A 57671-nucleotide genomic window follows, 5' to 3' on the forward strand; every position below is an offset into this window, starting at 1 on the left:
ATCTACAGCACAGACTGTATCATACCCAAACATTCAGAGGTTTTATTAACGACAGAAAAAAGGCTCTGAATAATGATAAAATCAGCTTCGACAGAATACTGGAGACTATCAAAAATGATATCAACAATATTAGGCCTGAAGATATGCTGGAAATCACGTTGTTCTTTAGAAGTCAGATTGAGCCTCTCTTTCATCTTGATTCCTGGGAAGCAAGAAATGAATATTTTGAAACATTATATCAATATTTAGGAATTTTCTGGCTTTACGAGTTTCCTAATGCTGCTGCATATTATGGCTATATGCATCAATACGAAAATTATACTGAGTTCTTCCCCATGAGCATGCTGAAAAATTATCAGTCGGGTATCAGGATCTGCTCAGAAGATTTTCTGCTCTTCAACGATTATGTAATTTTGGTCACAAAGGAAATTCTTGACCGGAAAATACATGAGCATGAGCACAAACTGACCGCAGAAGAGGAAAGAATCGTCAACACAATCAAAAAGGAAAATCAGGATAATAGCCTGCTCTTTGAAATCATTGAAGAGGAAGTACAGTTTCTTGCCAAAGTATTTTATCCCAGTGAAAAAAGTCCTTATAGTCATTCTGTTCTCCATTCTTATTCTTTCTTTCGGAAATCTATAGAAATGAAATCCAGAATTGATGCAAAAAAAAATCCAAAAATTCTTATCTTACAGTCTTATTAATGCTGATATAGCCTAAAACTGGAATTCTAAAAAATATGAGTACTTCCCTTATTTACCGAAAAGCTACTGAGAACGACATCGATTATCTTCTTGATCTGAGAATGAAAACCATGAATCCTCATTATGAGACTTCAGGACTTTCTACCGACAGAGAAACCACCCTGCAAAGGGTTCTGTACCAGTTTGAAAAAGCAGATATTATTCTTTTAGACAATCAACCCATCGGACTGTTAAAAGTAGACCGAACATTTACCAACATTGAGGTTCTGCAACTTCAGATTGATCCCAGCCAACAAGGTAAAGGTCTTGGAAAAAAGATTTTGTCAGATATTCTGGAGGAAGCTTCATTAGCAGGAAAAACGGTGTCATTAAGTGTTTTAAAAACCAACAAGGCACAGCATCTTTACACAAGTCTTGGATTTAAGATTACCGGGGAAGATGAGTATTCTTATTTTATGGAAACGGAAAGGCAGTAAATAATTTTTTTAAAATTTTAGCAAAAGCCGTTGAATGTTTCCTTTGATGAAATAATTTGGTTTTTGTCATTCTGACGAAGGAAGAATCTCATACATAAATAGCATATGAGATTCTTCACTTCATTTCATTCCATTCAGAATGACACTCCCTGAAGCAAGCCTTGATTATAGTTTAGTTTTTACCGATTTGCCATCGTTACATAGATCAGCCTTCCGCCTTCTTCTGCAGACAGCAGTATTTTTTTACCATCTGCCAGCTCAACCATAGAACCGGGTGGAATTTCTTTCTGCTCAGTGACATCTTTCATTCCTGATAAGCCTTGATTTACCAATACCCATTTTCCCTGATGGAATGTGAAATACCCTACAGGCATTTTATCCTGCATTGTCAGGTTTTCATTTCTTATCACTTTCCTGGAAACATGCCATTTGAATAAATACTGATTATGATAAACCATCAGCCTGTGATTTTCCGGTTTCCATACCTCATCATCAAATTTGAAGTATAAGTCTAATATGGGTAAAGTACCCTGATGTGGAGTTCCACAGAACGGACACTTCGGATTGCTGGTATTATCAAAAACATACCATTTTTCAGTACAGCCGGAATTATGGCAAGGCTGTATCAGATCTACGGTTTTCAATAAAGCGGTTTCCCATTCGTTGGCAGTAGGCCGCCTGATGGGATCATGTAATCCGTCTATAAATGTTTTGCGGAACAATTCTGAAATATAAGGCCCCGTAACTGTATAAGGAATCTGCTGAGGATCTCCCCAGAATGCATCCCATTTTCTAAGATGATCAGATTTCACCTGGTTGGAAGAGTTTTCCGGGTGTTCTACAAACATTGCTTTTTCACCCATGGATAATATTTCGTCATTTTCGGAATCCAGATCCCAGATTTTCCCTCCCCGGAGCGGATGTCTTCGTAGCAGATACATATAAATCAGGACAGCAAGGGCATGCAGATCCGTTTTTTGGTCAGGCAGATGTCTGTTTGAATCCTGAAGACTCAAATGTTTTGTTTTCAACACTTCAGGGGCAATAAAATCTGCTGTTCCTATCACTTCCGGCGGAAACAGCTTTGGAACAACAAGCCCGTCAATATCAATAATACAGGCAGATTTTGTAACGGGATCCACCAGAATATTATTGTAAGATAAATCGGAATGCGCCAGCCCCATCTGATGCAGTTTTTTCACTCCCCGGCTGATGTTCACCGCAATCTGAAAATAACTCAGCCAATCTCCGAGTTCTGACTGATCCAGTCTTAAAGGATATTGTTGATTTCTGAACATGGGAGCTGTAAACCATTTTCCCACTTTATCCTGTCCCTGGATATTATCTGAACCGATATATCCTTTGGCAAAATAAAATTTATGATGGTAAACAGGAACCACAATTCCTGTGAGTTTATCTCTTTCCACAATATCGTAAGGCCATCTGAATATTTCGTTCAGAAAGTACTCTGGGGCATTTCCATTCTGTATACTCTGCAGATAAGTAGAAACGATTCTCCTGATCCTTTCTTTTTGTCCTTCATCCAAAGGACTTCGGTAGAAAGCCACCACATATTCTTTATCGGGAGAAAAATAAACATCTTTCACTCCGCCCCTGATAGGGTTTTCATCTACATATTCATAGGATTTGGCTGTGTCCAGAACAGAAACAACTTTAATGGTCTTTTTCATGGGTATCAATAGATTATTGCCAATGTACGGTCATCGTGATTTCCTCTGCTCCAGAAATCACTCCAGATTAAAAGTTCTTCGTCAATTTTATCATCATTCATAAAATCAGCTTTCGTCCGGTCATCATTATTTCCGGCAAGGTCTTCAAAAAGCGATTTCCAGCTTTCAGTGTCTTCCAGTTTATTTTCTGTGATAAATTTAGGATCATAAATACCATCGGTCATCAGCACGAGGTATGAAAAATCCTTAACACAGGTAATCCTGAAGCGGGAAGCCATTGTGTTGTTGAAAATTTCTTTCATGGTGATAAAGCGGGTACCTCCACCCAACTCTCCCACATCCATTCTGTTTAAAAGTTTAACTTCAGAAAAGTGGGTATTGATGAGGTTAATTGGGCAGTCTCCTACTCCAAAACTTAGAATAACATATCCGAAACTGAACTTTTTAAGCAAAGCAAAAATAAGTGTTGCATGCAGATCATTCACAGAAAGAGAGTTTTCTGCTGCTGCCTTTTCTAATCTCTGATAAACAGATAAAACAGCTTCGGATAAAATATTTATAACATTTTGTTTGGCTTCCGAGTGTTCTTCATTAGAGGATTGGGCAGCATATAGACGATTGATATTATTTTCAATCTGATTTAAAATCTCCTCTGAACGGAAAAACTGATTGATTGTTGTTGTAGCCAATCTTGAACCTTCTCTTGCTGCTGTTGCCGAACCTGCTCCATCCGAAACGGAAACAATATTCCAGCCTGCGGGGAAAGTATTTACGGCAAAATCATCTTCCCGGAATTTCCCTTCATGAGCATGGGAGCGTCCTCTTTTGGAAGCCACAACAATTTTTTTATCTGAAAATAAGCCTTTGAATGAGTCTTCTTCAGATTTATAAAAAGCAGCATTTCTATCACTGGGAATATTTTTCCACAAATCTTTCGGATCTGCGTTGACAAACAGCTGGATCTTTTTTGTTTCAATCTGACTTTGATCATGAATGTGATAAAACTGAATGTCCAGATGGTACATATTATTGGTTACCGGAGTTCCTGAAATGGTATTGTTTTCAAAAGTAAGTCCTGCTTCTTCGAGATTCCCGATATTCTGAATTTTGATGTTCGGAAAATCGTCCATGTCAAGATGAAATTCATAAAACTGTTTAGCACTGGCATTCTTCAATACCCAATAAACATCTTTGAATTCTTTTTTTTCTTTGTAAATAATAGCTTGTTCCACAGTCTTCGGTTTAGATTCATCGGCTGATTTCCGGAAAAATTTACCCATCATTAGCCCAAAGTTCTGTTAATATCAAATCCACCTCCGGAAAAACCGTAATAATCCGAAGTTCCACACCATGGACATTTACTGTATCCTTCTCCTCTCAGACAATGAATTCCTCCGCATGAGCAGGTAGCCAGTGCAATGGGATTGGCACAGTGAGGACATGAAGTTCCTCCATCCAGTTCTTCTATATTAATTTTAAGGTGGGTTTTCTGGTTTGAAGAAAGTCTGTAGTACGCTTTTTCATCAATTTTATAGGCGCCATCCAATCTGTAATACCGTGTAGCCATTCCCGGTATGCTGGATTCCGCAAATGCTTTTTTAAACTTCATCAGATAAAGCTTTTCAGTTTCCTGGCATTTTCCGTTCAGTACTACAAAATTATTGTCCGGAAATTTCTGTTCCATTTCAGGATCTACTTTTTCCAGAATAAGGGAATCAATTTTAGATAAATTAATGCCTTCTTTTTTTGCTTCTGTAACACTCTGGCTGGTGGTTTTAATAGAGTCCGTTACCCACTTGAAAAACTCTTTATAGGAATTTTCATCTGAATTATTGAACAGCAAAACATGGTCTGCCAGAGAACCAAGAAGTTTATAATTGGTATTTTCCCCTATAGATACAGCAATCGTATTGGATTTTCCATTGTATTTAGTATTCCATCGTTCAATGGCTTTGGTAGCATCATCGGTAGGCACTCCGTCTGTAAACAGGAAAACAATAGGTTTCCAGTCGCCTTTTCTCTCATAGGTGGTTTTCACAATATCTCTGTCGATACAATCCATTACTTTGATTAAGCCCTGCGAAAGTGACGTTCCACTTCCAATTGGAATCTTAGGGGGATAAAAGCTGATAATATCCTGCATTGGAGTAATCACTTCAGCTTCTCCTGCAAAGCCAATCACAGAGATGTAAACCGTTTCGAGTGAATAGGGATCTTTTTTCAATTCCCTGATGATATTGGCGATACCTTCCTGTACCTGCTCAATAGGTTCTCCTACCATAGATTCGGAGATATCTACTAAAAAATAAATAGGCAGTCTTCTCATGGTGTAAAGACAATTTTTTTAAATAATAATATTAAGCTCCGATGGTGGCGGAGGTAAGGTGATATTTTCTCCCGTATTCTGAGAATGTCCTCCCTGTGTAATGGAAGAACTCACCCATTTGAAAAAGGAAGAAAGCGTAATGGCATCTGTAGTATCCAGTTTTACCACATGATCCGTCAGTTCTTTCAGAAACTGCTCATCTGCTTTCGGACCAGCTGCACACCCTACGATAGCTCCAAATTCCAAACCTCTGATCACAGGGATCATCTGTCTGTATTTCTGGATATCGGAAGGTTTTCCATCCGTAAAAATAAAAAGCAACGGCTGCCAGTCTCCTTTTGCATCGGCCGATTCTTTTACGAGTTCTTTCTGAACCAGTTCAGAAACCATTTCCAAAGCGGCTCCCGTATGGGTTGGGCCACTATCCGGACAGGTAATTTCCATAGGATAAAAACTCGCCAGATCTGTTAATGGTATCATGTTTTTAACCTCTCTATCGAAAGTAATAACACTTACATATAAACTGTCCATCGCCTGCGGATCTGCACGCAGCATGCTGATAAGGCCGTTGAAACCGTTATTCAATGCCTGAATAGGTTCTCCGTTCATAGAACCTGAAGTATCCAATAAAAAATAAGCTAATAATCTCCTGCTCATTATAGACAAATATTAATTCTGAAGCCGGCGGAGGGAGTCGGAGACTTCCAAGCCGGCTTTTATTTGAGTTGAAAAAAAGTGAAAATCTAGTTGGAATAAGCGTACTGCTGTCTCAGAATATCGATAAAGTTATCTGTATTATGCGGCTCACCTACAGCACGGAATTTCCAGTCACCATTATGACGGTATGCCTCTGCAAAAACCATGGCACATTTTCCGTTCATACTTGAATCTCCGGAAAGGCTGTATTTTGTAATTTCTTTTCCTGACGCATCCACCGCACGGATAAATGCATTTTCAATCATTCCGAAATGCTGGTTATTGGTTCTTCCCTGATAAATAGTAACAATGAATACAATTTTCTGATAGCTTTGATCCAGCTGATCCAGCCTTACAATAATCTGCTCATCATCTCCATCTCCGGCTCCGGTTCTGTTATCTCCCGTAAGCCAAACATTCCCGCTTGGGTGCTGCATAGAATTGAAGAAAACCACATCTCCCTGATAAAGTCCCATCTGTCTTCCGTCATTAGTCTGAACGGTTCTTCCAAGATTAGCTACTTTTCCGTTGCCATCTAAAAGAAATGCTACTGCATCAAGGTCATATTCGGCTTCTTTACTGAACAGTTTCCCAAAGAATCCACTGCTTTGTTTTCTGACATCCCATCCTAAACCGATGGTTACTTTTGAAAGATCATAAACGCTTTCTCCGCGGTCATTCTTTCTTAAATCTATCGTTTGTCCTTTCTGTAAATTAATTGCCATAGTTATAGTTTTTGTGTATTTGATGATTTATTTGATGATTTGTCCTTTGTAGTATTTCTCAAGAAAGAAGCCCAGGTCTGCTCTGTATCCTATTCCCGAAGCTTCAAACTTCCAGCTTCCATTTCTTTTGTACAGCCTTCCGAACTCTACTCCTGTTTCAATGGAGAAATCTTCATCCAGTTCATATTTTGCAATTTCCTGGTTGGAATGATTATCTACTACTCTGATGTAGGAATTTCTAACCTGTCCGAAATTTTGTCTTCTTCTTTCAAAATCTTCAATAGTAACCACAAAAAGAATCTCTTCCACTCTTGAATCTACTTTATCAAGATCTATAACGATCGCTTCATCATCGTCACCATCGCTGTTTTTACCGCTAGGATCATCTCCTGTATGGGTAAGCGCTCCGTCCGGAGAATTCAGGTTATTGTAAAAAACAAAGTATTCTTCACTTACTAATTTTCTGTCAGAATCAATCATGATTGCAGAAGCATCCAGGTCAAAATCGTAGCCGGTTCCTTCATTCGGATCCCAGCCTAATCCAATCGTCATTTTCGTTAATCCTATCTCGATCTTTTGCCCTTTCTGTAGATTAATTGCCATAGTGTTTTATATTATGATTATTTTTTGCATTAAGATAGAAGTGATTTACGAATTGACCAAATTTATTGATAAAAAAATGATCTATACAGCTTCATTAAAACGATTTACATCACAAAATGACCATAAAAAAAGGTTCAATTAAAAAATTGAACCTTGTATTGTATAAATGTATTTTTAATTAATTTTCAAATTCTTGATCCGAAACAGCAGCATTTCTTGCTTTTGCCAGCATAGGAATAGAGATCAACCCCATTACCAGCATAATCACAATCTGCAGCGGTAAAGAAATAAAGGAATAGGTGAGCCCCATTTCCCCTCCAAAATCTGCGCTTTTTCCTACTGAAATGAAAAGAGCCATAAAACCGTACTTCATGGCAAGATTATAGGCTCCGATTCCTCCACTGGCAGGGATAATCATTCCCAATGTTCCCACGACAATAATGAAAAAGCCGTCTGCAAAGGTAAATCCTGAGGTTTCAGGAAGAGCAAAGCAGACAAGGTAGGCTGCCAGATAATAGCAAATCCAGATTCCTAATGTGTAAAGGATGAATTTTCCCTTTTCTTTTAATTTAAAGATAGAAGTTAATCCTTGAAAAATCCCATCAATAAAATTAACGACCTTTCCTAAAAACGGAATTCCTGAAAGTTTCTTTTTAAACACAAAAAACAAAACTGTTCCTCCTATCAGAATGGAAAGGATCAATACTATTTTATTAGGATTAATATTCACTCCGGAGTTTTTATAGAATGACAGAATCGCATCATATTTAAACAATAAGGTCAATCCTAAAAATCCCATCATACAAACCAGATCCACCACTCTTTCCAAAATGATTGTTCCAAAAGATTTGTCTACCGGTACTTTTTCCACTCCATATAAAGCTGTAGCTCTCGCCACTTCACCACTTCTCGGAATCGTAAGGTTCATCAGATATCCAAATGATATAGACCAAAGGGCATTGGAGTTTGAAATTCTGTGTCCCATGGGTTCCAGCATCAGATTCCAGCGGATGGCTCTGAACCAGTAAGCAAGAAGACCAAATACGGAGGCAAACAACACCCAGATATAATTAGCTTTAGCCAGTGACTTTTGAATGACTTTAAAATCCAGTCCCCTTAGGGCAAGCCATAAAAAAAAGCCTGCAAAAGCAAGCGATATTACGATTGTAAGTATTGATTTTACCGGACTTTTTGATGTTTTCTCCATGTCCTACGTAAGAAGGTTTGTTTTTTCATCCGGGAAAACGATCTTCGGCTGGAAGTCTTTTGCCTCCTCCGGGGTCATCTGAGCATAAGCAATAATGATGATGATATCATCTTTCTGTACTTTTCTTGCTGCAGGTCCGTTCAGACAAACTTCTCCTGATTTTCTTTTCCCTTTGATCACGTAGGTATCAAAACGTTCTCCGTTATTTACATTCACGATATAGACCCTTTCTCCCACTACCAGACCGGCAGCTTCTATAAGATCTTCATCAATCGTTATACTCCCTATATAATTAAGGTCAGAGGCTGTTACTCTCACCCTATGAATCTTAGACTTGAAAACTTCTATTAGCATGATGCAAATTTATTAATAAAAATTAATAAAACAGGTCTTTCCTATCATATAAAAACTCCCACAAACACAGTGGTTTAATTTCACAAAATACAAGAAATATAAAAATTACTTATAAAGTTAATAATCATATGATCAAAAATATTAATTGTTTATATAGAATTTAGGATTTAATAAATACAAAAAATAATATTAACTTTTTGCTAAAGTCAATAAACATAAGCATTTGGCATGATTTTAGTAACCTGTAACGTAGATTTTCTGTGAAAAGTGGAATTATCATATTTTAACTGATTTGAGTGAAAAGCAAAAAAATTTTACAAGTTTTAATAAAAAAATTGCACAATTAGAAAATAGTACTATATTTGCTATAATTACGAACTAACTTTAATATTAAAAATTATGAACAAGTCTGAATTAATCGACGCAATCGCAAAAGATGCAGGTATCACTAAAGTTGCAGCAAAAGCTGCTTTAGAATCTTTCATCGGTAACGTTACAACTACTTTAAAGAAAAAAGATGGAAAAGTTTCTTTGGTAGGTTTTGGTACTTTCTCAGTAGCTGAGAGAGCAGCTAGACAAGGTATTAACCCTGCAACTAAAAAACCGATCAAGATCGCTGCTAAAAAAGTTGCTAAATTCAAAGCTGGAGCTGATTTATCAAATGCAGTTTCAGGTGCTAAGAAAAAATAATCATTCAGATTACGAAAATTCAAGGGCTGTTTCTTAGAAACAGTCTTTTTTTGTTTTAAAGATGATAGAGAATTAAACCATTAAGAAGTTTTAAGGACGTAAGAATTATTAAGTTTTGGCTAAAGCCTCTATCATTATACATAATAAAAATAAGCGGGCTAAAGCCCACTTCTATTGAATTACAGAGTTTATATTTTCAAGTGGTTTGTCTCATATTAAAAACCACCACTTCTAACTTCTAACTTCTAACTTCTAACTTCTAACTTCTAACTTCTAACTTCTAACCTCTGATTTTCCTATTAAGGTGCCAGTCTTGAAATTTTCCAGTCGAGATCTTCAAGCTGATAAATAATCCTGTCATGAAGACGGTTGGGTCTTCCCTGCCAGAATTCAATTTCATAAGGTCTGGCAAGATATCCACCCCAATTGGCAGGTCTTGGCACCTCAGTATTTTCATATTCCTTTTCTAATTCTTTCAATTTTTCCTCTAAAAACTCCTTGTTAGGAATCACCTGGCTTTGCGGAGAGACAACAGCTCCCAGCTGGCTTCCTTTTGGTCTTGAATGAAAATAACCGTCACTCAGATTTTCTGCTACCTTTTCAAGATCCGCTTTGATAATAATCTGCCTTTCAAGATTGGGCCAGAAAAAATGCAGACATGCTTTATGATTATTTTCTATTGCTTTTCCCTTTCTACTGTTGTAGTTGGTATAAAAAATAAACCCTTCATGGGTATATGCTTTAAGAAGTACCATTCTCGTTCTCGGACATCCATCTTCCTCTACTGTAGAAACCGCCATAGCATTAGCTTCTGAGATCATCGGGCTCTCACTTGCCTCCAAAAACCAGTCTCTAAACTGCTCAATTGGATTTTGTTTTATCTCACTTTCAATAAGTTGGGATTTATCGTACACTTTTCTTTTGTCGTGCAGGTTTTCCATAAATATTTTTTATTAAATTTGAGTATGAATCACTCATACAAAGGTAAAATATTAATCTCGACACCTGACATTTCCGGCGATATTTTTTCAAGATCGGTGGTATTGGTTATTGAACATAATGAAAGTGGTGCATTTGGTTTGATATTGAATAAAAAGAACAGCCAGATGAGTAGCAAGTTCAAAGATTTTTTTGACTTTAAAATTGAGGTTTATGATGGAGGTCCTGTAGAAAACGACAAGGTATTTTTCATCGTAAAGGGTAAACGAATCACAGAGATCTATACAGACATTACTGATGAATACTACCTTACAGAAGATATTGAACGGATCATTAACGCTGTTTTAAGCAGTGAACTGGATATTAATCATATCAAAATATTTTCAGGGTATTCCGGATGGTCTTCGAACCAGCTGGACACTGAGGTTCAAAGGAAAATGTGGACGGTAGTGGATGTTTACAATCTTGATTATACGTTACCCAATGATCAGACGCTTTGGAAGTCTATCATGCAGAATCTTGGAGGAGAATTTCTTCTCTGGGCCAATTCACCTGAAGATATCTCATTGAACTAAAGGCCTATTTTTCGTATCATTCTGATAATTAACAAACTTTAAGATTCCTTTAACCAATTTTAAACAAAGTTTTTCCGTTCTTTGACAAACTAAAATCACTGATATGAAAGGTATTACATTACTTGCTTTATCAATATTTTCTACAGCGTTTTTATCATTTACTCCTATCAACAAAAAGTACATTGTCATAGATGCCGGCCATGGCGGAAATGATTTTGGGGCTACCCATGGTGAAATTCTGGAAAAAAATATTTCATTGGGTGTTGCTAAGGAAATACAGAAGATCAATGAAAGCCAGGATAAATATGAAGTTATTTTAACCAGAGATTCAGATAGCGCTCCTACTCTTGCTGAAAGAACAGATATGATCAACAAGCTGAACCCCGAAATGGTCATTTCTCTCCACGTTAACAGTTCTCCTCAAAAAGAAAGATCTGACAACGGGTTTGAAGTATATGTTCAGAATTCTGATGTTTCAAAGGAATTGGCCGGAAAAATCTACAAGAAATTCAATGCCCGTAAAATTGAGGAACGTAATCTTCACATGCTAAGAGAAACCAAAGCAGCTGCTGTATTGGTAGAACTTGGGTTTATCAATAATTCTGATAACAGGAATTATATTACCAGTGAAAAGGGGCAGAAAGAAATTGCACAGAAATTTGTTGAGATCATCAACGAATATTAAATAAAAATAACAATTTCTGATTTACTCAGAATAAAACCCGGTAAAGGACTTCTGGAACTTTGTTGTTTACCGGGTTTGTCAATTTCTATTGATTAAAACTTTGTTTCCAGCTTTCTACCAATTCGGAGAAGCGGGTCGTTTCAAAAGTCTTATTTCTTATCTTACCTACAGAAAATATGCCTTTCTCATCAGAAATCATTAAAATTTCTTCAGCTTTCTGAGATTCGAATGCAATAATTTCGTGTTCCTGGATATCCGCAAGATTATTCTTATGTAAAAAAGTAACAAAATTTTCCATCAAAGGAGAAATGTATGCTCCTTCAGTCTGCTTGGGTACTTTGATAACATCACCTTCTAAAAAGAGAAGATTTCCGGCAGTAGTACGTGCAATTCTTTTGTTTGGATTGAGAAGAATAACGTCGTCAAGGTCATTTTCCTGCGCATAGATCGCTCCGTAGATATTTTCCGGACAGTGAACCCTGATATTGCTCAGAAGATTGTTATTAACGTTAATTTCTTTAGTCAAATCCAATTCTAAAGGTATTTGATTAACTGCAAGCACATCAGCCATTTCTGTTACTTCATAAAAATAAGAAACAGAAGATTTTGCCAATGTCACGCCATCATTATTTCTGAACACCTGGAAATTGATAATTCCGTTCTTAACTTCTTTCCCTTCTATAATTTCTTTTTGAAAAAGGGTCTGGAAAAACTCCAGCGTATAAGTCAAAGGAATATTCATTCTCATCTTTCTCATGGAAGCCATCAGGAAGAAATAACATTCTTCGTCCATGATCAATCCACCATTTCTTACAAAAAAAGAAACCTTCACTGAGTCGCCCCAAAGAAAAGCTCTGTTCTTTACATTTAACTCGTCTGATGTAAAATATTGATTTTCCAATTTTTGATGTGATTTATTTACAAAAAAATAATGAACGATAAATCGTTCATCAGTTTTATCATTTAATATTGCCCGGTATTATGCCGCACCTAGTTTTATTCTTAGGTTCTCAATAAGATTTTCCCAATACATTGCATTTTCCTCTTCATCACCTTCTTCACAGAAATCTGTAATATTTAAAGCAAGATCTTCTGTAATATCATCAATTGTGATAGTCATTTCAAAGAAATTTTTCGTTCCTTCATCTTCTTCCCATCTGAAACGCACGAAACCTTCAGGCTTATATCTGATCAAAGTGGCCTTCTCAGCAGGTCCTCCGCCCCAGCTAAAAAAGAAATCATCGCCTTTCTCTGTTACCTCATCCGCAAACCATTCAGACAATCCTTCTGCAGTCGCCAGATATTCATATAAAATCTCTGATAAACAGTGCATTGGAAATTCGTAATGGACTTTATGTTTCGCCATATAATCTTTGTTTTATCGTCCCGCAATATATAAATTAATTTTTTTATTACGCAAAAAAACAATTACTTTTTTATAGAATCAGTATGATATTTATCACGGGATTCAAATCCTTATTATGTTAAATATTAGGGCTTAAAACTGCCATGCAAAACATAAAAAAATCTCTCCTTTCCGGAGAGACTTTATCTTTAATTTTCATTCAGTATATCTAGAATAATCTGACATCCTTCTCTGATTTCGTCCACAGATAATGTAAGAGGTGGAGAGATTCTCAGATATTCATTTCTGTACAGCTGCCAGAAAACAATAAGTCCTCTTTCCATGCATTTTTTTGCCACTTCCAGTGTATATTCAGGAGTTCCTAAGTTCACGGCAAGCATCAGACCTTTACCGTTGATATTTTTAATTTTAGGATGAACTAAAAGTTCTCTGAACAACTTCTCTTTTTCTTCTACTTCATTCATTAAACCGCTTTCAAGCACTTCTTTTAAAGTAGCATAACTTGCTGCTGCAATCAATGGGTTTCCTCCAAAAGTAGTAATATGACCTAGTTTTGGTGAATGTGAAAGGGTTTCCATAATTTCTCTGGAACTCATAAAAGCTCCCACAGGAACTCCTCCTCCCATTCCTTTCCCCATTACCAGAATGTCCGGAACGATTCCAAAGTGTTCGAAAGAGAATAATTTCCCTGTTCTTCCAAATCCTGGCTGTATTTCATCTAAAATCAAAAGTGCTCCTACTTCTTCACATCTTCTCTTCAGTTTGATCAGATAGTCGTTATTGGGCACCAGAAACCCTGCTGCTCCCTGAATGGTTTCAAGGATAACACATGCTGTTCTCTCTGTAATTTTATCGAAGTCATTTTCATTATTAAATTCAATGAAAGAAACCATCGGCAGTAAAGGGCGGAATTCTCTTTTATGGGTTTCATTTCCAGAAACGCTCAACGCTCCATGGGTATTTCCGTGATAAGAGTCTTTAAAGGAAACAATTTCTTCTCTCCCTGTATATCGTTTTGCCAGCTTCAAACTTCCATCAATGGCTTCAGCACCACTATTGACAAGATAAGTAACTTCCAGTGGATCCGGAGTAGCTTCTGCCAGCAATCTGCATAATGCTGTAGGTTTTTCCTGGGCATATTCACCATACACCATTACGTGAAGGTATTTATCAGTCTGCTCTTTGATGGCATTCACAATTTTAGGATGCGAATGTCCCAAAGTATTGGCAGAAACTCCTGCTACAAAGTCAAGATATTTCTTTCCGTCTGTTCCATAAATATAGCTTCCTTCAGCTTTTTCAACTTCAAAACCTGCTGCAAACTTTGTGGTTTGTGCCTGATATAGAAAAAAATCTTTATGCATTTCCATTGTCTCCAAAAATTTCAGCAAAGCTATAAAAGATTCATTACATGCTAAAATTAATATACAAAAAAGACCAGTGCTTATTGGTCTTTTCTATTATTTTCTGGTTCGTTTAGGCTTTTTAGCTTCTTCTTTCGCTTTTTCGTCATCTATAGCTTTCTGAGCTTTATCGAATAGCTCACTATCAGCCGTATATTGTATTTCTTCGTTATTCGGAGTGTCTACAAGGATATCCTGCCATTTTCGGATCCGGTCTTTGGTATTCCAGTTAAAATCCGGGAATTTTCTTTTCGAAGGTTCTATCATACTCATAGGATAAGTATCTGATACAGCCCCAATACTACATGAAATTATTTGTAAAGCTCTTTCTTCAAACAATGCTCCGATAATTCCACATGTTGAAAGGGTTATCCCTATTCTTTCCTGTTTTTTTGTTTCCTGATCGGTATCATCAACATATACAATAGCCTGGGCATTCCCCACTACTCTAGCTTCTTTAATTGCATTTTTCTCATAGTAAACCGTCATGAATTTTCCTTTCACCTGGTTGAACTCATCTTTCAGCGTTAGTGAGTCTACTTTACTGATGGCAAAAGCATTTCCGATGACTTTTAATGAATCAATATCTTCCGTCTGGGTATTGAAGTAAGCTTCTACTTTATCTCCGGTAACCTGTTTTTCACCACTCCAAAGAATCGGATTGGTATACATATGCATAATTCCGTCTGTTTCATTGAAGGCAATAGAGTCTGCTCTTCCCTGTGCATTGGATTTATAAATACGGGCCTTTTTGAAGGCTCTCAGGTAACTTTTCTTAACTTTGATATCCAATGAGTCCGGTCTCTGATAAGAGATTATTTTTTCTGCTGCAAAATAAATGGAGTCTTTTTCCATTACTTTTACTGCGTAAGGATTTTTCGTCATCATTGCGGAGTCTTTTTTCTCAAAAATCTCACCGTAACCTCCTTTTATATATCTTTTTTCTTTAGGATCATCCAGGGTTACATTTCCTGTTGCTTTACCGAATCCGGAAATCTGATTGTAATACATATCATCACCGGTAAGAATTTTCTCATTATAATAAATCCTGGAGTTTTTGGTTAGAAAAGCTTCCTTGGAATCCATTTTATAAGTTCCTTTTTCGGTATAGATTCTGTTTCTCGGATTGGTTTTGCTGGTAATGGTTGTAGGACCTAAAAAATCCGCAATTTTTGTATTTTGATTCTGTTTGATGTTGGGACCTTCTATGGTATATTGAGGGGTTTCAATTTTCACATTTCCGGTAAGATCCACCACGCGCGTATTCAGAAAGTAAGTTCCTACTTTGGCATAGGTTACATTCTGCCCGTCAGAGATTGTTCCTCCTGTATTAAAATAAGCCTGATTAGCCAGCCTGTCATAATAGAGGATATCTGTTTTTATGGTTTGTTTAGGATCAGTTAAGACCACATTTTTTCTGGCAACACCTTTTTGGGTATTGGCATCATATTCCATTTCTCCTGCTGTGATTACAGAGCCGTCAGTGTTTTGAAGTCTTGTATTGCCTATTGCTTTTACAAAGTTTTCCTCATTATACAGAATGACTTCATCTGCTGTAAGAATAGAGCCTTGGTGTTCGATCTGAACATGACCGGTAAAATATTGATTCCCGTCGTATTTTTCAGGATCTTTCTTAATTTCGTCCGCGTGGATGATCTTTACTTTATCTTCAGGTCTTACCTGTTTAGGCTGAGTCGGTGAAGGAGCCTGCAAATAAGGATCTCTCTTCACAGGAGTTTTATCCTGCGCAAAACTTAGCGTAGAAATAAAGATTAACAGAAAAAGGGCTATTCTCATTAATTAGTCATTCTTAGTGCCATAGAAATATAGCGAATGAGAATCAATTTTTACGCCAAATGCTTCTTCAATGGCTTCTTTGATTCCTTGGATTCTTGGGTCACAGAATTCAATAATTTCTTCAATCTCTTTATCAGAGTCTTTTTTGTAGATCACCAGGTGGTCATGCTGTTTGTCAAAATAAGACTTTTCATATGATGAAGAGGTCAGTGTTTTTTCTCCGAACTGATGCTTACGGATCAAGCCTGCATCAAGGAAAATTTCAATCGTGTTGTAAATGGTTGCTTTGGAAACATGGTATTTCTTCTGCATCATCAGAAGATACAGATCATCAACATTAAAGTGATGATCCATATTATAAATCTCTTCCAATATCGTATATCTTTCAGGTGTGTTTCTGAACCCTTTTTCTAATAAGTAGTTTCTCAAAACATCCTTGATCAAAGCTATATTTTTTTCTTTTTGTATTGTATCCATTAAAAAAATTATCTACAAATTTATTGAATTTTATTTAAATAGATATTATGGTTAAATACTAGAGGATTAAGAATTGTGACGGAAATTCCCGGATTGCTCAATCTTATTGTCATACACTGTAAGTTCTGTGATTGGTGCAGATTCCACTTCAACGTTATGAGAAGATACTCCCCACGCCTTAAAGTCATCACTTCCGATATACTTCACAAAGTTGTAAATATTAAGGGTAATCTTCTGTTTAACAGTTAAAAGAATATCGTTGATATAGGTGTTATCTATGATCACATATTTAAGATCCGGCGGTATATCGTGAGCTCTTAAAGAAGGATGGCTGCTTCTTGAAGGAATGGTTCCGTCTGCCATTAAATCTTTAAGTACCATGTTGAAATAATCATTGATTCTACGGTCTACTTTGAATCCTAAAAGGAAATTGATTTTATACACTGTGCCCGGAAGAATTTCATCTACGGTATATCTGAAAGTATATGGATCTTCCTGGTTTACAATGCTCAGGATAAAGTAATGATCTGCTCTTTTCGGCTGCTTTTTGATGATGGAATAGATAATTTTTGATTCTACTTCATCATTTCTTTTTGCTCTGCTCAGGTAAGCAAGATTAGTAGCGTATTTCGGAATGGTTTCATCCAGCTTCATGTCTTTAAGGATAGACACATACTTTTCTATTTTCACAAACTGGATAAATCTTGTTTTGATCAGTCTTCCGTTATACCATGCATACATAGAAACCCCGATAGAACCTGCCAATACAACAGTAATCCATCCGCCTTCCATGAACTTGATAATATTAGCACTGAAGAAACCTAATTCAATAGCCATATAAACAAAGGCAAAAAATAAAATTAATATTTTGCTTACTCTTTGTTTCAACAGCCAGAAGACTAACAGGATGGTAGTCATCAGCATTGTCACTGTAATGGAAAGTCCATAAGCGGCTTCCATTTTTCCAGATTCCCTGAAATGCAGCACAACAATAATACAAAGGATAAGAAGTCCCCAGTTGATTCTTGGGATATACATTTGTCCTTTCACCCCGGAAGGATAATCAATTTTCTGATTGGGCCAAAGGTTTAGAGACATTGCTTCTGAGAATATGGTGAAAGAACCTGTAATTAACGCCTGGCTGGCAATAATTGCAGCAGCTGTTGCCAGAATTACTCCCGGAATAATCATCCACTCTTCCATGATTCCAAAGAATGGGTTTACCACAGAGAATCCTGGTTTGTTGTAATTAGTCAAAAGCCATGCACCCTGTCCAAGGTAATTAAGAATAAGCATAATCTTAACGAATGCCCAGCTTACTCTGATATTTTTAGCCCCACAGTGTCCTAAGTCAGAATAAAGGGCTTCTGCTCCGGTTGTACAAAGGAAAACAGCTCCTAAAATAACAATGGCACTCGGTGAGTTGACAATAAGTTTATAAGCGTAATATGGATTGAATGATCTTAAAATCTCAAAATTCTCACTCAAATGCATTACTCCCAATCCTCCTAATACAAGGAACCAAACAACCATCACAGGACCAAAAAACTTTCCGATAAAGCTGGTTCCGAATTGCTGTACCACAAAAATGGCGATCAGGATTCCGATTGTAATAGGCACAACGGGAGTGTGAGGATTATAAATTTCAAGACCTTCAATAGCTGACATTACCGTCAGTGATGGGGTAATTACTCCGTCCGCAATAAGGGCGGCAGCACCAACAATTGCAATGAGGTACAACCATCCTTTCTTAAGGTTTCTTACCAATGAAAACAAGGCCAGAATTCCTCCTTCGCCTTTGTTATCTGCTCTCAAAGCAATGATCACATATTTGATTGTAGTCTGAAGGGTAAGCGTCCAAATAATACAAGAGAGTGCTCCCTCTATGTATTCATTGAAAGGCATATTGCTCCCTTGGGATCTTGCATTCACAATTGCTTTCATTACGTAAAGCGGAGAGGTACCAATATCTCCAAAAACTATTCCTAGAGACACTAAAACTCCAATAAAGGAAAGTTTCTTTATGTCGAAGTGGTAACCATCTTCTGTAACTTCTGCCATATCAGCTTAATTTATTTTAAAGGCGCAAATTTATACTAATTTTATGACGTCAAGAATTTTTCTTCATGAATATAATAAATGAAAAAACTTCCTTTCGGAAGTTTTTTTCTATAACTATTTTACGTACATCGCTTTTTTGATTTCCTCTTTTACTTTTTCAAGTTTAGGGAACCATTCTGCAAATAATGCAGCAGAGTAAGGTGCAGGTGCATCAGGAGTAGTAATTCTCTTGATAGGAGCATCTAAATAATCAAATGCTTTTTGCTGTACCATATAAGTAATTTCAGAAGATATAGAAGCAAATGGCCAAGCTTCTTCTAAAATAACCAGTCTGTTTGTTTTCTTCACAGATGCTAAAACAGTGTCAAAATCAAGAGGACGAACAGTTCTAAGGTCGATAACTTCTACAGAGATCCCTTCTTTAGCCATATCTTCAGCAGCCTGTAAAGCCAGCTTCATGATCTTACCAAAAGAAACCAAAGTAACATCTGTACCTTCTCTCTTGATATCTGCTTTTCCTAATGGTAAATAATATTCTTCTTCAGGAATTTCCATTTTATCTCCATACATCTGCTCAGATTCCATGAAAATAACCGGATCATTATCCTGAATTGCAGTTTTCAACAACCCTTTCGCATCGTAAGGATTTGAAGGTACTACTACTTTAAGGCCGGGAATGTTTGCAAACCAGTTTTCAAAAGCCTGAGAGTGGGTAGCTCCTAATTGACCTGCAGAAGCTGTAGGACCACGGAAAACAATTGGGCAATTCCATTGTCCACCACTCATCTGACGGATTTTAGCCGCATTATTGATAATCTGATCAATTCCTACCAATGAGAAATTGAATGTCATATACTCTACAATGGGTCTGTTACCATTCATCGCAGCACCCACAGCAATTCCTGTAAAACCAAGTTCTGCAATTGGGGTATCGATTACTCTTTTAGGACCAAACTCATCCAGCATTCCTTTTGAAGCCTTATAAGCACCATTGTATTCTGCAACTTCCTCCCCCATTAAAAAGATGGATTCGTCTTTACGCATTTCCTCGCTCATTGCCTGTGCAATTACCTCACGAAAAGTATATTCTGCCATATTTATTCGAAAAATTTAGACTACAAAAATAGTGTTTTTTTATTATACACATCATAAAAAGGCTTCTCATTTTGAATGGAAAGCTTTAATATTAATTTTATTTTAAACGGTTTTTCTTCGTGATTACACAGTTATTTGCCGTTTATCTAAAGCTATGAAGAAATTCCAGGTAATTCTTTTGGATACAAAAAATGACATCTCATTTCTGAAATGTCATCTAAATTCTATTTAAACTTAAATTAATTAGCTTTCTCCCAAACCTGGGTTCTTCCTAATAAAGATAATCCTAAGTAACCTCTTACATTCAGCTTATCACCGCTTCTTGTAATGGTACATTTATAAGTTTTTCCGGTTTTAGGATCCGTAATTGTTCCTCCTGTGAACTCATCGCCGTCTTTTTTCAGGCCTCTGATGATTTCTAATCCTAAAATGGGTTTTCCTTTTCTGTCATCCTTACAAGCTGTACAGTTTGGATCAGCTGGCTTTATCAACAACTGGGAAACCTTCCCATAATATTTACCATCTGATTTTTTGTACACTTCAACAATAGACTTTGCCTGTTTTGTTTCATCATCTATTGTTTTCCACTTACCTTCAATCTGGGCAAAAGTAAGCACTCCACAAAAAGAAAGTGCGAACGTTAACAATATTTTTTTCATATTTCTTATAGTTTTAATTTTTATACAATATTCTTATCTACGTATTGATAAAAATATAAATTAATTTTCAACGAACAAAAACTTTTATTATACAAAGCATAAAGAGGTTAAAAAAGTAAACCAGTTTATTCACAACTTATCTTTTCTATCTTAATCCAGCTTCCTGTTAATCACCCTATCCATATAATCCTGATACCAGGCTTTCGCAGTTTTCTTTCCGGCTTCCACTTCAGGGCTTTTAACCTCATTGATCAGATTCTTTTCAAGGCTTAAATCAGATTGATTATACACTCCGATGATTTCTTTTCCATCAAAACGATAAATATAGTTTCCAATCATGAACTGGTCTGTACTTCCATCTGAATTCACTACAATAAAAGGATATTTTTTATCACTTACCAAACTCCTGCCCCAGCTTCGGATGGGTTTGTTGTACCCAATAAGATCTGCTAATGTAGGATAGATATCTGCCTGTTGTGCTATATCCTGGCTCACTCCTTTTAACTGATATTCAGGATTCGGAGAATAAAAAACCAACGGAACGGCATAGCGGTTCATTGCTCTTTCGTATTCCGGATAGTACACCTGATTGGTATGATCTCCTGTGAAAACAAAGATGGTATTATTGTACCAAGGCTGTTTTTTGGCCGTTTCAAAATATTTTTTGATCGCATAGTCTGTATATTGCATCGGCTCATGAATTTCAATTTTCCCTTTTTTAAATTTCCCGTTATATTTTTCAGGGATCTTAAAAGGGTGATGCGACGATGCCGTAAATACAGTGGTCATAAAAGGTTGTTTTTTCCCGACATTTTTAGCAAAATACTGAAGGAATGGCTCATCCCATATTGCCCACATTCCGTCAAAATCTTCATCGTGGTTGTATTCTGTTTTTCCGAAATAATGTTTAAATCCTAGAATATTTCCAAATCCAAGGAATCCCATAGATCCATTGGGTGCTCCATGATAAAAAGAAGTATCATATCCCAGATCATTACAAACAGAAACAATAGACTGAATTTTCTGATTGGAATAAGGTGATCCCGTAAATGCATCGGTAAGACTCGGAATTCCGGCCAACACACTACTCATTCCATGAATAGACTGTCTTCCGTTCGCAAAAGTATTCGGAAAAATAAGACTCTGAGTCGCTAAACTATCCATGAACGGAGTGTAAGAAACATAATCTTTAATATTTTTATCTTTATTAAAAGCTCCCGAATATTCTCTCCCGAAAGATTCTACAATGAAAATAACGATATTGGGACGGTTCTCTACTTTTCTGTCATACACTTTATAAGGCTGCACATTTTCTTCAATATATTTTTCATCTACGAAATGAACTTCCTTAAAGTTATTGGTATTTAAGGTCCTGAAAAAAGAAAATGTACTGTTAAGAACCATATTTCCCTGCAGAGGATTCGTTACAAAACGGGTAGCATCCACCATATTAATAGGTCTTGTACTGTGTTTAAAATCTCCTCTTATTCCTCCCACCACTAATACTGCCGTAATACACAAAGTAAGAATGGAAGTAATAAAGTAAGGAAGCAATTTCAAAGGTTTCACCTCTTCTACTTTCACTTTTTTGTAAAGGAAAACCCATAAGATCATCAAAACAACAAACCAGATCAGCACAAAAGGATGCTCTCCAACAGAGATCATCAGTGTTTTAGATACATTGGATTCATGTTCGGCCACTTGAAATACTGCCGAAGTAAGCCTTGCCTGAGAAAATTTATAGTAAATAAAATCTCCGAAATTCATGGCATAAGCAATACCGTTGGTAATGAAATACAGCCAGAAAAGAATTTTCTGAAAAACTTTCTTCGTATTGATTACTAAGGGTAATAAACTAAGGAGTATAAATAACGCGTTGACATACAGAATAGCGGTGGTATCAAAAGCAGTACCATGGAAAGCCAGCTTTATATATTCCGAAACAGAATCAACTTTAATCAGATCTTTATTAAAATACCAGAATAAGAGTCTGGCAATCTGATAAAAAACATAGGCTAAAAAAATCCTGTAAACTAATGCCAGAACTTCCTGTTTTCTAAATCCTTTTAAAAATTTCATGGAGCAAATTTACATCAAAATCACTTTAATGCATTTTTTAGTTCAGATTATTTTGAGTTAGAATTTTTAAAAACTGTAATTTTGTGCTTATGGATTTTATAAAGAATAATCTGGCCAATGCCTTAACCCTGGCTAACTTATTTGCAGGTTGTGTAGGGGCAATACATTTAATTTTAGGAGATTATCAGACTACGGCAATCTGTCTTGTGCTCTCTTCAATTTTTGATTTCTTTGACGGCTTTGTAGCCAGAGCTGTAAAATCAAACTCCAATCTGGGGCTTCAGCTGGATTCTCTTGCAGATATGGTGAGCTTTGGGGTAATTCCAGGACTTACGATGTATAAAGCTCTTGAACCTTTTGGGGCAGAGCTGTTGGGAATTCATTTTCCGTTTGAGATCAAGTATCTGGGATTAATCGTTACCGTATTTTCCTGCCTGAGACTTGCGATCTTCAATCTTGATGAAGAGCAGCGTTATTATTTCAAAGGATTGAATACACCTACGAACACCGTTTTATTGTTCGGGCTTTATTATGCCTTTAAAGAAACCGGAGCTTTCAGCTTTTTGTTTGATAATGAATTGCTGTTGATTCTGCTCACTCTTCTTACCTCATGGCTGCTGATCAGCCCGATTAAGATGATGGCCATGAAGTTCAAATCCAAACAATTAAAAGACAACTATCCTAAAGTAGTATTACTGGTAGGAGGAATTGCTATTCTTGCGATATTTCAGGTAGTAGGAATTCCTATGCTTGTTATTTATTATATATTGGTGTCTCTTATTTTTCAGGGACAGTTAAAATAATTTATTTAAATAAAACACATTTCAAATTATTAATGATCAACATGAATTTAAAACTCCATAAACCACTTTGTATTTTTGACCTGGAAACCACAGGAACAAACATCGGAAAAGACAGAATCGTTGAAATCTGTATTTTAAAAGTAAATCCGGATGCCTCCAGAGAAAGCAAAACATGGCGTGTAAATCCGGAAATGTCTATTCCCAAAGAAAGCAGTGAAATCCACGGAATTTATGATGAAGATGTAAAAGATGCTCCTACCTTCAGAGATATTGCTTCTAAAATTATGGAAATGATTACCGGAACGGATTTGGGAGGATTTAATTCCAACAGATTTGATGTTCCTCTTTTGGCAGAAGAACTTTTACGAGTAGGAATGGATTTTGATCTGAGTAAGTTCAGATTGGTAGATGCACAAACTATTTTTCACAAGAAAGAACCCAGAAACTTAGGAGCTGCTTATCAGTTTTACTGTGGAAAAACATTGGAAAATGCCCATTCTGCAGAAGCTGATGTTATGGCAACATTTGAAGTTCTGGATGCTCAGGTGGGAAAATACGATGATATTCCGAATGAAATAGCCCCGCTAAGTGAATTCACATTCCATAACAAGAATGCAGATCTTGCCGGATTCATCGGATATAACGAAAAAATGGAAGAAGTTTTCAACTTTGGAAAATACAAAGGCCAAGGAGTGAAAGCCGTATTCCAAAAAGATTTAGGATATTTCGGATGGCTTCAGAATGCTGATTTTCCATTATATACTAAGAAGGTTTTTACAAAGATTCAATTATCAAGTAGATTTTAACTATGTCTGAACTGGTTCGTTTTAAATTTTATGAGACTGCCCTGGAAGCCAACAGGGACAAGCAGATACTGGCCGAAAATGGCATTAACAGTTTCATTGCAAATGAGCAACTGATCCAGTCCGATTGGCTTTTGTCGCAAGCTGTAGGAGGCATACAGCTTCAGGTATTTGAAGATGATCAGGAAAAGGCTCAGCAAATCCTGCAGGATTATAAAGAGAATGAGCAATATTCATTGGAAGTGGAACACACCATTGAGGATCCTGAGTTTGATTTTGTCTGCCCGAAATGTGGTTCCAATCATATTTACAGGGATGACAGTGCTACCAGCTTCTTTGGGATTTCATTCCTGACGAGTCATAAATTCAAATGTTATTATTGCGGGAATGAATTCACTCATTAAAGCTTGATATGATCAAAAGGATTGGAAAAATTTTACTCATCATTGTTCTTGGCTTTTCCGTTTTCATTATAGGAAAGTTCTTTTTAGTATGGAACAGTGTAGAAGTAGACAACAATCTGGATCAAAAAGCTCTTTTCAAAGCATTTGACACACAAAAACAGCAAACGCTTTGGGACACTGGAGATATTAAATCCAATGATTTCAAAGTAAAAACGAAAACCGATGACCTAAGCCCGGAATATTACTGGTGTTCTATCCATAAAGACCCCATATTGACCGTAAGACTTTATGCCGGAGATGGTTTTAGCGGCGGTGGTTATGAAATTACTATTTTACAGAACAGATATAAAATTTCACCGTATTCATATACAGACACTATCAAGCCTTTTGATTTTTTGAATACGGAAGAATATTATAAAGTTTTGGACACCAAACTTATTCTGAATAAGGAATCTTATCAAAAAGGAGACAGTATCTTCGGATATACCGAACTTAAAATTCAAGAAGGGTACGGCCCTGAAAAATACATAGTAGAAGGAAAAGGATATTTTAAAGGTAAAGTAAATTAATTAAGTTATGAAAATAATCTGCATAGGAAGAAACTACAGCGAGCATGCGAAAGAATTAGGAAACGAAATTCCTGAGAATCCTGTTATCTTTATGAAGCCGGATACAGCCGTTTTAAAAGGAAACGATTTTTACATTCCTGAATTTTCGAATGATATTCACTACGAGCTTGAAGTGGTAATAAAAATTTCAAAGGGAGGAAAATACATTCAGAAAGAATCCGCGAATAAACATTATGAAGAAATAGGTCTTGGAATCGATTTTACTGCAAGAGATCTTCAGAGCGAACTGAAATCAAAAGGGCTTCCCTGGGAACTTGCCAAAGGTTTTGATGGTTCTGCTGTGGTAAGCAGTTTCTTCAAAAAAGAAAATTTCAGTCTTGAGAATCTTCAGTTTTCATTATTAAAAAATAAAGACAAGGTTCAGGATGGCAATACGAAAGATATGATGTTCAACTTTGATGATATTATTGCTTTCGCTTCCCAGTATTTTACGTTACGAGTAGGTGACCTGATATTTACCGGAACTCCAAAAGGCGTTGGAAAAGTAGAGGAAAATGATATTCTGGAAGCTTATCTACAGGATGAAAAAATCCTTGATATCCGAATATTATAAGTATTTAACATCAGAGTCTGGCAAATTTTTCCTATCTTTAGGTAACAAAATTAGAGGTTATGATAAACATTGTATTACCCGTAGATTTTGGGGACAAGACAGACCAATTGGTAGACGGTGCCATAAAATTTGCAAAACAGCTTAACGGCAGAATTTACCTGATCCACGTAGCACCATCAGATATCGGCTTTGCCATTGGTGATATGGGATTTCAATATTTCCCTGAAGTGGAAGCCAATGAAATCAGAGAAGAGCTGGTGCAGCTTAATAAAATTGAGCAAAGAATCATCGGCCATGATATCGACTGTGAGCACCTGTTAAAACAGGGACTTGCAAAAGATATTATTCTGGAACATGCAAAGGCAAAAAATGCAGATTATATTGTGATGGGATCACATGGCAGAAGCGGAATTTATGATGTATTCGTGGGAAGCTTAACAAAAGGGATTACGAAAAGTTCAAACATTCCTGTGCTGGTACTTCCAATTCACGACTAAGAAAAAGAAATTTTAATCGTTAGTAATAAAAAAACCGATCAAAGCATATTGTTTGATCGGTTTTTTACTATATAACCAATTAATTAACCTTCTTTTTTGTAGATATTCGGATCGTAGTAAGGGTTCTTACCTTCCGTTGGAGAATAATAGTCTTTATCTTTGTCTCCACCTAATGTTACTACAAGTACATAGCACCAGTAAGTAAATAATACACAGCAAACTGCAAATAAAATCCAGTTTAAAACATTACCGAAAGTATCAAAGAAACCGAAAGTCCATTTGAAAACTTTACTTAAGAATAGAAAGAAAGACGTCATTATTTTCCTTTTTTAAATTAACTTTGTACAAATTTATAAAAAATGTTTAAATTACTTTCAAAAGAAAGCAATATTTTTTCAATTCCTGTTTATATTGGTTTTCTTCTTTTAGTAGTCGTAATATTTAACATACTGAATTTCAACACTTACGAAGCTATAATTGCCGGAATAACTTTTCTGGGAATTGCTTTGGGATATTTTTGTTTTCACAGTATTGCCCTTAATTATCAGACCCATCTGCCCTTATTCCTGTATACATTTTTCATTTTTGGGTTGTACCCCGGAAACCTGGATATAGGAATTGCTGTCTCGCTGCTTACGAACTCGTTTCTTATCCTGCTTCTGACCAGTGCAGATGAAGATATCAGAAAAAAATCCTACGTATTGGTAGGAGCTATTGTAGCACTGAATTTTATTTTTCTTCCTACGACATGGCCGATGGCTGTTTTTGTGATTATCCACGTTATTGCTACCTCCGCCAAAATCGGGTTGAATCTTTTCAGATTTCTTTTAGGAATTGTTCTGATTACGTTCAGTTATTTTTCTGTCATGTATTTCGTTCAGTTCACTTCATGGAATATCGATTATTTCCCATTTGGAAAAATGAAGCCGGTTACGGATTACACAGAGCTTTTACCATTGATTCCTGTGGTTCTGATGCTTATCTATGCGGTATATGACCATTTTAAAAACTATAACAAGAAAAGTCCGATAAGCAGATATAAATATACTTTTCTGCTGGTATTTTCTGTAGCGCAGCTTATTTCCATCATTTTATATATGAATAAAAGCTATGAATATCTGCTGCTTCTGGCATTTCCTTCAAGTATTATTCTGAGCAGGATGATGAGATTTTTACCCAAATACTGGATGCGGGAAGCCAGTGTATGGCTTATTATTATTAGTTTACTGACCTTTAAAGCAGGTACAGTTTTTGATTTATTTTAGAAAATTATGATTCAGATAGACGATAAATTGATTTCAGAGGAAATTTTTTCCGAAGAATTTGTTTGCAACCTTACGAAATGTAAAGGTGCATGTTGTGTGGAAGGAGATGTGGGAGCTCCGTTAGACAAAAACGAGCTTGAGATATTGGACCGTATTTTTGATCAGATAAAACCTTACCTTACCCAAGAGGGAATTAAAGCCCTTGAAGAGCAGGGAACATGGACTACTGATCCACACGACGGAATGTATGTTACTCCAATGGTGGAGAACCGCGAATGTGCCTATGTAACTTTCGATGAAAAAGGGATTACCAAATGTGGTATTGAAAAAGCGTACGAAGATGGTGCCGTGGACTGGCAAAAACCTATCTCCTGCCACCTTTACCCAATCCGTGTTACAGAATATTCAGCGTTTACCGCATTGAATTATCACGAATGGAATGTATGCAGCGATGCATGTACACTCGGAAAAGAACTTCAGGTTCCTGTTTATAAGTTTTTAAAAACTCCATTGATCAGAAAATATGGCGAAGAATTCTACACGGTTCTGAGCGAAGCTGCTGGCGAATGGAAAAAAGAATACGGTTCTTAACCGATATGTATTTGAATACAAAAACAAAAACCGCAGAGAGATCTGCGGTTTTTTTATATTGGATAAAAAGCTGATTAAAAAAGGGATTGTTTATTTAAAATCAGCATCTGTAACTCCTGAATTGATTACCACTTTGGTCGTTTTAATTGTCATTTTCTGACCTCCGCCTTCAGCATCTACTTCAGCAGGGAATTGTATTCCATCTACCGCCATATAGCTTTTAATGGTTGCTTTACCTTCTCCAGCATCCGTTTTGTACAAAAGTCCGGTTGCTGCATCGAAATAAAACTTTCCTTTGTCTGAAGACAAAACATTATAGTCTTTTCCGTCTAACTTCTCTATACTTGCAGTTTGGAAATTAGAAGCATCAAAAGCCAGGGCATCAATAGGTTTTCCTTTCTTCAGCTCGGCAATTTTATCAGCAGGAATATCTGATTTAGTTCCCATCTGATCAAAGTAACCTTTCTCACCGTCAAACAACTGAACCATTTCTTTCCCCATGAAAGATTGTACAGACTTGAATTTATTTCCTAATTTCTTAGTCGTCATTTGAATTTCCATTCCCTGTACCGCAACTGTGTTATCCGTAATAGTAGATTTCACAGCGTCTAATTTATCTTTTCCACCTAATGCTTTGAAATAATTATCAACAATTTCTTTAGGTGTCTGTTTTGATTTTACAGCTTCTGTTTTGGCAGATGCAGCCCCTTTTTTCTGAGCTGCTGCAGGCACTGAGAAAAGTACAGCGCAGAAAAACGGAATGATGATCTTTTTCATATTTATATAAAGTTTAAAGGGTAAATATAGGAATATTGGCGGACATACAAATAAATAATAAGTAATGAGCAATTAGCAATGAATGATAATTGAGTGATGATGAGTGATAAATAATGAATTTTTAGGTGTGGATGGATAATAAAAAAAACCGTCAAAAAATTGACGGTTTTCAAATATTTATATCTGAGTATAATTATTTCTTAAGTTCTTCTAAAAATTCGTCGTGAGAAATTTTAGTTTCTTTTTTGCTTGCTTTTTCAAGAATTACATCTTTCAGTTTAGCCATAGCAACTTCAGAAGAAATTTGTCTTACCTGCTCCTGGTCTTTCAACATTTCAACAGCATATTTTTGAATTTCTTCATCCCCTAAGTGGTGGATTCCGTAGATTGCTAATTGGTTTTTCACCAACTGCTCAGCCTGGCCTAATACATCAGCATAGTCAAGGTTGATTTCGTTCTCAGTCATCAATTTACCTTCAATGATCTGGTATCTCAATTGGTTTTTCTCAGCTTCAAGAATTTCTTTAGCCTGATCTTCAGACTGGATGTTCTGGTTAGAGAATAACAACCACTTCACAAGGAAAGATTCAGGAAGTTTTACTTCTTCTTTCTCCGTTACTTGTTCTAATACTTTATTCACGAAGTGAACATCAGCATTCTGTTGGAAGTACTCGTCTAATTCAGTTTTCACTTTATCTTTAAGCTCATCTTCAGACTTGATGTTTCCTTCTCCGTATACTTTGTCGAATAGATCCTGGTTAAGCTCAGCTAAATCTAATGAATAGAAATCTTTTACTTTTACTTCTAGTTCATTGTGGTGTAGGTGCTCAACTTCTTCTTTGCTGAATCCTAATTCTTTAGCTAATTCTTCATCACCTGCAAGAGTTTCTTTTGTAACTTTTACAGATCCGTCCATTTTCAACCCTTTTACCAATTTGAAAGCTTCTTTGTTTTCAGCAGTAATGGTAAGGTTTTTTGGGTGGTGGTGGTGCTCTCCTTCAGCATCTTCTTCCACAACCTGAGAAACTTCTAAAGCAATGTAAGAATCTTTAGTGATTTTATCTTGAGGAACCTGCTCAGCGAAACGCTTCTGCATGTTTTCAATGCTCTTACCGATTTCTTTATCAGAAGCTTCTACTTTGTAGTGAGGAGCTTCATATTTAGCTAAATCTATAGTGAATTCAGGCTCAAATCCTACTTCGAAAGCAACTTCTAATTGATCAGCGTTGTAATCTAGTTCGTTTACTGGCTGAGGAATAGGCTGACCAACTAATCTTAATTTGTTTTCATTAACATAGTTGTTCAATGCATCAGAAACCTGTCTGTTGATTTCTTCAAATGCAATACCTGCTTCATATTGTTTTTTAACCATACTTAAAGGCACTTTCCCTTTTCTGAATCCAGGAACTTGCGCATTTTTAGCATAATTAATCAACTGCTTCTCTACTTTTTCTTTGTAGTCAGATTTTTCCAATGTTACTGTAAGCAATGCACTTACGTCATCATGGTTTTGTGCGGTAACCTTCATTATTGATTAAAATTTTAGGTTGCAAAAATATGAATTTTTTATGAAAAAAACCCATTTAAAATCAACTTATAAAGCCAAATATTGTTAAATAAAAAGCCACCGGAACATTCCGGTGGCCCAAACAAGATTAAAGGATATATTAATTCGTAATATTATAGTTAGCCTGTGCATCTGTTTCACCTCCTGTATGAGTTCCGTAAATCACTCCATTTCCGCTCACTGCAGAAGTTTCAGAAACCGTTATCGGCTCATGGAACAGGGTAAGAACCAACTGACTAGGTGCAGAAGCATTTTTTACAGCCGTATTTACCACCCATTTTGTTTTCAACCCTACGCGATTTCCGTCTCCTCTTGTGGAGCTCGCATCATCTGTACGGGTTAAGGTAATATCAGAGTTTGGAAAGTTATACACTAAGAAATGTTCATCTTTTGCATCTTTGATTTCCTGAGTGGCGTCTTCATCACCATTCTTGAAAATTACTTCTACATTATAGGTATGCCCGTTGATTAATTTAACATTTGGGTTGGTGGTACTGTTCACCTGATAATCGTACACCACCGGCGTTCCTGTAGCTACATCGGTAACTCTTAAGAGAACATCTGAAAGCTCTTCCTGAGGAAGGTCATCTGCTTCGTCATCACTTCTGTTACATGAGGTTAAGCTTAATGAAACTGCGAAGAATAAAAGTCCTAAGATAAGAGTCGTATTTTTAAAAATATTTTTCATGTTTTTGATTTTAAATAATTAAAATTGATATTTAAGAGTTAAAATAAAGTTTCTTCCCATTTCGTTGGAAAAGAAACGAAGTCTGTTCAGATAATCTCTGTAAGACGTGTTGAATACATTTCGGACTGAAAAATCAATTCCGAAATTTTTAGACAGATTCACCCCTGTCTGAAGGTTCCAAAGCGAATATCCGTTGGGAGGCGTAGAGATATCTACTTCTTCATTGTAAGCATTTCCATCTGAATCGAATAGTCTGATTGGAACATTATAAACCGGAAATCTTGTCTGCTTCAGATAGGTATTGTTACTTACTGAGACATAGAAGTTTTTCCATTCTTTTTTATTGAATTCCAATGAATTGTTAAAGTTCGGAGGCATCATGAGGATAAGGGGTACATTATGGGTTGTATCCTGTCCATACACATAGGAACCGCTTCCCTTATAGGTCAGATTATCTGTAATTTTCAGCTGAGCATCAATATCAATTCCATACATTTTTGCATTGATCTGCTGATAGTTGTAAACTACAAAAGCCCCACCCCATTGCGTATTCTGATATCCTGTAGGAATCTGGTTGATGAAATTCTGAGTATAAAAGAAATACGGATTTACCGAAATACTTAACCCTTTTAAGACATGTGCTTTAACGTCTGCCACCAAATTAAACTGATTTCCTGTCTCGCTTTTCATTCTCATATCTCCTCTTTCAATAATGGCTGCGGAATGGTGAAGCCCGTCTGCAAAGAGTTCGGCAATATTCGGAGATCTTGAAACTCTTGCATAGTTAAATTTCAGGTCAAAATATTCAGATGGATGATAGACAATCCCTCCGTTTACTGAAATGTTATTATAACTTAAAGATGGGTTGGTAAGAATTCTGTTTTGGTTGATTCTCACGACAAAGTCTGAATAATCCGCGGCATATTGCTTATTCCAGTCGCTTAGATCATACCATTTTGTTACATCATAATGATCATAATCGTATCGGCCTCCCAGTTCAAGATCCAGCTCAGGTGCAATTTTATATTTTAGTACGGAATAAATTCCTGCATAATATCTGTCATAGTTCGGGACAAGACGCCTTGCCTCGGTCTGAGTGTTGGAATAGTTATTCTGATATCCTGCATTAATCCCTGTTTCAAGATCCCATTTCCCTCTTTCGATCAGGTGGTTCACATTCAGATCATTGGTGATCAGCTCAAGATCCAGTGCAGGTTTTTTGCTCAGTGTTTCTGTACGTCTTATATCATATTCTTTTCTATGATTGTACTGGAAGCTATAGGTAGCCGTGATTTTTCCAAAATTTTCAAACCTTTTATAGGCAGAAACTTTAGCAATATGATGCTCAATTTCCTGTTTAGGATTATCAATATCATAACTAAAATCTCTTTGGTAGATTGGTTCTGGTGAAGTAAGAGCATTACGCAGATCTTCAGAGTTCCCTACGTGAGAACTTCTAAGAATCCCGACTGTACTTTTCGTCAGATAATAATCAAATGAAAAACCTTTTTCAAATGTCATCTTCTGAACACCAAAATTAAATCCGGAGCTTTCAAGCCCTGTATTCATCAAGCCATAATCCGGAGCTTCAAGATCACCCAGTTTTTTATAGCTTCCATTCGTTTTTATGGCCCAGCCGTTTTCCCAGGTTTTGGCCAGTTTTACATTAAGATCAGCTCCTCTTCCGTTAGAAATTCCGGAAAGAGAAACATTTCCCATGATCGTATCTTTTTTAGGTAAAACCTGAGGCTGTAAAACAACAACTCCACCTACCGCTCCGGCTCCATATTTCAAAGCTGATGCTCCTTTAATCACGTCAATATGTTCAAAATTATTGACATCTACGTTAGGTGCATGTTCTACACCCCATTCCTGCTCAGCAAGTTTTACCCCATCATTCATAATAGAAACCCGGCTTCCATAAAGTCCATGGATAATAGGTTTTGCAATATTATTTCCTGTTTTAAGAACGTTAACACCCGAAATATTGGTTAGTAAATTTCCTAAGTTTTCGGTAACATTTCTTGAAATCATTGATTTATCAAGGGTTTTCACCACCATGCTTCCGTTATTCTTGTGGCTTCCGTGAACCGTCACTGTTTCGATGTCTTTCACGTGATGTTCCAGCGTAATCACCAGATGAACATCCTGATCAACTCCTATATTTTCAGTATAATCATTGCAATCAGGATGTTGTGCAATGAGTGTATACTTCCCTGCAGGAATTTTGTCAAAAGAAAATTGACCTTTCTTGTTTGTTTTAGCTGTAAAGTTCCCGATTTTGATTACTGCATTGTCCAGCAATGTTTTATCATGGAAATCATGAACGGTTCCCTCTACAGTATAAGTTTTTTGTGCACTTGTAAATACTGATCCGCAAAAGATCAGCAGCAGGCAATATATCAATTTCATTGTAAATAGATTGATTGCGCACCCTTTTCAACAGGGTACATTTTTCGTTAAAATTTGTGGGAAGGGTTGTGTTTAATTGTAAAATGTACGTTGTACAATGTAAAAAGTATAATGTCTAATGAGAAGTTAGAGGTTAGAAATGAGAAGCTAGTAACTGGACATTATTTAATATTAATTACAAACTATCAGTTGTTTCCCAACAACATTAAACCTTGAACCTAAAACTTTAAATTTTAAGTATTAAACATTGAACTTAAAGTATCAAACTTTAAACCCTATAGAATCTGTGAATTATGAAATTGCGGGCGGTCCCCGAAGCTGAAAAGTGAATTTGGTCTGTGACCAGATTTTCTCCTGGATGGCGATGATCTGTTCTACTTCATGGCTGTAATGCTCAAAAGTAAAATTGAATTCTTCAGGAGCTAATGTATGTCCGGTAACCAAAAAGTGGCAGGCCAGACAGTCGCCAGCTTTCTCTTTAGTAACGGCTTTCGTCATCGTATTCTCGACTTTTTTAAGATGAAATGCCTTAAAATAATCTACTGAATCGTGGTGGTGAAAGCTTTGAGAAAGCAGCGCAAGGAAATATACTCCAAACAATAGCTTGGAGATAAAACTCTTTAGGTTTCTGCTTTCTTTAAAAATCATGGTTCAAAATTATGAAAATAATTTAATTGTTTCCTTAAAGTTTTATTAAATTACTTAATGACTATTGATAATATGTAGAAATGAGTAAGATTTTGTTACAAAAAAAATGCTTCATAATTTTTAGTTAATGAAGCATTTATATTTCGTTTAATCCAGCTGGGTTCCAAGATATTCCCATTCCTGCAAAGCAGTATCCAGCTCTTCCTTAGCTTTATTATAGTGCTCTAAAGTTTCATCTGAAGGGTTTTCTTTGGCAAAAGAGGCTTCCATTTCTTCTACTTTTGTTTCAAGCTCAGAAATTTTCTCTTCTACTTTCTTGATTTTATTCTGAATATTTTTTTGTTCTTTACTTACAATATTTGAAGACTGACTGCTTACCACAGGTTTTTCTTCCACTTTCTTAGGCTCTACCTTTACTTCGCTATGAAGTTTCGCCTTTTCTGCAGAAATCTCTCTGATGGTTTCTTTTTGTCTGTATTCAAGATATTCATTGATATCTCCAAGGAACTCTTTCATTTTCCCATCACGGAATTCGTAGATCTTATCACAAAGTCCCTGAAGGAATTCTCTGTCGTGCGAGATTACAATTAGGGTTCCTTCAAAATTCTGCAGCGCCAGCTTGATGATTTCCTTAGACTGGATGTCCAGGTGATTGGTAGGTTCATCCATGATCAACGTGTTGAAAGGACGAAGCAATAGTTTACAAAGTGCCAGACGGTTTCTTTCTCCTCCGGAAAGTACTTTTGTTTTCTTAGTAACGGCATCACCCTGGAAAAGGAAAGATCCTAATAAGTCTCTTACTCTAGGTCTTGTTTCTTCTGTTGCCGCATCTTCTGCTTCTTCCAGAACCGTTTTATTTGGGGTCAACACCTCTTCCTGATTCTGTGCGAAGTAACCGATGTTTACATTATGACCAAGATTCCAAGATCCTGAGTAATCTTTAATATCTCCTGCTAAAATTTTAGCTAACGTTGTTTTTCCTTGTCCGTTCTGTCCTAAAAGAGCAATTCTGTCTCCTCTCTGAACGATAAAATCTACATTGTCAAAAATCTGTTTCTGCCCATATGCTTTTCCAAGATTTGCAGCTTCGAAGATTACTTTCCCCGGAACCATAGACTGTACGAAACGGATATTGAATTTTGAAACGTCCTCGTTATCCACTTCAATACGTTCAATTTTATCTAATTTCTTAATAAGCGACTGTGCAAAAGAGGCTTTGGTAGCACTGGCACGGAACTTATTAATATTGTCTTCCATCTGCTTGATCTCCGCATCCTGATTCTTTTTAGCCTGAATCAGTTTTTCACGGCGATCTTCTCTCATGACAAGATATTTGGAATAGTTCGCTTTATAATCGTCAACTTTTTTATTGTTGATATCAAAAGTACGGTTACAAACCGCTGTCATAAACTGTTTATCGTGACTTACCAGAACAATAGCTCCGGGATAGTCTTTCAGGAAGTTCTCCAACCAGATGATGGATTCCATATCCAGGTGGTTGGTAGGCTCATCGAGAAGCATAATATCATTCTTCTGAAGAAGTAATTTTGCCAATTCGATTCTCATTCTCCATCCTCCGGAAAATTCATCAGTGATTTTCTGGAAATCGTCTGCTTTAAATCCTAAACCAAATAACACTTTTTCCATGTCACCTTCAAGATTATAGGCATCATGGTTCATCAAAAGGTCGTTCAGTTCGGTCATTTTATTAATCAGATCCGTGTAAGAATCGCTTTCATAATCTGTTCTGACAGTCATTTGGTGATTCACCTCTTCAAGCTCATCTTTCCAGGCATTAATCTGTTCAAAAGCCTGCATGGTTTCCGCCCATACTGTTCTTCCTTTTACAAAATCAAGATCCTGCTTCAGGAAACCAATGGTAACACTTCCTTCCGTCACCACTTCTCCTTCGTAGAAATTAATTTCTCCGGACAGCATTTTTAATAAAGTGGATTTACCCGCTCCATTTTTACCTACCAGACCTACTTTATCATCCTTTTTAATGGTGAAATTGACATTTTGAAATAAATAATTTCCTGAATGATGTAATCCTAAACTTTGAACCGAAAGCATCTTAATTAATAATTAGTAATGAATAATGAATTTTCGGGTGCAAAAATACGGAAAAAGAAATGAATAGCCCAGAAATAAAAAAACTGCCCAGTTTTGAATTGTTTTCTTTCTCAATCAAAAGGCAGGTATAGTTCCTGTAAGAGATTTTAGTAAACAGAAATTTCCTCCATTATGAGAGGAAATTTTTATTATATACATTAGTGTAATCACAAAGAAATAACGATCCGTATATCAATTGATTGATTTTCATTATTTTATTCAATCAAAAAAATAGATTGAATTTCAATGCTTAAAGTATGCTTTAATTCGTGTGTCTGAAATCTGCTACTTCAAAAATATTAATAAATTACGTTTCATTACTCTAGCTCAATAGGGTTATGTCCTTTTTTCTCTGCTTCACTTATTTTTGATCTGTTTTGCTCCTCTGAAAATACAGTACCATACTTTCTAACTCACGTTTTGCATTGGCTCTAAAATTTGCTCTTGCATCTGCTAATTCTTTTTGTGTGACTAACTTAGCCCCTTCGTATCGTACTTTTTTATTGTGACGGTTTTGCCTTTTAATTTAGAACTAGATACTGCTTTTACTAATTCATAATCATAATCTCCCGTTTTATCAATTATTTTTACGATTAATCCGGGGAGGCCACTGAATTTGTATGGACCATAGGGAAAAGGAATTTCGGTTGAATACCAAGCTACCCAGTCTCTACCTTTATAATTTACTTCTGCTTTTTTACAGTTAATAGAGTTAATTACTTTTGTCTCATTAACTAGCTTCCAATTACGAATTACCGGACTATTATACGATAGCAGAGTCATCCCGACTGATTCGTAAAATTCTGAATTTTCATTTGTTTGGATAATTAAAAAGTTAGACCTTGAGGCAGGAATACCACTTAAATCAATAATATTACTTTTTTTATTATATGCTGCTGAAAAAGCAGAATCAAATTTCAGTTTATTTTCACTACTGAAAAAAGAACGTTTATCGGCTATTTGTAATGAATATAATTCTTTTATAACGTAATCTCGATTTAGGTTATTAGGCTTATACTGCAGTAAGTAGGTAAACTCACCCCTTAACGAATCACTCATAGCTGTCTGAGAAAGCGAAATAGAGAAAATGAATAAAAATATAATTGTTAAAGTTTGTTTTTTTATAAAACTCATAATGTATCATTTACTTTATCCAAGTTTCCTTTTGCACTTGCTAAACCTGCAATACCAACCATAGCAATAAATAATAATTTTTTCATGATTGTAATAAATTTGAGTAGCTAATATAAGAACATAAATCAATCAAATGAGAAAAATTTAATTACGTTAACTAACTCATTTAATGCAAATTAAACACTTAAAATACTTAACCTCAACTTTTGCATCTGTTGCCTTTCTTCACTGTATGTAATATATAAAACATAAAAAAGGAGACACCAACCAGATGTCTCCTAACCTAAATTTAAAACTGAGAAGCTTGGGCACTAATTCTTCATTTCATTTAATATAATAGTTGCCGGCGTTTTTAAAATGGTACGAACCCAAATATCATTATTGGGAACGCTTGTCCCATAAAGGAAATCAGCAACAAAATTGTCTTCCGGCAGGTGAAGTTCTACAGAAAGTCTTGTCTGGCTTGCCTCATCTACAGAGGTGCTGCTTGAGACATTGAGTCCGTTGTTGATCAACTCAATATTAATTTCCCGCTGAGTTCTGTACTGAAAACTATCACTGTACAGTCCAAAGTTTGATGAGATATGGGTATAATCTGCAAATCTTCCAAAGTCATATATTGGTTTTTTGTTGATGGAAAGATCTTTCAAATATTCTTTCATTTTGGTATAAAAACGACTAAGAAAGGAATGTTTATTATAATCTGTTCCAAAATATGCTTCATTCTCTGTACTAAAGATCAAGGATTTTGCATTGGTTTCATCCATCATCAGTTTTCCATATACTTTTGACAGATCATTGTATACTTTATCACGGCACACATAAGCCTGTGAAAGCCCATTAACCGTTTCTATTTTATATTCTGAGAGTAATGCCTCCCAGATTTTATTTCCATCAACATTGGTTTTTTCATTTCTGATATCTGAGATGTAGTGATGTAAATCTTCGATATTCATGAAATCTGTAGAAATATAAACAGATTGTGGTCCTTCCAGATATCCACCACCTATATCAGCATGATCTCCGGGTACAAAAATTTCTTTCCAGACGGATGACTGATTTTCAGATTTCTGATCCTGCATGATTACCGAGTTTTCAAAAAAACCGGTAAGGGGAAAGAAAAACCTGCTTTCATTGACTGCACAGATATGCAAAGCATTCTCTACCTGTACAGGCATTTTCATATTATAGGTATTAAAAGGTTTGGACTCTACGGTATCAAAGACGCCCAAAAATTTTATTCTGCAATTTCCCACCGCATAATATGTTAAAAGCTGGTTACAGAAAGTTCTTGCCAGCATTCCTCCTCTTCCGAATCCGTATAGATAAAAATGATATTCTGTTGTCTTATCACAAGCAATCTGCTGCACAAAATCTCCAGCTTTCTGAAGTTTATCATCGGAAGAATATCCTCTTCCATAGGGTGGATTTGCACAGGTTGCCATAGCAAAGTTACTATCTTCATTGCCTGTTACAGTACCGATTCCTTCAATATATATTTTTTCATCTCCAGCGAATAAACTGTATAATTTATAGATGTTGGTAAATGTACCATAATAGCTTTCATTATTATTCAGTGGTTTATCCGGTGAAAGAATATTTACCCCATTATTTCCTGTTCCGTCAAAGAAAATCCCGACGGAAATCACTCTGCTGCCATTCATGTTCTTACTTTAATTTTTTATTACAGATCTTGTTTGTGTTTTTTTCAATTAACATCCCCAAAAGAGACATTTCAAAATAACAGAAGAAAAACAAAGCGAGCTAGAGTGAAAAGTACCAAATAAAAAAATCCGTATTTCTACGGAATCAAATTATATTTTTTCAAGAGAGTAAATATTATTAACAATGGCATAGATCACTATTCCCACCGTATTTTTAGCTCCGATCTTTTCCAGGATACGCTGCCTATGGCTCTCTACAGTTCTTGGGCTGATAAAAAGTTTTTCTCCTATTTCGTTGTTGGTAAATTCCTGACAGATGAGTTTAACCACATCTTTTTCTCTTTCGGATAATTCATCTTCTGTTTCAAAAAGAGAATTTTTTTTGGCAGAACTATTCATGTAAGTAAATAGCATCTGATGGTCTTCAGCCGTGAAAAAGACCCCGTTTTTATCCACCATTGTAATGGCATCAATGAAGGTTTTCTTATTTGAATTTTTTGGAAGAAATGCAGATACACCCAGCTTGACCATATATCCAAGAATAGAGGTTTTATAATGGGATGACAGGATAATAATTTTAAGATCAGGATATTTTTCCTTCAGGATTTCTACCAGTTCAAAACCGTTCATTGGTTTCATCTGAACATCTACGAGAGCAATATCAGGAAATTCATCTTGTGAAAGTTTTCCGAGGGCTTCTATAAAATCGGGACCATTATCCGCGGTAAGGCTTACCGATATATTTTTTTCATTGGACAGCAACATTTTTACCCCTTCGAGGATCAGCTGTTCATCATCAATCAGTGCTAGTTTGATTTGGGAACTCATGATATTTTGGAATTTTTATGATTAAACGACTTCCTTTGTTTGAAAATGTTTTTTTCCATTTGTGTGTGGCATTCATTGATTGGATGCGGGATTCAATATTTTTAATTCCCATTCCTTTTTTTACTTCTTCATATTCAAAACCCTGTCCGTTGTCGGAAATCACCACCGCCATATTTTCAGGATAATCCTTAATGTAAATCCAAAGATCAGTGGCATCCGAGTGTTTGATTACATTCGTAGTAAACTCCTGAATAATCCTGTACAACTGTACTTCCACAAAAAGATCTTTCTTTTCGTATCCCGGCATTACCTGCAGGGAAATATTAATTTTATGGGAAAGGTTGGCTATTAATTCTTCAGCGTATAAAACCAGTCCCACTGATTCCAGGTTTACGGGGTATAATGAATGGGAAATACTTCTGGCAGCATCAATCAGGGAAGACATCTGACCATAGATATTTTTTTTGATCAGCTCATCACCCTGGGTATCAAGGTTATTGAGCCATAAGGAAAGAATATTGAGCCGGTTTCCGATATCATCATGAATCATGACTGCAATTCTTTTTCTTTCTTCTTCCTGGGCTTTGATGTTTTCCAGTACTAATTTTTTCTGATGAAGAACTTCCGCCTCATGCTGTACATTTTTCTCTTTAATTATTCTGGTTATAAAAGCTCTGTAAGCTAACAGAATAAAGGATACTATAACTGTTATGGTAACAATTATAAGGATCAGCAGATTGATATTTAAAGTTACTTCTTTAATTTGAAAAAAGTGTATAAAAATGAACAGTACAAAATACTCGAAAGAATATTATTGGCACTGAGAATAATATAATAATCGTTTTCTGACAGATTCGCTATCTGATGCTGGATGATAAAGATAAATACAGAGACTGAGTAATAGAAGAAAATACTGGCATCTACAAGTAGAAAACGGTTCTGCAAAGATGTATTCTTAATCTCACGGATCAGGGTAAATCCGGAAAGACAGATAATGATAATATTGGAAACCACTTTTGCTATATCGGCATTTCCAGGATAATCAAATCCATATTTCGAGATCATAAAACCTGCCGCGATCAGTGCGGTACATCCAAGAACAGATTTTGGTAAGTCCAGTTTTCTGATAAATAAACCAGTCAGCAGAAAAAATTCTCCTGCAATATATAAAGGATAAAGGAATGACGTATCATTCAATCTGAATATATAAGGCAGCGCAAGATTCAGCAGCTCAATAAAAAAAAGAAAAGCAATACAATGAAAATACTGCTTTTCTTTATGATTTAGTATGCGGTATTTTGCTGCTCCCAGCAGTATAACAGATAGGAGCAGTGCATAATTCAGGAATAAAATTGCCTTATAAAGTCCAGCCATTCCTTAGTTTATCGTTTTTAAAATTCACCTCCAACTTCTACATCCGGAATACGGCAGATAGGCGGACATGGTTTTGCCCAGTCGTAAGTATTGGAAATTGGTTCGGCTCCAAGTTCTGCATTCCTAAGATTTTCACGGAAAGAGATAAAAATAAGCGTTACCAACATTTTCCCGTAAATATCATTATATCTGATTCCAAAAGAACAGGTGATACCTGCTAAACCATCATCTGAAAGGCAAAGGTCTGCTGTAGGAACATAGAATTTTCTGAAAATTCCACTTCCCTGATTTTCTCTGGTCTCTTTATAAAACCAATCCATCCCTTGATTTCTCCAGCGTTCAATAGCATCTACGGCTTTATCCTGCTCAAGAATTGGGGTATTGGAAACCGGAAGTCCCATATTGGCATTTTTTTCCATACTCTCAAGATCTTTAGACAGAACCGCATTTCTAATAAGCGTATATTCCTGGATTTCCTGGAGTCTCAGATCCTTTTCCAGCTCGGTAAGGAAGCTGTATGGATATTCTTTTACATCTATTTTTACCCCATCATTGTTCATAGGATAAAAGATAAGAATCAATCGGTCTCTGTAAATTCCTACTGCCGCACAGAAGTCTTTATAATCCTTAAACTCCTTCATCCATTCAAGGTGTTCTCTGGAAATATTAAAAACATAGTTGGTAGGGATAAGTTTTTGAATTTTGGAAAAGTCAGAAAGGCATGCTTTCCACTGGTTTGACGCTGCTCTACATTCTTCTACAGGCAGCATATAGTCTACAATGTTTAATGTTGACATAAGCATAGTTTTTAGTCGTATAAAAATATACAAACTAAATATGCTATGCAAGAGGATTTTAATTAATAATTTTTCACAGTAATATGATAACAGCTCTGCTGCTTCTCTTTGATGTAATATATTCTACCGGCTTTCTCGTAATACTTTAAAACTTTCTCCAGAGCCACTTCCATTTTGGGATTGTATTTCAGAACATTGTTGAATCTTACGTAAGAAATGTCAAAAGAGTTGCCATAGTTGTGAGAACTAATCCCCAGAGAGGCATTAGAATTCACTCTTCTCAGCCTGCACTGGTCTTCAAGGGTTCTGGTAATGGAGGAAACAGTAAATGTACCACCTTTTGTATCCTTGCTGAACTTGGAACCTATTTTCTCAAGAGTCGTTTTTGCCTTGGATACCATATAAGGCCTGCTGTAATCGAGTCTCTGAACCTGATATCCTTTGCCGGATTTTTTTATTTTGTGGAATTTCCCTTTGTTGATATATTTCTGTACAGTTTTGGAATCTTTCAGCAATTGTACCCCAAAACTCTTTGAGGCATCAAGATGAGGTTTATAAAGTGGCGTAGGCTCAACCTTCAATACAGTGGCAAGATCATAGCAGGGGAAAGCTTTTTTAGCTGTCTGCGAATAATGTAAACTATAAATAAAAGGTACAAAGACCACACAAAGAAACTTTCTCATTCACCATCCTTTAAAATTACAAATGAAAGATAAAACATTTATGTTATATCTTTCAAAACTGACGATAATACTCTCTAAATAAATCCCAAACAAACTTTACACCAAATTACAGATTTTGCAATTTTTGTTCCCACTTTTTTGAAATATTTTTTCAGTTTTTGCTTTTTACTTTAAGATTTAAATTCTACATTTGAGATACTTTAAACAATAAACAACATGATAAAAAAACTTTTCGCTGAATTTTTCGGCACATTTTGGCTTGTTTTCGGAGGATGTGGAAGCGCTGTTTTCGCAGCTGGTGTTCCAGACATCGGCATCGGACTTTTAGGCGTTGCTTTAGCCTTCGGTCTTACTGTTCTTACGATGGCTTACGCGGTAGGCCATATCTCAGGAGGGCATTTTAATCCGGCAGTTTCTTTCGGACTTTTAGCGGGAGGAAGATTTCCTGCAAAAGACCTTGTTCCTTACATTGTAGCCCAGTGTCTGGGAGCGATTGTAGCAGCAGGATGCCTGTATACAATTCTTAACGGTGCCGGAGCGGTAGAATTCTCAAAACCCGGAGATTTTGCCACAAACTTTTACGGTGAAGCCGTTTACAATGGAAAAGCTTTCAGTATGGGAGCCGCATTTCTTGCTGAGTTCTTACTCACTGCTTTTTTCCTAATTGTAATCATGGGAGCTACAGACAAATGGGCTAACGGTAAATTTGCCGGTCTCGCCATTGGTCTTGCTCTTACTTTGATTCACCTGATTTCTATCCCGATTACGAATACTTCTGTAAACCCTGCAAGATCACTTTCTCAGGCAGTCTTTATGGGAGGCATTGCTATGTCACAGCTTTGGCTGTTCTGGGTAGCCCCTATTTTGGGAGGAGTTGTAGGTGGATTGATCTATAAGTTCTTACTTCAGAGAGATACTGCTGAAATTGCAGATTAGTTTTAAAATAATATCCCATTATAAAATCCTGTCAGGCGGCAGGATTTTTATTTTCTGATTTTGAATAAATTCTTTGAAATTCTTTGTAAACGCAAAGATTTTATGAAGGAGAGCTTTTATTCAAGGGAGCAAAGTGGTTACGACTACTTCGCTGATGAAGCTAATTGTAATGTTTGCTTAGTAAGAATCAATGAAATTGATTCCTTCTTTTAAAACATATCAATAAGAAATTCAACTTTGAGTTTAAAAAAAATTTTTTGATCTTATTTCAGTTTTTTGATTTCAAAAGGATTTTTGAAGATCAGTTCTTCATGTTTTCCTTTGATTTCCATTTTACGCTGGAGAAGATTCAAAGCCATTTTTCTGATAAAAAGATCTTTATCATTCAGCTTCCAGTAAGAATCTTCATGAAGCGGTTTAGGGTTGCGGATCAGATAAAATTCAGTTTCCCAGGTATCAACATTATGATAGAATTCAATGATTCCACAATGTTCAGGGATAAGTGCTGCATCTACCATTCCCATCGGGAGCAAGAAACTGAAAGCGTTACACATATAATCTCCACAGGAAATTTTATCATGTTTCAGAAATTTTTCTCCGGTATCTTTATTCAGGTATGATTTTTTGAAATCATTTTTAAAATCACTTTTTGAAAGTTTGATCTCTATTTCATGACTTCCCCCATCTGAATCTATGATCAGAATATCCGCTTCCCAATCTGCCTGAAAATAATTCGTCAGTACAATTTCTTTTTCAAAATCGCAGTGTGAATGGATGTAGGCATGTATAAGTTCTTCTATTTTGAGCATGAATATAATTGTACAAAGTAAAATGTATAATGTATTTATGATAATGCCAGAATACAAAAATTGACAAGCAAAGCGAATTGACAATTCACCATTACTTTCTTCGGTTTAAATCATCAACTTACCAGCAGACTGCATCCTCTGATATCGGAATGGTCTATTCTTCCCAGTACCTGAAATTTATCTCCGACTATTTTTCCTAAATCCTGTGTGGCAATAAATGAACAGGAATGGGTATTGGCAAGATCAATAATGTTAATAGCTCCTGTACGTCCTTCTTTTTCGTAAGCTAAAGGATCTTCTGCATTCCGAACCATAATTCTCATCCAGTTTGGACATTCATATTCGTTATTTCCAAGGGAATAAGCCTGTGAAAGCAACTCTGTCATAGAATATTCAGAATAGATTTTATCTGTTTTAAGCCCTTCCTGCAAGATTTTCAACAATTCATCCTTTGTCATTTCTTCCTTTCGTCCTTTCATACCTCCGGTTTCTATCACCACTAAATTTTCAGGAAAATTTAGAGATTCTTCGCTTTGCTCATAATGACAGTAATCAAGAAAGTCTAATAAGGCAAAGGAAACTCCGAAAAGAATAACTTTTTTACCCTGCAGTGTATTCAAAAGCTCAAAGAGTTCGGAATGATTATAAAGGAAATATCCGTTTTCCGGTTTGGCAGATTTCTTCATCAGATAATCTACCATATAGATCAGTGATGAATTTTGTTTCTCAAGATAACTTGGGAGTAAACCCAGAAAAATAAAGTCTTCCGGTTTTCCGATAAACTGTTCAAAACTTTTATAAATGCTCTCTTCATAAAGATACGGATCTGCTATAAAATGCTTGGAAAGATTCATCTGGGTAGTTCCTGAACTCTGAAAGAAAAGATCTGCCGCAGCATTTTTATCCAGGATCTGATGGTTTTTAAACATTTCAATAGGCAGGAAAGGAATCTTTACCAAACGGTCTACCTCATCGGGATTAACCTTCAGAAAATCAACAAATTTCCTGTATATTTCAACATTTTCATATTGATAACGAAATGTTTTCAATGATGCATTCAGGAAATCCTGTTCAGTCTGTATGTTGAATATATTTTTCAATTCCATAACTTTTTTCAACCTTGCTACCACCTCATTATAAGATAGTTACAAAGGCAATGTGTTGATATTTAATAATTTTTTAATGTATGAAACCTATTTTGGTAGACTTATTGCAATTATCTAAACGGAATATGGATTAAAAACAAGAATGGGTTTTCCACCCGTTCGAAAGTTACCTCTTTTAGGGGTAATTTTTTTTGTTTTATTTTTCAAAAGTCCTGAGTTCAAAATCCTTTTCAAAAACCCCATAAGTGAAATAGGAAATCCAGTCTCCAAGGTTGATATATTTTGCATTCTGTTCCAGATCCAGCACCATTGGTAAATGCCTGTGTCCGTAGATAAAGTAATCAATCTTCTGCGTTTTCAGCTTTTCTTTGGAATAAATAATCAGAAATTCTTTATCTTCTCCAAGGAATGCTTTGTCTTCTTCTCCGGAGATCATTTTATTTTTTTGGGACATATATAAAGCAATTTTCATTGCAATATCCGGATGAAGCCATTTGAAGAACCATTGAGCCACAGGGTTTGTGAATAGTTTTTTCATTCTTTTATATCCTTTGTCTCCAGGCCCTAATCCATCTCCATGAGCCAGCAGGAACTGCTTCCCTCCCATTTCAAAATATTGTTTCTGGTAGAATACCGTGCACCCAATCTCTTCTTCCAGATAGTCTTTCATCCAAAGATCATGGTTTCCGACAAAGAAATAAATATGAATTCCCCGATCTTTAAGTTCTGCAATTTTTCCAAGCACGCGCACGTATCCTTTTGGAATAACATGCCTCCATTCGTGCCAGAAATCAAAAAGGTCACCCATTAAAAATAAAACCTGAGCATCTTCTTTGATCTCGTCCATCCAGCGTATGAACTTCTCCTCACGCACCTTACTTTCCTTGGGTGTAGGAGCTCCAAAATGCTGATCCGAAGCAAAGTATACTTTTTTTCCAGGCTCTAAATTAATTGTTGTTTTTAGCACTTTCTGAGTTTTGTGGGATAAAATTATTGATTATCTTCTGCAAACCATTCTCCATAAGAGTTTTCTGTCTCATGAAGCTTAAGATAAGCTAAAGAAATTCCTTCAGGAAGTCTTGATTTGATTTTAGCAGCAATGGCATATAACATGTTTTCACAGGTTGGCTGGAAGCTGCAATAGATTACTTTATGTCCCTTCTGCTCAAGATCATCTCCTAATTCTTTGTGAGGAGACAGGGCATTAACAAGAACCGCATGGTCCCATACATCTACGATTTCAGACTTTACGATACTTTTAATATCTCCGAAATCTACCACCATTCCATTTTTAGGATTTTCAATATCATTGATCGGTTTTCCTTTCACTGTTACAAACAGCTTATAAGAATGTCCATGCATATTTTTACACTTCCCATCGTAGTTGTAAAGTACGTGAGCCGTTTCGAATGTAAAAATTTTTGTAATACGTATCATAGTACAAAGATATGATAAAACAGCTTAATACAGAAGAGACTGTTTCTATTACAACGATTTTACCTATTCTTTTTAATCAATTTTTAACGTTAAATTATTATCCTGAGATCCATCCACATTGATTGCATTGGAAGGTACAGAAAGCCAACCGTTTTTATTCATTATAAATTTAAACTGGTAAGTCTTTCCTTTTTCGAACTGAGATTTTGGGATTGAGAGTTCAAAAGTATTATTATTTTTCAGACTCATCTGAAATACTTTATCCTCAGGATTCCAGTCATTAAAGGAGCCTGCCACTGAAATATTCTTGATCAGCTCTGTGCTTTGTTTTTCAGGAAACTGATAGGAAAAAATAACAATGTCTTTTTCTTTTCGATACCCGTAAATTTCTTTTTTACGCCCGGGATAAACAAAAGATTCGGTTCTTGTATATTCCTCTGCCAGCGTATATGGGTTCAGCAACTGTTTATCCATGATGCCTGCAATCTGGTTGACCATGGTATAAAAAACCGGAAAGGTTTTATATCCACTGGACATCAACACGATAGACATATTCTGGTCCGGATAAATTCTGTATGCACTAACATTTCCACCTGAAAAATGATATGATTTTATGTTATTAAAAGTTGACATATCCCAACCGTGGGTAAATTTGATATCTTTATTTTTATATTCAAAAGGTTTCCACATCAGGTCTTGTGTGGAAGATTTCAGGAAATCATTCTTACTAAGATGGATACTCCATTCTAAAAAAGCAGGCAGCGTGATAGCCAATCCATTGGCAGAGTGAGCTCTTCTTCCTTCCACAAAGGTGGATTTATCATAGTGATGGGTATCATTGTTGTAGATATACTTTACAATTCTGTTCGGAATTTTCTCCATAGAATCAGAGGAGAATACCACTTGATGTCGGGAGTCTGAAAACTGATTTTTTGTGATATAGTCTTCAAATTTCTCACCCGTTATTTTTTCAATAATCATGGCGATCAGCATGTAATTTGTCTGATTGTATCTATAATCACTCCCTGTTTCAAATTCAATTTTTTCTTTTGATAACCGCTCAATAACTTCAGCATTGGGAGCATCTATGGAAATATCACTGAAACGAATCCAATCCGGCAGTCCTGAAGAATGAGAAACAAGATTTTTTACCTGAACATTTTGCCAGTCTGTTGGTACATTGTCAATATATTTTGAAATTTTATCTTCCAGGGATACTTTCCCTTGTTCAACAAGCTGAAAAAGGCCAATATTTGACATCAGCTTTGTAGTAGAATATACCCTGAACATGGAATGGGAATCTACTTTTTTATCACTTTCCAGCGTTTCTGTTCCATAATATTTCTGAAAAGTTACTTTATTATCGGTTACGATTCCTATGGCTATTCCCGGTATTTCATTGATTTGAATAACCTTTTTTATATAGTTATCAATAGCTTTTGACTGTTCTGCCGTCTGGCTGTAACCCGTAAAGAAAAAACTTGAAAATAATAGAGTTAAAACAGATGATTTCATGGAGATGTTTGTTTGATGTTTCCTTATTAAAACAACTGTGTTTCTTATTATATTACATTAGGAAAAAGTTATCTGGAGTTTATGGTTTTAACAGGTCTGTTTCAAAACCTAATTCATTCAAATAATCAAATCCGTTTTGTATTTCCATTGAATTGAAGCCCGACCATCCTTTTTGTAATCCCAATAAAATAAACTGTTTGATGTATTGTGGCTTATTGAGATTTACATCATCTTCTGAACACGTGATTTTATTCTTCAGCTTCACCCCTGATTTTAAAGGCTGTCCCATAATATAATCATCCACAGTCATACATTTGATGATCAAAGGAGTTTGTTTTTGTCCCTTAAAAAAAACTTTTACAGTCAAAGTATTAGTTTTAGTTTCGGAATGATATTGGTCAGAAACTGAATACAAGTATTCTACAGCATTGATGGTTATTTTTCTTAACTTACTTTTCATTACCTCGTTTTTCTACCAAGCTATTTCAAATATTATTTTATCGTTTTTTCAAATCTGTTAATGATTTTGTACTCTCTGTCTTTAATCACAATATCATAAATTCCTTTATCCAGAATTAAAAAACGGTTGTCTTTGGAAGTATTAAGCTCAATGATATCAGCGGGAATTCCTTCTTTTTCAAACTCTCCTTTTCTGTATGCTAACACCAAAGCCGGATAGCTGGAAACTTTAGAAACCGGAATCTTATAAAATTTTCTGTTTTTATTCAGCATCCAATCTGGTCTGCCTTTACTATATTGTGTAACGGGATGAATGATTTTAATATCGGTATACAAATCTTTGTCTTCACCATTATATATTTCCTGGTTTTCATCTTTTAAAACAACAGGAACAGTATTACGTACCAATTTTAAAAGCGGTTCATTATACTTCAGATTGCCTTTTTCTGAAAACTGAGTCTGATCAATGGTAAACGGATTAATCCCTGTTAAATCCGAAAGCCTTCCTGCCATTGTTTTCTCCCATGATTTATGAATTCCTTCATAAGCATGTTGATATCCGCAATAGATCAGATATTTCCCGTCTTTATTTTTCTGCATAAAATTGAAGATATTTTGTGCTTCTCCAATTTCCCTTTCTTTATTATTTCCTTCAGCCTCGTATGGAAAAAGGGTAAACCCAATTTTCAGAGCATTATAAATAAAATTCCCAAATTCCGGTTCTTTGGAATAATATCCACTGCTGAGGGTTGCAAACTTTTTGCTGTTTAAAGAGTCATTCGCCAATGTTTCAATTCCTAAATACCGATATCCTCTGTCATATAAACCCTGAAGTAAAGAAGAGGCAAAGTTTCTGTGGCTTGCATTGTGATGAGCTTCATTAATGATAACAATCTGTTCATGGACTGCTTTCTCCAAAATATAATCTTTTGCTTTAACAGGATTTAATTTTGTAAACTTCAAGCTATCTGTGGCACTTAGTTTTTTAACCCTTCCAAAAGTCATATCCCAACTTTCCAGTGCAGGTTTATATTGTCCGCCTATTGAATAATACGTTGCTGCCATCTGGCTTCTCCATGACTGACTTTGAGTGGAGTCTGCCACCTTCTTTTTAATATCATCGGTAAACCAGTAGGGATTTTCCTGACTATAACCAGCCATGCTTACCAACAGTAGTGCCAGTGAATATAAGAGCTTCATGTGTATTTAGTTTTTGAATTAATCTTTTACTGCTAAAAAAACTTTTCCAGCCAGTCATGATCCAGACGTTTGATCTTCTTGGTTTCAGGATCAAACAAAATCCAGAGTGTACTGGAGGCTACTACAAGTTCATCATTGCAATAAAATTCAACTTTCCTTGGCTGCCTGGCTCCCTCAGGAGTCATGGGATAAGTTCTTACCGTGATGATATCATTCAGATAAACCTGCTTTTTATATTGAATATGATGATCCAGAAGCATCCAGGCATCGTTGATATATTCGGTTTTATGTTTTAAAAGATCCCAGTGCTCAGCGGCTACTTCTTCCACCCAGTGCACATACTGTACATTATTCACATGGTTATTCTGATCAATATGTTCTTCTGTTACTCGTATCTGTTTTTCGTACATTAAGTTCATTCTCCTGAAAGTTTACTCAAATTTATCATTTTAAAACAGAACTGTCTTCATCCGGCTCTACACTTTTGTGCATAAAAAAACGGAATCATACGTTATGATTCCGTTACAATATTCAGTATAATGAAATTCTTATTTTTTCCCCGCAGGTTTTGCAGGCGCTGCTGTAGCTCCTAATTTACTTTTCACAAGAGCAGTGATATCCTCACTTCCATCGTTGTAAACAAGATTATTAGATTCCTGTGATGCCACATCAAATATATAATTCAGGCCTCTTTCTTTGGCAGCAGAGGAAATAGCAGATCTTACTTTTTGCTGTAGAGGAGTCAGCAATTCACTTTGTTTAGCAGCAATATCTTTACCTGCCTGTGCTCTGGCCTCTTCTATTTTCTTACCAATACCTTGCAGTTCTGTTTGTGCAGCGATAAGTTCTTTAGTCACCGCTTCTTTATTAGCTTCACTCAGAGTTTTCTCTTTATCTTTTGCCGCTTTCAGTTTGTTCTGATATTCAGTAATCAGTTTTTCAATTTCAGTCTGCTTGGTTTTAGTTAAATTATCAATAGTGGTACCTATAGTTTTTGCTTCGGGTAAACTTGCAAAAATTTCATCAGTATTCACGCTTCCAATCTTCTGTTGGGCTTTCGCAGCATTTGCAGTAAGTGTTAATCCTAATGTAATAAAAAGTACTTTGATTAAATTCATTTTTAATATTTTTTTCGTCCTCAAATATAATTCAAATTTTCATTATTTATCATGGGGATTTTTCATTTATCATTTCATTCCCCGAATGAGACTTAAAACCTAACTTAATCACCATCAATACAGAAAAACCTTCCCACAACAGAGAAGGTTTAACATCAAAAAAATATGGAAAAAATGACTAATGGAATTGTGCGGTTTCTGTAGAATCTTTCATCGCTACGGTGGCTGAAGAGCCATTGGTAACAATATTCTGTATTTCATCAAAATACCCTGTTCCTACAAAAGACTGATGCTTCACTGCTCTGAATCCTTTCTGCTGTAATGCAAACTCACGCTCCTGAAGCTCTGAATATCCCGCCATTCCTCTTTCTTTATATGCTAATGCCAGTTCAAACATAGCTGTATTCAGCGCATGGAATCCTGCCAGCGTAATAAACTGAAATTTATATCCCATTTTAGCCAGTTCCTCACGGAAAGTAGACATTTCTTCTACGCTCAGCCTTGCAGCCCAGTTAAATGAAGGAGAACAGTTGTAAGCCAACATTTTTCCTGGGAATTTTGCATGAATTCCTTCTGCAAATCTTCTTGCCTGCTCCAGATCAGGATTTGAGGTTTCCATCCAGATCAGGTCTGCATACGGAGCATAGGACAAACCTCTGTCAATCCCCTGTTCTACTCCGTTTTTCACTACATAAAACCCTTCGGAAGTTCTTTCTCCTGTTACAAATTTTTTATCTCTGTCATCAATATCAGAAGTCAGTAAATCTGCAGCATCCGCATCTGTTCTTGCAATAATAAGGCTCGGAACTCCCAGTACATCAGAGGCCAGACGAGCAGCAATCAGTTTATTTATAGCTTCCTGAGTGGGTACTAATACTTTTCCTCCAAGGTGTCCACATTTTTTTGCGGAAGAAAGCTGATCTTCAAAATGAACGGCTGCTGCACCGGCTTCAATCATTTGTTTCATCAGTTCAAAAGCATTCAGGTTTCCTCCAAAACCTGCTTCTGCGTCTGCAATAATAGGTACCAGATATTCTTTATTTCCTGTTCCGCTCACAGACTGTACCTGATCTGCTCTCAATAAAGCATTATTTATTTTCTTCACAACAGAAGGCACTGAATTGGCAGGATACAATGACTGATCGGGATACATTTCACCTGATAAGTTAGCATCTGCAGCTACCTGCCAGCCTGAAAGATAAATAGCTTCCAATCCGGCATCTACCTCCTGTACTGCCTGATTGCCTGTCAATGCGCCAAGTCCTGCCACATAATCCTGGGTATTTAATTTATCCCAGAATTTTTTGGACATTTCTGTAGCAATTGTGTAATCTATGGTATAAGATCCGCGAAGTTTCAAAACTTCTTCTGCCGTATAAGGTCTTTTCACCCCATTCCAGCGTGGATTTGTCAGCCAATCTTGTTCAATAGCCTGGATTTGTTCTTGTCTTGTTTTCATAATATTTGGATTTTGTTTGATTAGGTTTTTTGGATGCGAGGTTCGGGGTACAAGATGCGGGATATAAAGTTCAAACTTTCAGACTCTACCACTCTCTAACTCGAATCTCTTCAACTAAATAAAAGGATATGCTTTAAGGGTCAGAAATTCTTCAAATTTTTCAGAAAAAATCAATTCATTGAAAAGTTCTTTGGCAAGATTAAATTTCCCGTTTTGGAAACGAAATTCCCCCACATACTTTTCAATATTGTCCATTTCTTCTTTTTCCCACTGCAAAATCATACTTCGGGTTAATGTTCTGTCATCACTCAGTACCGCTTCGTTTTTTAGCCATTGCCAGATCTGGGTTCTTGAAATCTCAGCAGTAGCAGCATCTTCCATCAGATTATAAATGGCGGCAGCACCCGTTCCCATCAGCCAGCTTTCAAGGTAAAGAATTCCTACATTGATATTTTTTCGGACGCCTTTCTCTGTGATCTCTCCTTTGGGAATTTCCAACAGGTCGCTTTCCGTTATATGGTATTCAAATTTTTTCTCGATCTGATTTTTGGAAGGCATATATTGGTCAAAAATTTCTTTAGCGACAGTCACTAATGCCGGATGTGCCACCCAGGTTCCGTCATGACCATTTTTTACTTCCCGTTCTTTATCATTTCTTACTTTCTCAAAAGCGGTATTATTAGCTTCATCATTATCTTTTACAGGAATCTGCGCGGCCATTCCACCGATAGCATGTACATTTCTTTTATGACATATTTCTATCACTCTTTTTGAATAAGCACTCATAAAAGGAGAACTCATGGTCACCTGATCTCTGTCCGGAACAATAAATTCAGGAAGATTTCTGAACTTTTTAATGTAAGAGAAAATATAATCCCATCTGCCACAATTCAGCCCTGCACTGTGTTCTTTTAATTCAAATAAAATTTCATCAATCTGAAATGAGGCAGTAATGGTTTCAATTAAAACAGTGGCTTTAATAGTTCCTTCCGGAATTCCCAGATAGTTTTGGGCAAAAACAAAAACCTCATTCCACCAGCGTGCTTCTTTATAATGTTCCAATTTTGGAAGATAAAAATAAGGGGCACTTCCTTTTTCCAAAAGCGGTGTTGCATTTCTGAAAAAATACATTCCAAAATCAATCAGTGAACCGGAAGTTTTCTCTCCATTGATTTCAATATGCTTCTCCGGAAGATGAAGACCGCGTGGACGAACCTGTAAAACCGCAGTTTTTTCATGAAGAGTATACGCTTTTCCTTTTTCGTTGACAAAATCAATAGTCCGGTTAATCGCATCAGAAAGATTAATCTGTCCCTGAATACAGTTTTCCCATACCGGCGAAGTGCTGTCTTCGAAATCAGCCATAAATGTAGACGCTCCGGAATTCAGGGCATTGATAATCATCTTACGGTCCACCGGTCCTGTAATTTCTACTCTCCTGTCCAGCATATCGTCAGGAAGCGGAGCACATACCCAATTTCCGTTTCGGATTTCTGCTGTTTCTTTTAAGAATTCAGGAAGTTTTCCTTCATCAAGATGCTCCTGTATATTTTTTCTTTCTTCTAAAAGTTCAAGTCTTCTATGATTGAAATTCTGATGGAGTGCAATCAGAAAATCTACCAAATCAGGAGTAAATATTTCCTCAAACTGCTTCTGCGCCTTAATTTCTAATTGAGTCTTAGTTTCCATAACTTATTGATTTTGTGATTTGATGTTACAAACATAAATAAAAATTTTCACAAATAGCGAACGTTCGCTAAATTTATTTAAAATTTATTATGCGAATAATCGCATCTATTTATTTATATTTGAGTAATGAATTCAGAAAGCGACTTTATCAAAACAGTTTTCGGGCTAAAACTGAAACAGCAGAGACAAAAGAAAAACTGGTCTCTGCAGGATCTTGCTGTAAAGACGGGATTATCAAAATCTTACCTCAACGAGATTGAAAACGGAAAAAAATATCCCAAGCATGATAAAATCATTCAGCTTTCTGATGCTTTGAGTTGTACTTTTGATGATCTGGTTTCCACCAAGCTTGATAAAAGTCTTGCTCCTTTCAATGAAATTCTGCAGTCTGATTTCTTTAAAGAAGTTCCGTTGGAACTGTTTGGGATCAATAAAAACAATCTGATCAGCATTATCAGTGATGCTCCTAAAAAAGTAACTGCTTTTATCAATGCGCTGATTGAAATTTCCCAGAATTATAATTTGGGAAAGGAAAGGTTTTATTTTGCGGTATTAAGATCATTCCAGGAGTTGTACGATAATTATTTCCCGGAAATTGAGGAAAAAGTAAGGGTATTTATCCTGGAAAACCAGTTACAAATCGGAAAAAATTTAAAATCTGAAGTGCTGGAAAAAATTCTTATAGAAAAGTTCAGTTATACCATTCAATCTGAAGATTTTGAAAAATACGGAACGCTGGATAATCTCCGGTCACTTTTTATTCCGGAGAAAAAACTATTGCTATTGAACCAAAAACTAGAGAAGGATCAGAAAACTTTTATCCTTGCAAAAGAAATTGGATTCAATGTTCTGGAATTAAAGATCCGTCCGAACACTTATTCCTGGCTTGATTTCGGTAGTTTTGAAGAAATTCTGAATAACTTTTATGCTTCTTATTTCGCAGGAGCTCTGCTAATTTCAAAACAACCCGTTATTGAAAAAACTTCCGAATTCTTTCAGCAAAATACATGGGAACCTAACCATTTCGAGAATCTTATCAACAGCTTTACCCGCTCTCCTGAAACTTTTTATTACCGGCTTACCAATATTCTTTCGGCTGAAATGGGAATCAAAGATCTGTTTTACTTATGTCTGGTAAAAAAGAAAAATTCAGATAAAATTCAGATTTTAAAAGAGCTCCACCTGAACCATCAGCAAGCTCCTCATGCCAACGCAATGAACGAACATTATTGCAGGAGATGGATTGCCGTGAAAAATCTTGATGATTTAAAAGAAAATGAAACCCTGACAGATGCTCAGATCTCACATTATAAAGACCAGGGAATAAGTTATCTGGTTATTTCCACCTCACAGAGAAATCCTTTTTCGGATGGAAGCAACAGGAGTTATTGTCTGGGGATTTTATTGAATACTCAGACGATCAAAAAAATAGGTTTCATCAAGTCTCCTTCTTTAAAAACGATCAATGTAGGTGTTACCTGTGAATCATGCAGTATTGCCGATTGTGAAGTAAGACAAGCGCCTCCGGTAAGGCTGGAAAAGGAACATTTTAACCTGAGTATGAAAAGCTCTGTGGAGAAGATCAGGAAGAGGTTTGAGAATTAAAGGGTGAAGGATGAATGGTGAATGGTGAATCGTCAATTCGCTTCGCTTGTGAATTTTTTCGGTTTGGAATATATGATTCAATCTTAAACGCAGAGTTCGCAAAGTTTTTCTAATATTTTATAGTTTTTTCGGGCGCTAGGGCGTTTCACTCAGCAAAGAAAAGTCTGCCCACCTGCTTAATGAAATGCCTTTGCGAACAAATAAATGGGGTAGATTAATAAACATTGCGAACATTAGCCTTAATAATTATTCACTATTACATTCGGGAAGCAAAAGTTGATTAGTGCCAATACAAAACTAAATGATGAATAGTGAATCGTCAATTCGCTTCGCTTGTGAATTTTTAATACTGTTATGAAATATTCGTTTATGAACTTTTCCGCCTTCAATTCACTTACGAAGTAAAATTCACCATTGACTTAATTGACTTTTATTTCCTATCTTAGTGAAAACACACTTATGATATTAGACTTATTGTTTCCGAACCGTTGCATCCATTGCAACAGAATCATTGATCCTGAACTTTTGATATGTGATCTTTGCCTTACCCAGATTCATTTTACCCATTATGATTATTTCGAAAATACTCCGATCAAAGAAAAATGCAGTTTATTTTTTCCGGTTGAAAACGCATTTGCTTTAATAAAGTTTGAAGAGAAAGGCTTAAGCCGGCAGATTGTTCATGAGCTAAAGTACAGAAGCAGGGAAAAGGCAGGAAAAATTCTTGCAGACTGGACTATCGAACGCCTGAAATTCAAGGATGAAAAACCTGATTTATTGGTGAGCGTGCCCCTTCACCCCAAGAAACTTAAGGAACGCGGATACAATCAACTTCATTTATTCACAGAAACTTTATCTTCATTTTACAACATTCCTTTTAATCATCAACTCATTAAAAGAAATCATTATTCAAAAGCACAGGCTTTAAAGGATAAGCAACACAGGCTGGAATCTGTCCATACATTCTCCATCACTCAACCTATTACCGGAAAGCATATTCTTTTGATTGATGATGTTTTCACTACAGGAAATACGGTTTCGTCTATAGCATGGGAGATTCTCAATGCAGGAAATAATAAAGTGAGTGTTTTGGTAATGGCTGTGGATGTTTGATGCGGGATGCGGGTTACGAGATTCGAGGTTCGAGGTTCGAGGTTCGGGTTACGGATTTCGAGTTTCAAGAAGGAAAGATATAGGGTGAAAAATTCAGAGTACGTGACGCAGGGCTATATTCAAGAATATTCTCAAATCTAAAACTCTCCCACACTCTTACCCAAACCATTTTCATCATTCAATTCTTTTTCCTAATTTTCCGGAAACTAAACCACTATGCCAAATCTTCTTTTACTGCACGGAGCCCTAGGTCACAGCGACATTTTCAAACCTTATCTGAATACTTTATCCCAATATTTTACGGTACACACTCCTCTATTTTCAGGACATGGAGATCAGGAACTTCCTGCAGATGGCATTACCATTGAAAAATACACCCAAGAAC

The 57671-nt window shown here is 36.1% G+C and carries 60 protein-coding genes (1 of these 60 running past the window's edge); 17 read left to right on the forward strand and 43 right to left on the reverse strand.

The window, feature by feature from the left end; genetic code table 11:
* Positions 1-143 precede the first annotated feature (143 nt).
* Both ACWPWS_RS16545 and ACWPWS_RS16550 read left to right on the forward strand, forming a co-directional pair.
* Positions 144-707, forward strand: a complete 564-nt coding sequence (locus ACWPWS_RS16545; protein WP_454047260.1) for a hypothetical protein — start codon at positions 144-146, stop codon at positions 705-707.
* A gap of 35 nt (positions 708-742) precedes the next feature.
* Positions 743-1183: a GNAT family N-acetyltransferase gene (locus tag ACWPWS_RS16550; protein WP_454047261.1), complete on the forward strand. Its 441-nt coding sequence runs from the start codon at positions 743-745 to the stop codon at positions 1181-1183.
* A gap of 179 nt (positions 1184-1362) precedes the next feature.
* Here ACWPWS_RS16550 and ACWPWS_RS16555 read toward each other — a convergent pair whose 3' ends face one another.
* The 8 genes from ACWPWS_RS16555 to panD form a co-directional block, all read right to left on the reverse strand.
* Positions 1363-2874 carry a protein kinase domain-containing protein gene (locus ACWPWS_RS16555; RefSeq protein ID WP_454047262.1) on the reverse strand — a complete coding sequence of 504 codons (1512 nt, stop codon included), beginning with the start codon at positions 2872-2874 and terminating at the stop codon, positions 1363-1365.
* 5 nt (positions 2875-2879) lie between these two features.
* Complete coding sequence (locus ACWPWS_RS16560; protein WP_454047263.1) at positions 2880-4157, reverse strand: PP2C family serine/threonine-protein phosphatase; 1278 nt, start codon at positions 4155-4157, stop codon at positions 2880-2882.
* Complete coding sequence (locus ACWPWS_RS16565; protein WP_309512738.1) at positions 4157-5200, reverse strand: TerY-C metal binding domain-containing protein; 1044 nt, start codon at positions 5198-5200, stop codon at positions 4157-4159. Before ACWPWS_RS16565 ends, ACWPWS_RS16560 begins: the two co-directional genes overlap by 1 nt.
* Before the next feature lie 18 nt (positions 5201-5218).
* Positions 5219-5857: a vWA domain-containing protein gene (locus tag ACWPWS_RS16570; protein WP_454047264.1), complete on the reverse strand. Its 639-nt coding sequence runs from the start codon at positions 5855-5857 to the stop codon at positions 5219-5221.
* Positions 5858-5943: 86 nt separating this feature from the next.
* Positions 5944-6621 carry a TerD family protein gene (locus ACWPWS_RS16575; protein WP_034698935.1) on the reverse strand — a complete coding sequence of 226 codons (678 nt, stop codon included), beginning with the start codon at positions 6619-6621 and terminating at the stop codon, positions 5944-5946.
* A gap of 27 nt (positions 6622-6648) precedes the next feature.
* Complete coding sequence (locus ACWPWS_RS16580) at positions 6649-7224, reverse strand: TerD family protein (protein ID WP_103232447.1); 576 nt, start codon at positions 7222-7224, stop codon at positions 6649-6651.
* A 178-nt stretch (positions 7225-7402) separates the two neighbouring features.
* Positions 7403-8431 carry a lysylphosphatidylglycerol synthase transmembrane domain-containing protein gene (locus ACWPWS_RS16585; RefSeq protein WP_454047265.1) on the reverse strand — a complete coding sequence of 343 codons (1029 nt, stop codon included), beginning with the start codon at positions 8429-8431 and terminating at the stop codon, positions 7403-7405.
* Between the two features lie 3 nt (positions 8432-8434).
* Positions 8435-8785 (reverse strand): aspartate 1-decarboxylase, encoded by a 351-nt coding sequence (gene panD / locus ACWPWS_RS16590; RefSeq protein ID WP_002976902.1) that lies wholly within the window; start codon positions 8783-8785, stop codon positions 8435-8437.
* A 399-nt stretch (positions 8786-9184) separates the two neighbouring features.
* On the opposite strand from panD, the gene ACWPWS_RS16595 reads away from it, so the two are divergent.
* Complete coding sequence (locus ACWPWS_RS16595; RefSeq protein ID WP_002976900.1) at positions 9185-9475, forward strand: HU family DNA-binding protein; 291 nt, start codon at positions 9185-9187, stop codon at positions 9473-9475.
* A gap of 299 nt (positions 9476-9774) precedes the next feature.
* On the opposite strand, the gene pdxH is transcribed toward ACWPWS_RS16595, so the two are convergent.
* Positions 9775-10416: a pyridoxamine 5'-phosphate oxidase gene (pdxH, locus tag ACWPWS_RS16600; protein WP_105681321.1), complete on the reverse strand. Its 642-nt coding sequence runs from the start codon at positions 10414-10416 to the stop codon at positions 9775-9777.
* Between the two features lie 24 nt (positions 10417-10440).
* On the opposite strand from pdxH, the gene ACWPWS_RS16605 reads away from it, so the two are divergent.
* The gene (locus ACWPWS_RS16605) at positions 10441-10989 is read left to right on the forward strand and encodes a YqgE/AlgH family protein (protein ID WP_454047266.1); all 549 of its coding nucleotides are present in this window, start codon (positions 10441-10443) and stop codon (positions 10987-10989) included.
* Between the two features lie 103 nt (positions 10990-11092).
* Positions 11093-11674 carry an N-acetylmuramoyl-L-alanine amidase family protein gene (locus ACWPWS_RS16610; RefSeq protein WP_454047267.1) on the forward strand — a complete coding sequence of 194 codons (582 nt, stop codon included), beginning with the start codon at positions 11093-11095 and terminating at the stop codon, positions 11672-11674.
* Positions 11675-11759: 85 nt separating this feature from the next.
* Here the strand turns inward: ACWPWS_RS16610 and ACWPWS_RS16615 are convergent, their stop codons facing one another.
* From ACWPWS_RS16615 to ACWPWS_RS16655, 9 genes are all read right to left on the reverse strand, one after another.
* Complete coding sequence (locus ACWPWS_RS16615) at positions 11760-12575, reverse strand: aminotransferase class IV (protein ID WP_454047268.1); 816 nt, start codon at positions 12573-12575, stop codon at positions 11760-11762.
* A 78-nt stretch (positions 12576-12653) separates the two neighbouring features.
* A complete protein-coding gene (locus tag ACWPWS_RS16620) occupies positions 12654-13040 on the reverse strand; it encodes an START-like domain-containing protein (protein ID WP_034696870.1) in 387 nt (128 codons plus the stop codon).
* Positions 13041-13228: 188 nt separating this feature from the next.
* The gene (locus tag ACWPWS_RS16625; protein WP_454048199.1) at positions 13229-14404 is read right to left on the reverse strand and encodes an aspartate aminotransferase family protein; all 1176 of its coding nucleotides are present in this window, start codon (positions 14402-14404) and stop codon (positions 13229-13231) included.
* A gap of 96 nt (positions 14405-14500) precedes the next feature.
* Positions 14501-16240, reverse strand: coding sequence for an OstA-like protein (locus ACWPWS_RS16630; RefSeq protein WP_105681325.1), 1740 nt, complete (start codon positions 16238-16240; stop codon positions 14501-14503).
* Positions 16241-16243: 3 nt separating this feature from the next.
* Positions 16244-16717 (reverse strand): Fur family transcriptional regulator, encoded by a 474-nt coding sequence (locus ACWPWS_RS16635; protein WP_002976876.1) that lies wholly within the window; start codon positions 16715-16717, stop codon positions 16244-16246.
* Positions 16718-16783: 66 nt separating this feature from the next.
* Positions 16784-18778, reverse strand: coding sequence for a KUP/HAK/KT family potassium transporter (locus ACWPWS_RS16640; RefSeq protein WP_454047269.1), 1995 nt, complete (start codon positions 18776-18778; stop codon positions 16784-16786).
* 114 nt (positions 18779-18892) lie between these two features.
* The gene (locus tag ACWPWS_RS16645; RefSeq protein ID WP_034696867.1) at positions 18893-19873 is read right to left on the reverse strand and encodes a pyruvate dehydrogenase complex E1 component subunit beta; all 981 of its coding nucleotides are present in this window, start codon (positions 19871-19873) and stop codon (positions 18893-18895) included.
* A gap of 239 nt (positions 19874-20112) precedes the next feature.
* Positions 20113-20532 (reverse strand): DUF2147 domain-containing protein, encoded by a 420-nt coding sequence (locus ACWPWS_RS16650; protein WP_149386930.1) that lies wholly within the window; start codon positions 20530-20532, stop codon positions 20113-20115.
* A gap of 150 nt (positions 20533-20682) precedes the next feature.
* A complete protein-coding gene (locus ACWPWS_RS16655; RefSeq protein ID WP_454047270.1) occupies positions 20683-22611 on the reverse strand; it encodes an LTA synthase family protein in 1929 nt (642 codons plus the stop codon).
* 89 nt (positions 22612-22700) lie between these two features.
* Here ACWPWS_RS16655 and ACWPWS_RS16660 point away from each other — a divergent pair, with 89 nt between their 5' ends.
* The 6 genes from ACWPWS_RS16660 to ACWPWS_RS16685 are packed head-to-tail and all read left to right on the forward strand — an operon-like array spanning position 22701 to position 26300.
* On the forward strand, positions 22701-23414 hold the full coding sequence (locus tag ACWPWS_RS16660; RefSeq protein ID WP_454047271.1) for a CDP-alcohol phosphatidyltransferase family protein: 714 nt from the start codon (positions 22701-22703) through the stop codon (positions 23412-23414).
* 41 nt (positions 23415-23455) lie between these two features.
* Positions 23456-24220, forward strand: coding sequence for a 3'-5' exonuclease (locus tag ACWPWS_RS16665; RefSeq protein WP_105681331.1), 765 nt, complete (start codon positions 23456-23458; stop codon positions 24218-24220).
* Between the two features lie 2 nt (positions 24221-24222).
* Positions 24223-24621, forward strand: coding sequence for a putative signal transducing protein (locus ACWPWS_RS16670; RefSeq protein WP_105681332.1), 399 nt, complete (start codon positions 24223-24225; stop codon positions 24619-24621).
* Between the two features lie 8 nt (positions 24622-24629).
* A complete protein-coding gene (locus ACWPWS_RS16675) occupies positions 24630-25190 on the forward strand; it encodes a hypothetical protein (RefSeq protein WP_454047272.1) in 561 nt (186 codons plus the stop codon).
* Between the two features lie 7 nt (positions 25191-25197).
* A complete protein-coding gene (locus ACWPWS_RS16680) occupies positions 25198-25803 on the forward strand; it encodes a fumarylacetoacetate hydrolase family protein (protein WP_454047273.1) in 606 nt (201 codons plus the stop codon).
* Between the two features lie 59 nt (positions 25804-25862).
* A complete protein-coding gene (locus ACWPWS_RS16685; RefSeq protein WP_209787500.1) occupies positions 25863-26300 on the forward strand; it encodes a universal stress protein in 438 nt (145 codons plus the stop codon).
* Positions 26301-26383: 83 nt separating this feature from the next.
* Here the strand turns inward: ACWPWS_RS16685 and ACWPWS_RS16690 are convergent, their stop codons facing one another.
* The gene (locus ACWPWS_RS16690; RefSeq protein WP_047386641.1) at positions 26384-26617 is read right to left on the reverse strand and encodes a DUF6341 family protein; all 234 of its coding nucleotides are present in this window, start codon (positions 26615-26617) and stop codon (positions 26384-26386) included.
* A 42-nt stretch (positions 26618-26659) separates the two neighbouring features.
* Here ACWPWS_RS16690 and ACWPWS_RS16695 point away from each other — a divergent pair, with 42 nt between their 5' ends.
* Together ACWPWS_RS16695 and ACWPWS_RS16700 are read left to right on the forward strand one after the other, a co-directional pair.
* On the forward strand, positions 26660-27565 hold the full coding sequence (locus ACWPWS_RS16695; RefSeq protein ID WP_209787498.1) for a DUF6427 family protein: 906 nt from the start codon (positions 26660-26662) through the stop codon (positions 27563-27565).
* 6 nt (positions 27566-27571) lie between these two features.
* A complete protein-coding gene (locus ACWPWS_RS16700) occupies positions 27572-28156 on the forward strand; it encodes a DUF3109 family protein (RefSeq protein ID WP_105681338.1) in 585 nt (194 codons plus the stop codon).
* 90 nt (positions 28157-28246) lie between these two features.
* On the opposite strand, the gene ACWPWS_RS16705 is transcribed toward ACWPWS_RS16700, so the two are convergent.
* The 13 genes from ACWPWS_RS16705 to ACWPWS_RS16765 all read right to left on the reverse strand — a co-directional run bounded on the left by ACWPWS_RS16705 (position 28247) and on the right by ACWPWS_RS16765 (position 42840).
* A complete protein-coding gene (locus tag ACWPWS_RS16705) occupies positions 28247-28933 on the reverse strand; it encodes a hypothetical protein (protein ID WP_454047274.1) in 687 nt (228 codons plus the stop codon).
* 193 nt (positions 28934-29126) lie between these two features.
* Positions 29127-30461 carry a trigger factor gene (locus ACWPWS_RS16710; protein ID WP_209787495.1) on the reverse strand — a complete coding sequence of 445 codons (1335 nt, stop codon included), beginning with the start codon at positions 30459-30461 and terminating at the stop codon, positions 29127-29129.
* A 139-nt stretch (positions 30462-30600) separates the two neighbouring features.
* The gene (locus ACWPWS_RS16715; protein ID WP_454047275.1) at positions 30601-31188 is read right to left on the reverse strand and encodes a hypothetical protein; all 588 of its coding nucleotides are present in this window, start codon (positions 31186-31188) and stop codon (positions 30601-30603) included.
* An 18-nt stretch (positions 31189-31206) separates the two neighbouring features.
* Positions 31207-33600, reverse strand: a complete 2394-nt coding sequence (locus ACWPWS_RS16720) for a TonB-dependent receptor (RefSeq protein ID WP_454047276.1) — start codon at positions 33598-33600, stop codon at positions 31207-31209.
* A 291-nt stretch (positions 33601-33891) separates the two neighbouring features.
* Entirely contained in the window at positions 33892-34248 is a 357-nt protein-coding gene (locus tag ACWPWS_RS16725) for a hypothetical protein (RefSeq protein WP_454047277.1), read from the reverse strand.
* 147 nt (positions 34249-34395) lie between these two features.
* Positions 34396-36321, reverse strand: coding sequence for an ABC-F family ATP-binding cassette domain-containing protein (locus ACWPWS_RS16730; protein WP_454047278.1), 1926 nt, complete (start codon positions 36319-36321; stop codon positions 34396-34398).
* Between the two features lie 510 nt (positions 36322-36831).
* Positions 36832-37494, reverse strand: a complete 663-nt coding sequence (locus tag ACWPWS_RS16735) for a GLPGLI family protein (protein ID WP_454047279.1) — start codon at positions 37492-37494, stop codon at positions 36832-36834.
* A 311-nt stretch (positions 37495-37805) separates the two neighbouring features.
* Positions 37806-39158, reverse strand: a complete 1353-nt coding sequence (locus tag ACWPWS_RS16740; protein WP_454047280.1) for a T6SS phospholipase effector Tle1-like catalytic domain-containing protein — start codon at positions 39156-39158, stop codon at positions 37806-37808.
* A gap of 150 nt (positions 39159-39308) precedes the next feature.
* Entirely contained in the window at positions 39309-39986 is a 678-nt protein-coding gene (locus ACWPWS_RS16745) for a response regulator transcription factor (RefSeq protein WP_454047281.1), read from the reverse strand.
* On the reverse strand, positions 39955-40536 hold the full coding sequence (locus tag ACWPWS_RS16750) for a sensor histidine kinase (protein WP_245169842.1): 582 nt from the start codon (positions 40534-40536) through the stop codon (positions 39955-39957). The genes ACWPWS_RS16745 and ACWPWS_RS16750 overlap by 32 nt, the downstream gene beginning before the upstream one ends.
* 200 nt (positions 40537-40736) lie before the next feature.
* Positions 40737-41360, reverse strand: a complete 624-nt coding sequence (locus ACWPWS_RS16755) for a hypothetical protein (protein ID WP_209787486.1) — start codon at positions 41358-41360, stop codon at positions 40737-40739.
* Positions 41361-41377: 17 nt separating this feature from the next.
* Complete coding sequence (locus tag ACWPWS_RS16760; RefSeq protein ID WP_245169841.1) at positions 41378-42157, reverse strand: hypothetical protein; 780 nt, start codon at positions 42155-42157, stop codon at positions 41378-41380.
* A 62-nt stretch (positions 42158-42219) separates the two neighbouring features.
* A complete protein-coding gene (locus tag ACWPWS_RS16765) occupies positions 42220-42840 on the reverse strand; it encodes a DUF5715 family protein (RefSeq protein ID WP_454047282.1) in 621 nt (206 codons plus the stop codon).
* A 219-nt stretch (positions 42841-43059) separates the two neighbouring features.
* Here ACWPWS_RS16765 and aqpZ point away from each other — a divergent pair, with 219 nt between their 5' ends.
* Positions 43060-43776 carry an aquaporin Z gene (aqpZ, locus tag ACWPWS_RS16770; protein WP_105681808.1) on the forward strand — a complete coding sequence of 239 codons (717 nt, stop codon included), beginning with the start codon at positions 43060-43062 and terminating at the stop codon, positions 43774-43776.
* A 263-nt stretch (positions 43777-44039) separates the two neighbouring features.
* On the opposite strand, the gene ACWPWS_RS16775 is transcribed toward aqpZ, so the two are convergent.
* The 11 genes from ACWPWS_RS16775 to aceB all read right to left on the reverse strand — a co-directional run bounded on the left by ACWPWS_RS16775 (position 44040) and on the right by aceB (position 54568).
* Positions 44040-44585, reverse strand: coding sequence for a hypothetical protein (locus ACWPWS_RS16775; protein ID WP_454047283.1), 546 nt, complete (start codon positions 44583-44585; stop codon positions 44040-44042).
* A 113-nt stretch (positions 44586-44698) separates the two neighbouring features.
* Positions 44699-45691 carry a LuxE/PaaK family acyltransferase gene (locus ACWPWS_RS16780; RefSeq protein ID WP_454047284.1) on the reverse strand — a complete coding sequence of 331 codons (993 nt, stop codon included), beginning with the start codon at positions 45689-45691 and terminating at the stop codon, positions 44699-44701.
* 196 nt (positions 45692-45887) lie between these two features.
* Entirely contained in the window at positions 45888-46658 is a 771-nt protein-coding gene (locus ACWPWS_RS16785; protein WP_454047285.1) for a UDP-2,3-diacylglucosamine diphosphatase, read from the reverse strand.
* 23 nt (positions 46659-46681) lie between these two features.
* Positions 46682-47128, reverse strand: coding sequence for a 6-pyruvoyl trahydropterin synthase family protein (locus tag ACWPWS_RS16790; protein WP_047097353.1), 447 nt, complete (start codon positions 47126-47128; stop codon positions 46682-46684).
* Positions 47129-47200: 72 nt separating this feature from the next.
* Positions 47201-48643, reverse strand: a complete 1443-nt coding sequence (locus ACWPWS_RS16795; RefSeq protein ID WP_454047286.1) for a serine hydrolase — start codon at positions 48641-48643, stop codon at positions 47201-47203.
* A gap of 79 nt (positions 48644-48722) precedes the next feature.
* A complete protein-coding gene (locus ACWPWS_RS16800; RefSeq protein ID WP_454047287.1) occupies positions 48723-49103 on the reverse strand; it encodes a hypothetical protein in 381 nt (126 codons plus the stop codon).
* A 32-nt stretch (positions 49104-49135) separates the two neighbouring features.
* A complete protein-coding gene (locus tag ACWPWS_RS16805) occupies positions 49136-50302 on the reverse strand; it encodes a hypothetical protein (RefSeq protein ID WP_454047288.1) in 1167 nt (388 codons plus the stop codon).
* 32 nt (positions 50303-50334) lie between these two features.
* Positions 50335-50721, reverse strand: a complete 387-nt coding sequence (locus tag ACWPWS_RS16810; RefSeq protein ID WP_454047289.1) for an acyl-CoA thioesterase — start codon at positions 50719-50721, stop codon at positions 50335-50337.
* Between the two features lie 129 nt (positions 50722-50850).
* Positions 50851-51420: an OmpH family outer membrane protein gene (locus ACWPWS_RS16815; RefSeq protein WP_209787461.1), complete on the reverse strand. Its 570-nt coding sequence runs from the start codon at positions 51418-51420 to the stop codon at positions 50851-50853.
* 178 nt (positions 51421-51598) lie between these two features.
* Complete coding sequence (gene aceA / locus ACWPWS_RS16820) at positions 51599-52879, reverse strand: isocitrate lyase (protein ID WP_454047290.1); 1281 nt, start codon at positions 52877-52879, stop codon at positions 51599-51601.
* A gap of 114 nt (positions 52880-52993) precedes the next feature.
* Entirely contained in the window at positions 52994-54568 is a 1575-nt protein-coding gene (gene aceB / locus ACWPWS_RS16825; protein ID WP_454047291.1) for a malate synthase A, read from the reverse strand.
* A 126-nt stretch (positions 54569-54694) separates the two neighbouring features.
* Between aceB and ACWPWS_RS16830 the strand changes: the two genes are divergently transcribed.
* The 3 genes from ACWPWS_RS16830 to ACWPWS_RS16840 all read left to right on the forward strand — a co-directional run.
* The gene (locus ACWPWS_RS16830; protein WP_454047292.1) at positions 54695-56173 is read left to right on the forward strand and encodes a helix-turn-helix domain-containing protein; all 1479 of its coding nucleotides are present in this window, start codon (positions 54695-54697) and stop codon (positions 56171-56173) included.
* Between the two features lie 459 nt (positions 56174-56632).
* Positions 56633-57286, forward strand: a complete 654-nt coding sequence (locus ACWPWS_RS16835; protein ID WP_454047293.1) for a ComF family protein — start codon at positions 56633-56635, stop codon at positions 57284-57286.
* Positions 57287-57502: 216 nt separating this feature from the next.
* Positions 57503-57671, forward strand: the 5' portion of a protein-coding gene (locus ACWPWS_RS16840) for an alpha/beta fold hydrolase (RefSeq protein WP_454047294.1). It continues 518 nt past the right edge of the window; only the first 169 of its 687 coding nucleotides appear in the window; its start codon is at positions 57503-57505; the stop codon falls past the right edge of the window.

Source organism: Chryseobacterium sp. Marseille-Q8038 (assembly GCF_965111995.1).

What these genes read in the sequence shown, in the direction of transcription:
- ACWPWS_RS16545 (WP_454047260.1), top strand. Translation starts at nt 144, where the DNA reads ATGCTGGAAATCACGTTGTTCTTTAGAAGTCAGATTGAGCCTCTCTTT.
- ACWPWS_RS16550 (WP_454047261.1), top strand. Translation starts at nt 743, where the DNA reads ATGAGTACTTCCCTTATTTACCGAAAAGCTACTGAGAACGACATCGAT.
- ACWPWS_RS16555 (WP_454047262.1), bottom strand. Translation starts at nt 2,874, where the DNA reads ATGAAAAAGACCATTAAAGTTGTTTCTGTTCTGGACACAGCCAAATCC.
- ACWPWS_RS16560 (WP_454047263.1), bottom strand. Translation starts at nt 4,157, where the DNA reads ATGATGGGTAAATTTTTCCGGAAATCAGCCGATGAATCTAAACCGAAG.
- ACWPWS_RS16565 (WP_309512738.1), bottom strand. Translation starts at nt 5,200, where the DNA reads ATGAGAAGACTGCCTATTTATTTTTTAGTAGATATCTCCGAATCTATG.
- ACWPWS_RS16570 (WP_454047264.1), bottom strand. Translation starts at nt 5,857, where the DNA reads ATGAGCAGGAGATTATTAGCTTATTTTTTATTGGATACTTCAGGTTCT.
- ACWPWS_RS16575 (WP_034698935.1), bottom strand. Translation starts at nt 6,621, where the DNA reads ATGGCAATTAATTTACAGAAAGGACAAACGATAGATTTAAGAAAGAAT.
- ACWPWS_RS16580 (WP_103232447.1), bottom strand. Translation starts at nt 7,224, where the DNA reads ATGGCAATTAATCTACAGAAAGGGCAAAAGATCGAGATAGGATTAACG.
- ACWPWS_RS16585 (WP_454047265.1), bottom strand. Translation starts at nt 8,431, where the DNA reads ATGGAGAAAACATCAAAAAGTCCGGTAAAATCAATACTTACAATCGTA.
- panD (WP_002976902.1), bottom strand. Translation starts at nt 8,785, where the DNA reads ATGCTAATAGAAGTTTTCAAGTCTAAGATTCATAGGGTGAGAGTAACA.
- ACWPWS_RS16595 (WP_002976900.1), top strand. Translation starts at nt 9,185, where the DNA reads ATGAACAAGTCTGAATTAATCGACGCAATCGCAAAAGATGCAGGTATC.
- pdxH (WP_105681321.1), bottom strand. Translation starts at nt 10,416, where the DNA reads ATGGAAAACCTGCACGACAAAAGAAAAGTGTACGATAAATCCCAACTT.
- ACWPWS_RS16605 (WP_454047266.1), top strand. Translation starts at nt 10,441, where the DNA reads ATGAATCACTCATACAAAGGTAAAATATTAATCTCGACACCTGACATT.
- ACWPWS_RS16610 (WP_454047267.1), top strand. Translation starts at nt 11,093, where the DNA reads ATGAAAGGTATTACATTACTTGCTTTATCAATATTTTCTACAGCGTTT.
- ACWPWS_RS16620 (WP_034696870.1), bottom strand. Translation starts at nt 13,040, where the DNA reads ATGGCGAAACATAAAGTCCATTACGAATTTCCAATGCACTGTTTATCA.
- ACWPWS_RS16625 (WP_454048199.1), bottom strand. Translation starts at nt 14,404, where the DNA reads ATGCATAAAGATTTTTTTCTATATCAGGCACAAACCACAAAGTTTGCA.
- ACWPWS_RS16630 (WP_105681325.1), bottom strand. Translation starts at nt 16,240, where the DNA reads ATGAGAATAGCCCTTTTTCTGTTAATCTTTATTTCTACGCTAAGTTTT.
- ACWPWS_RS16635 (WP_002976876.1), bottom strand. Translation starts at nt 16,717, where the DNA reads ATGGATACAATACAAAAAGAAAAAAATATAGCTTTGATCAAGGATGTT.
- ACWPWS_RS16640 (WP_454047269.1), bottom strand. Translation starts at nt 18,778, where the DNA reads ATGGCAGAAGTTACAGAAGATGGTTACCACTTCGACATAAAGAAACTT.
- ACWPWS_RS16645 (WP_034696867.1), bottom strand. Translation starts at nt 19,873, where the DNA reads ATGGCAGAATATACTTTTCGTGAGGTAATTGCACAGGCAATGAGCGAG.
- ACWPWS_RS16650 (WP_149386930.1), bottom strand. Translation starts at nt 20,532, where the DNA reads ATGAAAAAAATATTGTTAACGTTCGCACTTTCTTTTTGTGGAGTGCTT.
- ACWPWS_RS16655 (WP_454047270.1), bottom strand. Translation starts at nt 22,611, where the DNA reads ATGAAATTTTTAAAAGGATTTAGAAAACAGGAAGTTCTGGCATTAGTT.
- ACWPWS_RS16660 (WP_454047271.1), top strand. Translation starts at nt 22,701, where the DNA reads ATGGATTTTATAAAGAATAATCTGGCCAATGCCTTAACCCTGGCTAAC.
- ACWPWS_RS16665 (WP_105681331.1), top strand. Translation starts at nt 23,456, where the DNA reads ATGAATTTAAAACTCCATAAACCACTTTGTATTTTTGACCTGGAAACC.
- ACWPWS_RS16670 (WP_105681332.1), top strand. Translation starts at nt 24,223, where the DNA reads ATGTCTGAACTGGTTCGTTTTAAATTTTATGAGACTGCCCTGGAAGCC.
- ACWPWS_RS16675 (WP_454047272.1), top strand. Translation starts at nt 24,630, where the DNA reads ATGATCAAAAGGATTGGAAAAATTTTACTCATCATTGTTCTTGGCTTT.
- ACWPWS_RS16680 (WP_454047273.1), top strand. Translation starts at nt 25,198, where the DNA reads ATGAAAATAATCTGCATAGGAAGAAACTACAGCGAGCATGCGAAAGAA.
- ACWPWS_RS16685 (WP_209787500.1), top strand. Translation starts at nt 25,863, where the DNA reads ATGATAAACATTGTATTACCCGTAGATTTTGGGGACAAGACAGACCAA.
- ACWPWS_RS16690 (WP_047386641.1), bottom strand. Translation starts at nt 26,617, where the DNA reads ATGACGTCTTTCTTTCTATTCTTAAGTAAAGTTTTCAAATGGACTTTC.
- ACWPWS_RS16695 (WP_209787498.1), top strand. Translation starts at nt 26,660, where the DNA reads ATGTTTAAATTACTTTCAAAAGAAAGCAATATTTTTTCAATTCCTGTT.
- ACWPWS_RS16700 (WP_105681338.1), top strand. Translation starts at nt 27,572, where the DNA reads ATGATTCAGATAGACGATAAATTGATTTCAGAGGAAATTTTTTCCGAA.
- ACWPWS_RS16705 (WP_454047274.1), bottom strand. Translation starts at nt 28,933, where the DNA reads ATGAAAAAGATCATCATTCCGTTTTTCTGCGCTGTACTTTTCTCAGTG.
- ACWPWS_RS16710 (WP_209787495.1), bottom strand. Translation starts at nt 30,461, where the DNA reads ATGAAGGTTACCGCACAAAACCATGATGACGTAAGTGCATTGCTTACA.
- ACWPWS_RS16715 (WP_454047275.1), bottom strand. Translation starts at nt 31,188, where the DNA reads ATGAAAAATATTTTTAAAAATACGACTCTTATCTTAGGACTTTTATTC.
- ACWPWS_RS16720 (WP_454047276.1), bottom strand. Translation starts at nt 33,600, where the DNA reads ATGAAATTGATATATTGCCTGCTGCTGATCTTTTGCGGATCAGTATTT.
- ACWPWS_RS16725 (WP_454047277.1), bottom strand. Translation starts at nt 34,248, where the DNA reads ATGATTTTTAAAGAAAGCAGAAACCTAAAGAGTTTTATCTCCAAGCTA.
- ACWPWS_RS16730 (WP_454047278.1), bottom strand. Translation starts at nt 36,321, where the DNA reads ATGCTTTCGGTTCAAAGTTTAGGATTACATCATTCAGGAAATTATTTA.
- ACWPWS_RS16735 (WP_454047279.1), bottom strand. Translation starts at nt 37,494, where the DNA reads ATGAGTTTTATAAAAAAACAAACTTTAACAATTATATTTTTATTCATT.
- ACWPWS_RS16740 (WP_454047280.1), bottom strand. Translation starts at nt 39,158, where the DNA reads ATGAATGGCAGCAGAGTGATTTCCGTCGGGATTTTCTTTGACGGAACA.
- ACWPWS_RS16745 (WP_454047281.1), bottom strand. Translation starts at nt 39,986, where the DNA reads ATGAGTTCCCAAATCAAACTAGCACTGATTGATGATGAACAGCTGATC.
- ACWPWS_RS16750 (WP_245169842.1), bottom strand. Translation starts at nt 40,536, where the DNA reads ATGATTCATGATGATATCGGAAACCGGCTCAATATTCTTTCCTTATGG.
- ACWPWS_RS16755 (WP_209787486.1), bottom strand. Translation starts at nt 41,360, where the DNA reads ATGGCTGGACTTTATAAGGCAATTTTATTCCTGAATTATGCACTGCTC.
- ACWPWS_RS16760 (WP_245169841.1), bottom strand. Translation starts at nt 42,157, where the DNA reads ATGTCAACATTAAACATTGTAGACTATATGCTGCCTGTAGAAGAATGT.
- ACWPWS_RS16765 (WP_454047282.1), bottom strand. Translation starts at nt 42,840, where the DNA reads ATGAGAAAGTTTCTTTGTGTGGTCTTTGTACCTTTTATTTATAGTTTA.
- ACWPWS_RS16775 (WP_454047283.1), bottom strand. Translation starts at nt 44,585, where the DNA reads ATGCTCAAAATAGAAGAACTTATACATGCCTACATCCATTCACACTGC.
- ACWPWS_RS16780 (WP_454047284.1), bottom strand. Translation starts at nt 45,691, where the DNA reads ATGGAATTGAAAAATATATTCAACATACAGACTGAACAGGATTTCCTG.
- ACWPWS_RS16790 (WP_047097353.1), bottom strand. Translation starts at nt 47,128, where the DNA reads ATGATACGTATTACAAAAATTTTTACATTCGAAACGGCTCACGTACTT.
- ACWPWS_RS16795 (WP_454047286.1), bottom strand. Translation starts at nt 48,643, where the DNA reads ATGAAATCATCTGTTTTAACTCTATTATTTTCAAGTTTTTTCTTTACG.
- ACWPWS_RS16800 (WP_454047287.1), bottom strand. Translation starts at nt 49,103, where the DNA reads ATGAAAAGTAAGTTAAGAAAAATAACCATCAATGCTGTAGAATACTTG.
- ACWPWS_RS16805 (WP_454047288.1), bottom strand. Translation starts at nt 50,302, where the DNA reads ATGAAGCTCTTATATTCACTGGCACTACTGTTGGTAAGCATGGCTGGT.
- ACWPWS_RS16810 (WP_454047289.1), bottom strand. Translation starts at nt 50,721, where the DNA reads ATGAACTTAATGTACGAAAAACAGATACGAGTAACAGAAGAACATATT.
- ACWPWS_RS16815 (WP_209787461.1), bottom strand. Translation starts at nt 51,420, where the DNA reads ATGAATTTAATCAAAGTACTTTTTATTACATTAGGATTAACACTTACT.
- aceA (WP_454047290.1), bottom strand. Translation starts at nt 52,879, where the DNA reads ATGAAAACAAGACAAGAACAAATCCAGGCTATTGAACAAGATTGGCTG.
- aceB (WP_454047291.1), bottom strand. Translation starts at nt 54,568, where the DNA reads ATGGAAACTAAGACTCAATTAGAAATTAAGGCGCAGAAGCAGTTTGAG.
- ACWPWS_RS16830 (WP_454047292.1), top strand. Translation starts at nt 54,695, where the DNA reads ATGAATTCAGAAAGCGACTTTATCAAAACAGTTTTCGGGCTAAAACTG.
- ACWPWS_RS16835 (WP_454047293.1), top strand. Translation starts at nt 56,633, where the DNA reads ATGATATTAGACTTATTGTTTCCGAACCGTTGCATCCATTGCAACAGA.